The 56,408-nt window shown below is 65.2% G+C and carries 49 protein-coding genes and 1 tRNA gene (2 of these 50 only partly in view); 35 read left to right on the top strand and 15 right to left on the bottom strand.

The window, feature by feature from the left end:
• The 9 genes from ACUJB0_RS16280 to ACUJB0_RS16240 all read left to right on the top strand — a co-directional run.
• Positions 1-917, top strand: partial view of a pilus assembly protein PilM gene (locus tag ACUJB0_RS16280; RefSeq protein WP_161090892.1) — the 3' portion only. It extends 160 nt beyond the left edge of the window; 917 of the gene's 1,077 nt are visible here — the last part of the coding sequence; its start codon lies off the left edge, out of view; it ends in the stop codon at positions 915-917.
• On the top strand, positions 917-1,546 hold the full coding sequence (locus ACUJB0_RS16275) for a PilN domain-containing protein (protein ID WP_444846138.1): 630 nt from the start codon (positions 917-919) through the stop codon (positions 1,544-1,546). Before ACUJB0_RS16280 ends, ACUJB0_RS16275 begins: the two co-directional genes overlap by 1 nt.
• A 1-nt stretch (position 1,547) precedes the next feature.
• Positions 1,548-2,216 carry a type IV pilus inner membrane component PilO gene (locus ACUJB0_RS16270; RefSeq protein WP_444846137.1) on the top strand — a complete coding sequence of 223 codons (669 nt, stop codon included), beginning with the start codon at positions 1,548-1,550 and terminating at the stop codon, positions 2,214-2,216.
• A complete protein-coding gene (locus ACUJB0_RS16265) occupies positions 2,213-2,758 on the top strand; it encodes a pilus assembly protein PilP (protein ID WP_444846136.1) in 546 nt (181 codons plus the stop codon). Before ACUJB0_RS16270 ends, ACUJB0_RS16265 begins: the two co-directional genes overlap by 4 nt.
• Positions 2,755-4,956, top strand: coding sequence for a type IV pilus secretin PilQ (locus ACUJB0_RS16260; protein ID WP_444846135.1), 2,202 nt, complete (start codon positions 2,755-2,757; stop codon positions 4,954-4,956). Before ACUJB0_RS16265 ends, ACUJB0_RS16260 begins: the two co-directional genes overlap by 4 nt.
• A 61-nt stretch (positions 4,957-5,017) precedes the next feature.
• Positions 5,018-7,204 (top strand): beta strand repeat-containing protein, encoded by a 2,187-nt coding sequence (locus ACUJB0_RS16255; RefSeq protein WP_444846134.1) that lies wholly within the window; start codon positions 5,018-5,020, stop codon positions 7,202-7,204.
• Between the two features lie 12 nt (positions 7,205-7,216).
• Positions 7,217-8,860, top strand: coding sequence for a bifunctional shikimate kinase/3-dehydroquinate synthase AroKB (aroKB, locus tag ACUJB0_RS16250; RefSeq protein WP_444846133.1), 1,644 nt, complete (start codon positions 7,217-7,219; stop codon positions 8,858-8,860).
• Positions 8,861-8,872: 12 nt separating this feature from the next.
• On the top strand, positions 8,873-10,009 hold the full coding sequence (locus tag ACUJB0_RS16245; RefSeq protein ID WP_161090898.1) for a deoxyguanosinetriphosphate triphosphohydrolase: 1,137 nt from the start codon (positions 8,873-8,875) through the stop codon (positions 10,007-10,009).
• Positions 10,010-10,064: 55 nt separating this feature from the next.
• The gene (locus tag ACUJB0_RS16240) at positions 10,065-10,409 is read left to right on the top strand and encodes a hypothetical protein (protein ID WP_444846132.1); all 345 of its coding nucleotides are present in this window, start codon (positions 10,065-10,067) and stop codon (positions 10,407-10,409) included.
• Between the two features lie 2 nt (positions 10,410-10,411).
• Here ACUJB0_RS16240 and mutY read toward each other — a convergent pair whose 3' ends face one another.
• From mutY to mutM, 3 genes are read right to left on the bottom strand one after another with little or no spacing between them, the layout of a single operon-like run.
• Positions 10,412-11,542: an A/G-specific adenine glycosylase gene (gene mutY / locus ACUJB0_RS16235; protein ID WP_444846131.1), complete on the bottom strand. Its 1,131-nt coding sequence runs from the start codon at positions 11,540-11,542 to the stop codon at positions 10,412-10,414.
• Positions 11,543-11,556: 14 nt separating this feature from the next.
• The gene (locus tag ACUJB0_RS16230; RefSeq protein ID WP_444846130.1) at positions 11,557-13,485 is read right to left on the bottom strand and encodes a dynamin family protein; all 1,929 of its coding nucleotides are present in this window, start codon (positions 13,483-13,485) and stop codon (positions 11,557-11,559) included.
• Between the two features lie 12 nt (positions 13,486-13,497).
• Entirely contained in the window at positions 13,498-14,331 is an 834-nt protein-coding gene (gene mutM, locus ACUJB0_RS16225; RefSeq protein WP_444846129.1) for a bifunctional DNA-formamidopyrimidine glycosylase/DNA-(apurinic or apyrimidinic site) lyase, read from the bottom strand.
• 145 nt (positions 14,332-14,476) lie between these two features.
• On the opposite strand from mutM, the gene ACUJB0_RS16220 reads away from it, so the two are divergent.
• From ACUJB0_RS16220 to ACUJB0_RS16185, 8 genes are all read left to right on the top strand, one after another.
• Positions 14,477-16,264 carry a tetratricopeptide repeat protein gene (locus tag ACUJB0_RS16220; protein ID WP_444846128.1) on the top strand — a complete coding sequence of 596 codons (1,788 nt, stop codon included), beginning with the start codon at positions 14,477-14,479 and terminating at the stop codon, positions 16,262-16,264.
• 10 nt (positions 16,265-16,274) lie between these two features.
• Positions 16,275-16,898: an outer membrane lipoprotein LolB gene (locus tag ACUJB0_RS16215; protein ID WP_444846127.1), complete on the top strand. Its 624-nt coding sequence runs from the start codon at positions 16,275-16,277 to the stop codon at positions 16,896-16,898.
• A gap of 8 nt (positions 16,899-16,906) precedes the next feature.
• Positions 16,907-17,785: a 4-(cytidine 5'-diphospho)-2-C-methyl-D-erythritol kinase gene (gene ispE, locus ACUJB0_RS16210; protein ID WP_444846126.1), complete on the top strand. Its 879-nt coding sequence runs from the start codon at positions 16,907-16,909 to the stop codon at positions 17,783-17,785.
• Positions 17,786-17,861: 76 nt separating this feature from the next.
• Positions 17,862-17,938 (top strand) — tRNA-Gln (locus ACUJB0_RS16205).
• A gap of 165 nt (positions 17,939-18,103) precedes the next feature.
• On the top strand, positions 18,104-19,054 hold the full coding sequence (locus ACUJB0_RS16200; protein ID WP_117014417.1) for a ribose-phosphate pyrophosphokinase: 951 nt from the start codon (positions 18,104-18,106) through the stop codon (positions 19,052-19,054).
• A gap of 163 nt (positions 19,055-19,217) precedes the next feature.
• Positions 19,218-19,853 (top strand): 50S ribosomal protein L25/general stress protein Ctc, encoded by a 636-nt coding sequence (locus ACUJB0_RS16195; protein WP_444846125.1) that lies wholly within the window; start codon positions 19,218-19,220, stop codon positions 19,851-19,853.
• Positions 19,854-19,967: 114 nt separating this feature from the next.
• Positions 19,968-20,549, top strand: a complete 582-nt coding sequence (gene pth, locus ACUJB0_RS16190) for an aminoacyl-tRNA hydrolase (protein ID WP_117014415.1) — start codon at positions 19,968-19,970, stop codon at positions 20,547-20,549.
• A 59-nt stretch (positions 20,550-20,608) separates the two neighbouring features.
• Positions 20,609-21,913: an amidohydrolase gene (locus ACUJB0_RS16185; protein WP_444846124.1), complete on the top strand. Its 1,305-nt coding sequence runs from the start codon at positions 20,609-20,611 to the stop codon at positions 21,911-21,913.
• On the opposite strand, the gene ACUJB0_RS16180 is transcribed toward ACUJB0_RS16185, so the two are convergent.
• From ACUJB0_RS16180 to ACUJB0_RS16170, 3 genes are all read right to left on the bottom strand, one after another.
• Entirely contained in the window at positions 21,876-23,276 is a 1,401-nt protein-coding gene (locus ACUJB0_RS16180; protein WP_444846123.1) for a DUF3999 family protein, read from the bottom strand. The two genes, ACUJB0_RS16185 and ACUJB0_RS16180, sit on opposite strands and share 38 nt — an antisense overlap.
• Positions 23,273-26,554 (bottom strand): DUF2339 domain-containing protein, encoded by a 3,282-nt coding sequence (locus ACUJB0_RS16175; RefSeq protein WP_444846122.1) that lies wholly within the window; start codon positions 26,552-26,554, stop codon positions 23,273-23,275. The genes ACUJB0_RS16180 and ACUJB0_RS16175 overlap by 4 nt, the downstream gene beginning before the upstream one ends.
• A gap of 176 nt (positions 26,555-26,730) precedes the next feature.
• Entirely contained in the window at positions 26,731-28,554 is a 1,824-nt protein-coding gene (locus ACUJB0_RS16170) for a DUF885 domain-containing protein (protein ID WP_444846121.1), read from the bottom strand.
• Positions 28,555-28,742: 188 nt separating this feature from the next.
• Here ACUJB0_RS16170 and ACUJB0_RS16165 point away from each other — a divergent pair, with 188 nt between their 5' ends.
• Positions 28,743-30,026, top strand: coding sequence for an MFS transporter (locus ACUJB0_RS16165; protein ID WP_444846501.1), 1,284 nt, complete (start codon positions 28,743-28,745; stop codon positions 30,024-30,026).
• On the opposite strand, the gene ACUJB0_RS16160 is transcribed toward ACUJB0_RS16165, so the two are convergent.
• Complete coding sequence (locus ACUJB0_RS16160; RefSeq protein WP_444846120.1) at positions 30,023-31,123, bottom strand: acyltransferase family protein; 1,101 nt, start codon at positions 31,121-31,123, stop codon at positions 30,023-30,025. The genes ACUJB0_RS16165 and ACUJB0_RS16160 overlap by 4 nt on opposite strands.
• Before the next feature lie 3 nt (positions 31,124-31,126).
• On the bottom strand, positions 31,127-32,164 hold the full coding sequence (locus tag ACUJB0_RS16155; protein WP_444846119.1) for a hypothetical protein: 1,038 nt from the start codon (positions 32,162-32,164) through the stop codon (positions 31,127-31,129).
• 212 nt (positions 32,165-32,376) lie between these two features.
• Between ACUJB0_RS16155 and ychF the strand changes: the two genes are divergently transcribed.
• From ychF to ACUJB0_RS16120, 7 genes are all read left to right on the top strand, one after another.
• The gene (gene ychF / locus ACUJB0_RS16150; protein WP_444846118.1) at positions 32,377-33,468 is read left to right on the top strand and encodes a redox-regulated ATPase YchF; all 1,092 of its coding nucleotides are present in this window, start codon (positions 32,377-32,379) and stop codon (positions 33,466-33,468) included.
• Between the two features lie 183 nt (positions 33,469-33,651).
• Positions 33,652-34,380, top strand: a complete 729-nt coding sequence (locus tag ACUJB0_RS16145) for a Crp/Fnr family transcriptional regulator (RefSeq protein ID WP_444846117.1) — start codon at positions 33,652-33,654, stop codon at positions 34,378-34,380.
• Positions 34,377-36,098, top strand: a complete 1,722-nt coding sequence (locus ACUJB0_RS16140; RefSeq protein WP_444846116.1) for a hybrid sensor histidine kinase/response regulator — start codon at positions 34,377-34,379, stop codon at positions 36,096-36,098. Before ACUJB0_RS16145 ends, ACUJB0_RS16140 begins: the two co-directional genes overlap by 4 nt.
• The gene (locus ACUJB0_RS16135) at positions 36,095-36,907 is read left to right on the top strand and encodes a response regulator (RefSeq protein ID WP_444846115.1); all 813 of its coding nucleotides are present in this window, start codon (positions 36,095-36,097) and stop codon (positions 36,905-36,907) included. The genes ACUJB0_RS16140 and ACUJB0_RS16135 overlap by 4 nt, the downstream gene beginning before the upstream one ends.
• 157 nt (positions 36,908-37,064) lie before the next feature.
• Entirely contained in the window at positions 37,065-38,687 is a 1,623-nt protein-coding gene (locus ACUJB0_RS16130) for an NYN domain-containing protein (RefSeq protein ID WP_444846114.1), read from the top strand.
• A gap of 89 nt (positions 38,688-38,776) precedes the next feature.
• Entirely contained in the window at positions 38,777-39,628 is an 852-nt protein-coding gene (locus ACUJB0_RS16125) for an MOSC domain-containing protein (RefSeq protein WP_444846113.1), read from the top strand.
• An 80-nt stretch (positions 39,629-39,708) separates the two neighbouring features.
• Positions 39,709-40,890, top strand: coding sequence for a GGDEF domain-containing protein (locus ACUJB0_RS16120; RefSeq protein ID WP_444846112.1), 1,182 nt, complete (start codon positions 39,709-39,711; stop codon positions 40,888-40,890).
• A gap of 161 nt (positions 40,891-41,051) precedes the next feature.
• Here ACUJB0_RS16120 and ACUJB0_RS16115 read toward each other — a convergent pair whose 3' ends face one another.
• The gene (locus tag ACUJB0_RS16115; protein ID WP_444846111.1) at positions 41,052-43,034 is read right to left on the bottom strand and encodes a monovalent cation:proton antiporter family protein; all 1,983 of its coding nucleotides are present in this window, start codon (positions 43,032-43,034) and stop codon (positions 41,052-41,054) included.
• A 127-nt stretch (positions 43,035-43,161) separates the two neighbouring features.
• Here ACUJB0_RS16115 and ACUJB0_RS16110 point away from each other — a divergent pair, with 127 nt between their 5' ends.
• The 8 genes from ACUJB0_RS16110 to ACUJB0_RS16075 all read left to right on the top strand — a co-directional run bounded on the left by ACUJB0_RS16110 (position 43,162) and on the right by ACUJB0_RS16075 (position 49,778).
• A complete protein-coding gene (locus ACUJB0_RS16110; RefSeq protein ID WP_161084390.1) occupies positions 43,162-44,160 on the top strand; it encodes a KpsF/GutQ family sugar-phosphate isomerase in 999 nt (332 codons plus the stop codon).
• The gene (locus ACUJB0_RS16105; RefSeq protein ID WP_161092680.1) at positions 44,160-44,690 is read left to right on the top strand and encodes a KdsC family phosphatase; all 531 of its coding nucleotides are present in this window, start codon (positions 44,160-44,162) and stop codon (positions 44,688-44,690) included. The genes ACUJB0_RS16110 and ACUJB0_RS16105 overlap by 1 nt, the downstream gene beginning before the upstream one ends.
• Before the next feature lie 12 nt (positions 44,691-44,702).
• Complete coding sequence (gene lptC, locus ACUJB0_RS16100; RefSeq protein ID WP_444846110.1) at positions 44,703-45,296, top strand: LPS export ABC transporter periplasmic protein LptC; 594 nt, start codon at positions 44,703-44,705, stop codon at positions 45,294-45,296.
• Positions 45,297-45,324: 28 nt separating this feature from the next.
• Positions 45,325-45,924, top strand: a complete 600-nt coding sequence (gene lptA / locus ACUJB0_RS16095; protein WP_444846109.1) for a lipopolysaccharide transport periplasmic protein LptA — start codon at positions 45,325-45,327, stop codon at positions 45,922-45,924.
• 2 nt (positions 45,925-45,926) lie between these two features.
• Positions 45,927-46,679: an LPS export ABC transporter ATP-binding protein gene (lptB, locus tag ACUJB0_RS16090; protein ID WP_020704452.1), complete on the top strand. Its 753-nt coding sequence runs from the start codon at positions 45,927-45,929 to the stop codon at positions 46,677-46,679.
• Positions 46,680-46,684: 5 nt separating this feature from the next.
• Entirely contained in the window at positions 46,685-48,163 is a 1,479-nt protein-coding gene (locus ACUJB0_RS16085) for an RNA polymerase factor sigma-54 (protein WP_444846108.1), read from the top strand.
• Between the two features lie 77 nt (positions 48,164-48,240).
• Positions 48,241-48,600, top strand: a complete 360-nt coding sequence (gene hpf, locus ACUJB0_RS16080; RefSeq protein WP_117014394.1) for a ribosome hibernation-promoting factor, HPF/YfiA family — start codon at positions 48,241-48,243, stop codon at positions 48,598-48,600.
• Between the two features lie 92 nt (positions 48,601-48,692).
• The gene (locus ACUJB0_RS16075; protein ID WP_444846107.1) at positions 48,693-49,778 is read left to right on the top strand and encodes an enoyl-CoA hydratase/isomerase family protein; all 1,086 of its coding nucleotides are present in this window, start codon (positions 48,693-48,695) and stop codon (positions 49,776-49,778) included.
• Here ACUJB0_RS16075 and ACUJB0_RS16070 read toward each other — a convergent pair.
• The 6 genes from ACUJB0_RS16070 to ilvA all read right to left on the bottom strand — a co-directional run bounded on the left by ACUJB0_RS16070 (position 49,766) and on the right by ilvA (position 55,299).
• Complete coding sequence (locus ACUJB0_RS16070) at positions 49,766-50,020, bottom strand: helix-turn-helix domain-containing transcriptional regulator (protein ID WP_444846106.1); 255 nt, start codon at positions 50,018-50,020, stop codon at positions 49,766-49,768. The two genes, ACUJB0_RS16075 and ACUJB0_RS16070, sit on opposite strands and share 13 nt — an antisense overlap.
• Before the next feature lie 71 nt (positions 50,021-50,091).
• Positions 50,092-50,952 carry an RNase adapter RapZ gene (rapZ, locus tag ACUJB0_RS16065; RefSeq protein ID WP_444846105.1) on the bottom strand — a complete coding sequence of 287 codons (861 nt, stop codon included), beginning with the start codon at positions 50,950-50,952 and terminating at the stop codon, positions 50,092-50,094.
• A gap of 90 nt (positions 50,953-51,042) precedes the next feature.
• The gene (gene hprK / locus ACUJB0_RS16060) at positions 51,043-51,978 is read right to left on the bottom strand and encodes an HPr(Ser) kinase/phosphatase (protein WP_008444515.1); all 936 of its coding nucleotides are present in this window, start codon (positions 51,976-51,978) and stop codon (positions 51,043-51,045) included.
• Positions 51,979-52,044: 66 nt separating this feature from the next.
• The gene (locus ACUJB0_RS16055; protein ID WP_117014389.1) at positions 52,045-52,527 is read right to left on the bottom strand and encodes a PTS sugar transporter subunit IIA; all 483 of its coding nucleotides are present in this window, start codon (positions 52,525-52,527) and stop codon (positions 52,045-52,047) included.
• A 340-nt stretch (positions 52,528-52,867) separates the two neighbouring features.
• The gene (gene queF, locus ACUJB0_RS16050) at positions 52,868-53,701 is read right to left on the bottom strand and encodes an NADPH-dependent 7-cyano-7-deazaguanine reductase QueF (protein ID WP_444846104.1); all 834 of its coding nucleotides are present in this window, start codon (positions 53,699-53,701) and stop codon (positions 52,868-52,870) included.
• Between the two features lie 62 nt (positions 53,702-53,763).
• Positions 53,764-55,299 (bottom strand): threonine ammonia-lyase, biosynthetic, encoded by a 1,536-nt coding sequence (ilvA, locus tag ACUJB0_RS16045; protein WP_444846103.1) that lies wholly within the window; start codon positions 55,297-55,299, stop codon positions 53,764-53,766.
• Between the two features lie 178 nt (positions 55,300-55,477).
• Here ilvA and ACUJB0_RS16040 point away from each other — a divergent pair, with 178 nt between their 5' ends.
• Together ACUJB0_RS16040 and ACUJB0_RS16035 are read left to right on the top strand one after the other, a co-directional pair.
• Positions 55,478-55,969: a YqaA family protein gene (locus ACUJB0_RS16040; RefSeq protein ID WP_444846102.1), complete on the top strand. Its 492-nt coding sequence runs from the start codon at positions 55,478-55,480 to the stop codon at positions 55,967-55,969.
• Between the two features lie 224 nt (positions 55,970-56,193).
• Positions 56,194-56,408: the 5' end (the start) of a DUF3683 domain-containing protein gene (locus ACUJB0_RS16035; protein ID WP_444846101.1), read on the top strand. 3,793 nt of this gene lie beyond the right edge of the window; the window shows 215 of its 4,008 coding nt (coding positions 1-215); the start codon lies at positions 56,194-56,196; its stop codon lies off the right edge, out of view.

Raw genomic sequence — 56,408 nt, 5'->3', positions numbered from 1 at the left:
TCGACGGCAATATCGAAAACATGGACCAGGTGGTCGACGCCGTGCGCCGGGTGTGGAAGAAAAGCGGCACCCGCACCAGGCTGGTCGCGCTGGGCATGCCGCCCGCCTCCGTCATCACCAAGAAAATCATCCTGCCGGCCGGCATGTCGGAAGACCAGCTGGAAGTGCAGGTCGAATCCGAGGCCAGCCAGTACATTCCCTTCGCGCTTGACGAGGTCAGCCTGGACTTCGACGTCATCGGCCCGGCCGCCAACTCGGCCGAGGACATCGAGGTCATGCTGGCCGCCTCGCGCCGCGAGAAGGTCGAGGACCGCGTCGCCATCGCCGAGGCGTCCGGGCTGAAGGCCACCGTGATGGACATCGAATCCTACGCCGCCCGCGCCGCGCTGGACCGTGTGACCGCCCAGCTGCCCGAGGCCGGCGCCGGCCAGGTGGTGGCGCTGTTCCAGATCGGCGCCCAGGTCACGCACATCTCGGTGATGCTGGACGGCGTCACCGTCTACGAGCGCGAGCAGCCTTTCGGCGGCAACGCGCTGACCCAGGACATCGTGCGCACCTTCGGCCTGAGCTACGACGAGGCCGAGGCCCGTAAGAAATCCGGCGACCTGCCCGACACCTACCAGGCCGAGCTGCTGACGCCCTTCCTGGAAAGCGCGGCGCTGGAAGTCACGCGCGCGATCCAGTTCTTCTACACCTCGACGCCGTACACCCGGGTCGACCAGCTGTTCCTGGCCGGCGGCTGCGCGCTGCTGCCGGGCCTGCTGGAAATGGTGGCCAGCCGCACCCGGATTTCCAGCGCCGTGATCTCGCCGTTCAAGGGCATGCAGCTGGGCGGCTCGGTGCGCGAGTCGCAGCTGCGCAGCGACGCCCCGGCTTACCTGGTCGCCTGCGGCCTGGCCCTGCGGAGGTTTGGCTGATGATCAAAATTAACCTGCTGCCGCACCGCGAGGAAAAGCGCAAGCAAAAGAAGGCCGCCTTCTACGCGCTGCTGGCGCTGGGCGCCATTGTCGGCGTCGGCGTGGTGCTGCTGGTGGGCGGCTACAACGCCCGCGCGATCTCCATCCAGAACGAACGCAACCAAGTGATCAAGACCGCCATCTCCGGGCTCGACAAGAAGATCGCCGAGATCGCCACGCTGAAGCAGGAAATCGAGGCGCTCAAGGCGCGCCAGCAGGCGGTGGAGGATTTGCAGGGCGACCGCAACCAGCCGGTCTACCTGCTGGACGAGCTGGTCAAGCAGATCCCGGCCGGCGTCTACCTGAAGGGCTTCAAGCAGGAGGGCCAGAAGGTGGCCATCGGCGGCTATGCGCAATCGCAGGAGCGGGTGTCCGAATTGCTGGGCAACCTGGCCGGCGTGTCGCCGTGGCTGGAGCGGCCTGAGCTGATCGAGGTGAAGTCCACCGGCCTGGGCCAGGGCAAGACCGCCAAGAAGGTGGTGGAGTTCAACCTGTCGGTCAACATCAAGCGTCCGCGCGACAAGGATGCGGCCGCCACCGGCGCCAAGGGCAAGGGCGGCGCCCCGGCCAAGAACCAGGAGCGCGGATAACATGGCCAAGCTCGACCTGAACGCGCTCGGCGCGCAATTCACCGACCAGTTCCGCAATCTCGGCGGACGCCATCCGGGCCAGTGGCCGCTGGCGCCGCGCGTGCTGTGCAGCGTGGGCGTGATGGCGGCGGTAGTGGCGGCCGGCTACTTCGGCTACTGGAGCTCGCAGTTCGAGGAGCAGGACGCCGGCGCCCAGGCCGAACTCAAGCTGCGCGACGAGTACAAGTTCAAGACCTCGCAGGCGGTCAACCTGGAGGCGCTGCGGGCGCAGAAGGCGCAGGTCGACCAGTACGTCGACCGCCTGCAGAAGCAGCTGCCGAGCAAGGCCGAGATGGACGCGCTGCTCAAGGACATCGGCCGCGCCGGCACCGGCAGCGGCCTGCAGTTCGAGTCGTTCAAGCCGGCCCAGGTGGTGGTCAAGGATTACTACGCCGAGCTGCCGATCGACATCAAGGTGACCGGCAGCTACCACGACATCGGCGCCTTCGCCGGCAACATGGCCAACCTGTCGCGCATCGTCACGCTCAACAACATGAGCCTGAACGCCGGCAAGGACGGCGTGCTGACCCTGGAGGCGGTGGTCAAGACCTTCCGCTACCTGGATCCGGAGGAGGTCAGCGCCCAGCGCAAGGCCGCCGCCGACAAGAAGAAGGCGGCCAAAAAATCATGAGAACCTTGATCCCGTTCATGCTGCTGGCGCCCGTGCTGACGCTGCTGTCCGGCTGCGGCGACAGCGATGTGCAGGAAGTGCGCGCGTGGATGAAGCAGGTCGACGCCCAGGCCAAGGTGGCGGTGCCGCCGCTGGCCGAGCCCAAGACCTTCATCCCCTTCGCCTACGCCCAGGCCGACGCCATCGATCCCTTCAATCCCAACAAGCTGCTTGCCGAGCTGGCCAAGGCCTCGGCCAAAGGCGCCAACGGCATCCGGCCGGATATGGACCGGCGCAAGGAATTGCTGGAGAGCTTCCCGCTCGACACCGTCAAGATGGTCGGCACGGTGCAGCAGAAGGGCGTGCTGTACGCGCTGCTGCAGGTGGACCGCGGCCTGTACCACGTGGTGGCGGGCCAGCATGTGGGCCAGAACTTCGGCCTGATCACCGCCATCACCGACGACAGCGTCAGCGTCAAGGAAATCGTACAGGATGCGGGCGGCGACTGGGTCGAACGCATGTCCAAGTTGGAACTGCAGGAAAGCAAGGAGAACACCAAATGACCGCTCACATCACGCCCCGGCGCGCCCTGGCCGTCGCCAGCTGGATGCCGGTGCTCGCTTTCGCCCTCGCCATGCAGCTGCCCGCCGCCGCGCGCGCCCAGAACGCGCCGGAAGCGGCCGCGCCAGCGCCTGCCGCCAACGCCATCGAGGCCATCACCGCCAACCAGCAGGGCTCGAACGTGATCGTCAAGATCGCGCTGAGGAATCCGCCGGCCAAGCTGCCGATCGGCTTCGCCATCACCAATCCGCCGCGCATCGCGCTGGACTTCGGCGCCACCGCCAACGCCACCGGCAAGACCGTGCAGGACCTGAACCTGGGCGAGCTGCGCGGCGTGAACGTGGTGCAGGCCGGCGAGCGCTCGCGCCTGGTGTTCAACCTGAAGCGCAGCCTGAACTACGCCACCGCCATCGACGGCAACGCCGTCATCCTGACCATCGACGGCTCCGGCGGCCTGGCCCAGGCGGTCGACGCCAAGGGCCTGCCTGTCGCCGCCGCGGCGCCGCCGGCGCCGCCCGCCCGTCAACTGCTGCGCGACATGGACTTCCGCCGCGGCGCCAACGGCGAGGGCCGGGTGGTGGTCGACCTGCCCAACAGCCAGGTGGCGGTGGACGTGCGCCAGACCCCGACCGGCGTGGTGGTGGACTTCCTCAAGACCGGCGTGCCGGAAAGCCTGCGCCGCCGGCTCGACGTGAGCGACTTCGGCACGCCGGTGGCGCTGGTCACCACCGTGCCGCAGGGCGACAACACGCGCATGACCATCGAGGCGCGCGGCCTGTGGGAGCAGACCGTCTACCAGAGCGACACCCAGTTGGTGATCGACGTCAAGCCGATCAAGGAAGACCCGAACAAGCTGACCCAGGGCACCCAGGGCTACCGCGGCGAGAAGCTGTCGTTCAACTTCCAGAACGTCGAGGTGCGCGCGGCGCTGCAGGCGATCGCCGACATCTCCGGCCTGAACATCATCACCAGCGACAGCGTCAGCGGCAACCTGACCCTGCGCCTGAAGGAGGTGCCGTGGGACCAGGCGCTGGACGTGGTGCTGCAGGCCAAGGGCCTGGACATGCGCAAGAACGGTTCGGTGCTGTGGATCGCGCCCAAGGAGGAACTGCTGACCAAGGAAAAGCTGGAGCTGGAGCAGCGCGCCCAGATCGCCGACCTTGAGCCGCTGAAGTCCGAGATCTTCCAGCTGAACTACCAGAAGGCCGACGCCTTCAAGACCGTGTTCGGGCTGGAGGGCGGCGGCGACAGCAAGAACCGCATCCTGTCCAAGCGCGGCAGCGCCATCATCGAGCCGCGCACCAACCAGCTGTTCATCACCGACATCGCCTCCAAGCTGGAGGATGTGCGCAAGCTGATCGCCAAGACCGACATCGCCTCCAAGCAGGTGCTGATCGAGGCCCGCATCGTCGAGGCCAGCGACACCTTCACCCGCAACCTCGGCGCCAAGCTGGGCTTTGCCGACCTGCGCACCCAGCGCGGCGGCGACTCCGGCTACCAGATCGGCACCAGCAACACCCGCGTGGCGATCGGCGGCAACATCACCGGCGTGGGCGAGGTGACCGGCCAGATCAAGGCCACCGACACCAGCTTCGGCAACAGCCAGTTCATCAACCTGCCGGCCGGCGCCATCAACGGCGCCCAGGCCGGCAACCTGGCGGTCAGCCTGTTCTCGTCGGCCGCCAACCGCTTCCTCAACCTGGAACTGTCCGCGCTGGAGGCCGACGGCACCGGCAAGATCATCTCCAGCCCGCGCGTGATCACCGCCGACAAGGCCATCGCGCTGATCGAGCAGGGCATCGAGCTGCCCTACCAGGTGGCCACCAGCAGCGGCGCCACCTCGATCATGTTCCGCAAGGCCAACCTGCGGCTGGAGGTGACGCCGCAGATCACGCCGGACGGCAACGTCGTCATCGATGTCGACGTCAACAAGGACAGCGTCGGCCAGGAAACCCGCGCCGGCTTCGCCATCGATACCAAGCACGTCAAGACCCAGGTCATGGTCGAGAACGGCGGCACGGTGGTGCTGGGCGGGATCTACCAGCAGACCGAGCGCAACACCACCGACAAGGTGCCGCTGCTGGGCGACGTGCCGGTGCTGGGCTATCTGTTCCGCAGCAACAGCCGCACCAACGACAAGACGGAATTGCTGGTCTTTATCACGCCGAAGATCGTCGCCGAGCGCTTGTCGACGCGCTAGGCCGCAGCACCGCAGCACCGCATCGCAGGCTCACTTCACGAACACTATGGGAACTCGCATCATGAAAAAAATCACCGGATGGCTGGCCATGCTGGCGTGCGCCAGTGTCTTGTCCGCTTGTGGCGGGGGCGGCGGCTCGGCCGGCGCCAACAGCAATGGCGTGGCGCCGTCCAAGGCGGCCAGCGTGGTGCTGACGGCCAGCGCGACCACCATCGCCTCGTCCGGCCTGGACGGCACCGAAGTGACCCTGACCGCCATCGTGCGCGACGCCGGCGGCAACGCGCTGCCCAATGAAACGGTCAACTTCACGGCCAGCTCCGGCACCGTCAGCAGCACCAACCGCGTGACCAACGCCTCCGGCCAGGTGGTCGAGAAGCTCAGCGTAAAGGGCGACTCCACGCCGCGCACCATCACCATCAGCGCCAGCGCCGCCAACGGCGCGGTCAAGTCGAGCGAGCTGTCGGTGGCGGTGATCACCGCCGTGCCGAGCCTGACGCTGACCACCGATTCCGGCACGCTGGCCTCGGTCGGCACCGCCGGCAACGAGGTCAACGTCGTGGCCCTGGTGCGCGATTCCAACAACACCGTGATGTCCGGCGTGACGGTCGACCTCAAGGCCGACTCGGGCAGCCTGTCGCTGACCAACCGCGTCTCCAACGCCCAGGGCATCGTGACCGAGAAGCTGGGCACCGGCGGCGACCCGACCTCGCGCGCGATCAAGATCACGGCCTCGGCGCCGGGCGCGGCGCCGGTGACGGCGATCGTCAACGTGGCCGGCAACAAGCTGACCATCAACGCCCAGCCGACCATCAATGTCGGCGCCAGCGCCGACGTCACGGTCAAGCTGGTCGACTCGGCCGGCAACGGACTGAGCGGCAAGGCCGTGACCTACAGCTCCAATGCCAATGCGCTGACCGTCAAGGGCGGCGGCGCGGCCGTGACCAATTCCGCCGGCCAGCTGGTGCTGACCTATACCGCCAGCGGCGGCAATAGCGACCTGATCACCGTCAAGGCGGCGGGCGAATCGAACTCGGTCGCCATCGCGATCAATTCGTCGAGCTTCGCGGTCAAGGTGCTGGACGCCGGCGGCAACCCCGAAACCACGGCCTTCATCGGCGGCTGCCAGCAGGTGGCGGTCACCGGCGGGCCGGCCGGCAGCGTCACCATCAGCAGCTCGCGCGGCGTGGTGTACAGCGATCCGGCCTGCACCTCCCCGCTCAGCACCACGCTGCCGCTGGCCGGCGGCAACGCCACCGCCTACGTCAACGCGACCGGCCCCGGCGTGGCCACCATCACCGCCGCCGCCACCGGCGGCCTGACCACCCAGACCGACCTGGAGTTCGTGGCGCCGCTGACCAACACCGCCACCGTCACGATACAGGCGGACCCCGCGGTCATCGGCGTCAACAGCCCCGGCAGCACCAGCCAGCAGTCGACGCTGCGCGCCGTGGTGCGCGACGGCACGGTGCAGAACAACGTGGTCAAGAACGCCACCGTGGCCTTCTCCATCCAGTCCGATGTGACCGCCGGTACGCTGACCCAGCCTTCGGTGGTCATCACCGGCGCCGACGGCGCCGCCACGGTCAGTTTCATCGCCGGCGCCAATCAATCGGGGCTGGACGGCGTGAAGATCCAGGCCAAGATCATCGGCGGCTCCGGCGCCAGCGCCGTCGCCAGCCTGACGGTGGCGCAGAAGTCGCTGTTCATCAGCGCCGGTACCGGCAGCACGGTGGGGCAGAGCGGCACGGCGGGCTACCAGCTGGACTACGTGGTGCTGGTGACCGATGCGGCCGGCAACGCGGTCTCGGGCGTCAAGCTGACCGCCTCGGTGCTGCCGGTCACCTACTTCAAGGGCTTCTTGCGGTACACGCTGCCGCTGGGCCCGTGGGAGCCGGCGCAGCACGTGTCCTGCTCGAACGAGGACATCAACCGCGACGGTATCCTCAATCCGGGCGAGGACTTGAACGGCAACGGCGTGCTCGATCCGGGCATCCCGGTCACCGTGACCACCAACATCACCACCGACGCCAAGGGCCAGGCCATCGTCTCGCTGGTGTACCCGCGCGACCGCGCCAACTGGCTCGATTTGAACCTGACCGTGCGCGGCCAGGCAAATGGCACCGAGTCCAGCTACACAGGTCTGGTACACTTGCCGGGTTTGGCCGCCGATTTCGCGACCCAGGCAATTTCGCCTCCGGGCGTATCCAGCCCTTACGGGATATCAACCTTATGTAGTAACCCGAATTAACTCGGACTGTTCATGCCTAATGTGTTTCTAGTCGGCCTGATGGGGGCGGGAAAAACCACCATCGGCCGCATCCTGGCCCGCAAGCTGGGTTTGCGTTTCATAGACTCCGACCACGAGATCGAGGCCCGCACCGGCGCCTCGATCCCATGGATCTTCGAAATCGAAGGCGAGCAGAGCTTCCGCCGGCGGGAGGCCGACGTCATCCGCGAGCTGACGGCCCAGCAGGACCTGGTGCTGGCCACCGGCGGCGGCGCCATCCTGAACGCCGACAGCCGCGCCTACCTGCAGTCGCGCGGCACCGTGATCTACCTGCGCGCCACCGTCAACAGCATCCTGCAGCGCACCGCGCACGACAAGAACCGGCCGCTGCTGCAGACCGCCGATCCGCGCAAAAAGCTCGAGGAATTGATGGCGGTGCGCGATCCCCTGTACATGGAAATTGCCGATATCGTCATCGATACCGGGCGACCTAACGTACAATCGATGGTTCAATCCATCCTGACCCAGCTGGAGACGCGCGCCTGCGAGGCCTCGCCCAACTGCGTCACACAAGCCGAACCAACGATGAACGAACAATCCACCATCCTGTTAAACGTCGAGCTGGGCGAGCGCAGCTATCCCATCTCGATCGGCCCGGCGCTGCTGCAAGACAGCGCGCTGCTGGCGCGTCACGTCCACGGCGACAAGGTCGCCATCGTCACCAACACCACCATCGCGCCGCTGTACCTGGAGCGGGTCGAGGCCGGCCTGCGCCAGGCCGGCAAGCAGGTCACGTCGATCGTGCTGCCGGACGGCGAGGAATACAAGAACTGGTCCAGCCTGATGCAGATCTTCGACGCGCTGCTGGCCGCCAAGGCCGACCGCAAGACCACGCTGATCGCGCTGGGCGGCGGCGTCATCGGCGACCTGACCGGCTACGCGGCCGCCAGCTACATGCGCGGCGTCGACTTCATCCAGGTGCCGACCACCTTGCTGTCGCAGGTCGATTCCTCGGTGGGCGGCAAGACCGGCATCAACCACCCGCTGGGCAAGAACATGATCGGCGCCTTCCACCAGCCGCGCGCGGTGATCGCCGACACGGCCACGCTGGAAACCCTGCCGGCGCGCGAGCTGTCGGCCGGCCTGGCCGAGGTGATCAAGCACGGCGCCATCATCGACGCCGCCTTCTTCGACTGGATCGAGGCCAACATCGGCAAGCTGATGGCGCGCGACAAGGGCGCGCTGGCCTACGCCATCGCCCGCTCGTGCGAGATCAAGGCCGACGTGGTGCGCCAGGACGAACGCGAAGGCGGCCTGCGCGCCATCCTGAATTTCGGCCACACCTTCGGCCACGCCATCGAGAACGGCCTGGGCTACGGCGAGTGGCTGCACGGCGAGGCCGTCGGCTGCGGCATGGTGATGGCGGCCGACCTGTCGCACCGCATGGGCCTGGTCGACGAAGCCACGGTGGCGCGCATGCGCGCGCTGGTGGCGGCGGCCGGCCTGCCGGTCAAGGCGCCCGACCTGGGCGTGGCGCGCTGGCTGGAGCTGATGGAGGTCGACAAGAAGAACGAGGGCGGCGCCATCAAGTTCATCCTGATCAAGCCGCTGGGCGCGCCAAGCATCACCAACGCGCCGCAGGAGCTGCTGCTGGCCACGCTGGCCGCCTGCGTTTAAGCGGAGGCCGCCATGCTGCCCGACGAATTCCTCGCCCCGTACGCGGCCCATTCGGCGGGCGGCGTGGGGCGCCGCTTTGAAGAAACCGCGCACGCCTCGCGCAGCCAGTTCCAGCGCGACCGCGACCGCATCATCCATTCCTCGGCCTTCCGCCGGCTGGAGTACAAGACCCAGGTGTTCCTCAACCACGAGGGCGACCTGTTCCGCACCCGGCTGACGCACAGCCTGGAGGTGGCGCAGATCGGCCGTTCGCTGGCGCGCAACCTGCGGCTGAACGAGGACCTGGTGGAAGCCATCTCGCTGGCGCACGACCTGGGCCACACGCCGTTCGGCCACGTCGGCCAGGACGTGCTCAACGAATGCATGCAGGAGCACGGCGGCTTCGAGCACAACCTGCAGAGCCTGCGCGTGGTGGACGAACTGGAAGAGCACTACGGCGCCTACAACGGACTGAACCTGATGTTCGAGACGCGCGAGGGCATCCTCAAGCACTGCTCGCTGAACAATGCGCGCTTATTGGGGCCGGTGGCGCAGCGCTTCATCGACCGCACGCAGCCGTCGCTGGAGGCGCAGCTGACCAACCTCGCCGACGAGATCGCCTACAACAGTCACGATATCGACGACGGCCTGCGTTCCGGGCTGATCAGCATCGAGCAGCTGGAGCAGGTGGACTTCTTTGCGCGGCTGTGGCGGGATGTGCAGCAGACTTTCCCCGGTTTGTCGGGACGGCGCGCGATCTACGAGACCTTGCGCCGCCTGATCACGGCGCTGGCCGACGATCTGATCGTCACCTCCAGCGGACTGTTGGCCGATGCCGCGCCGAAGAGCCTGGACGAGGTGCGGGCGTCGCCGCCGCTGATTCGTTTTTCCGATCCGATGCGCAAGGACGCGACCGAGCTCAAGCGCTTCCTGCGCGAGAATCTGTACCGTCACTACAAGGTCAACCGGATGCGGGTGAAGGCCAGCCGCATCGTGCGCGAGCTGTACCACGCCTTCATGGCCGAGCCGGTGCTGCTGCCGCCGGACTACCAGGAGAAGTCGGGCGACGTCGGCAAGCAGGCGCGCAAGATCGCCGACTACATCGCCGGCATGACCGACCGCTACGCCATCCGCGAACACCGCAGGCTGTTCTCGCTCGAGGAGCTTTGACGCCACTCAATCGTGCGCTCTTGAGCATCAACGGTGTCCGGGGCATGATGGATAGATGGACGAGCAAATCACACAACTGGATCGGCGGCTGACCTCGGTGGAAAAAGAGGTCGCCGTCCTTGCTGCGGACACGGCCTCCATGCTGCCGCGCCACGCCACCAAGGAAGAGCTTGCCAAGGTCGAGGCCAGACTCGCCATCATCCAGTCCAATTGCGCCACCAAGGAAGACCTCATCAGACTTGAGGCCAAGGTCTCCGCCATTCAGGCCAATTATGCGACCAAGGGGGATATCGCCGATTTGAAGTTGTATTTGGCTAAGCTGGAAACACGCATGATGATATGGGGCGTCGCCGCGTTCATTTCCATTTCCAGCGTGGTGATTAGTGTCGTTAAACTTTGACCTTAGAACATCCTTTGCTGCGCGGCCTTGCTGTCGCCTACCAACTCCAATAGCAGCTTCTTGATCGGCGCCGGCAGCGGGGCGTCGGGGATTTTGGCGGCGTCGTACCAGACGTGGCCGGACTCGGCCGCCATCGCCTGCCGCCGCGCCAGGGTCACGCGGTAGGGCGCGATGTGCAGCTTATAGTGCGTGAACACATGCGTCACCGTCGACAGCCGCTCGTGCGATTCCATCTCGCCGAACTTGCCCACGGCTAGCATCAGCGCGTCGTCGCTGGCCGCCTCCACCTCGTCATCCTCGGCCAGCAGATGGCCATCCAACTCCGGCAGCGACAACAAACCGCCCCATATCCCGCTTGGCGGACGCTGTTCCAGCAACACTTGGCCGCCATCGATAATCGCCAGCATCACCGCATGCTTTTCCGGGCTGACCTTCTTCGGCTTGCGCACCGGCAGGTCCTTGGTGCGATTGGTGGCATAGGCCACGCAGCGCGCCTGCATCGGACAACGCTCGCACGACGGACTGCTGCGCGTGCACAGCGTCGCGCCCATATCCATCAAGCCCTGCGTGTACGCCTCGATACCTTGCTCCGGCAACAGGGCCTCGGCGCGGCGCCACATCGCCTCCTCGGTCTTGCGCTCGCCAGGGTACGTGTCGATGCCGAACACGCGCGCGAACACCCGCTTGACGTTGCCGTCCATGATGGCCGCCCGCGTGCCGCTGGAAAACGCCGAGATCGCCGCCGCCGTCGAACGGCCGATGCCCGGCAACTCCGCCAGCAACAACGGATCGGACGGAAACACGCCGTCATACTCCGCCACCACGCGCTGCGCGCACTTGTGCAGGTTGCGCGCCCGCGTGTAGTAGCCCAGGCCGCTCCACTGCGCCATCACATCCTCGACCGGCGCCGCCGCCAGATCGCGCAGGGTGGGGAAGCGCTCCAGGAAGCGCGCGTAATAACCCAGCACCGCCGACACCTGCGTCTGCTGCAACATGATTTCCGACAGCCAGATCAGATACGCGTCGCGCGTATTCTGCCAAGGCAGCACATGGCGCCCATGCACTTTTTGCCAGCCGATCAGATCGGCCGAGAAACTGGGATCCGCAAAATTCTCTACTTCCACAACCTTCATTCTGTTCCTGTGTTTTAAGCGGCGGCGTCCAGCGCCACGAATTCCGCGTTGATGGCGATGCTGATCTGCCCCGCCAATTCATTGAGCCGCGCCTTCTGCTCCTCCAGCTCCTGCTGGCTGCCCTCAAACGCGTCGATTTTCTGTTCCAGGCTGTCGGTCGCATCGTGGATGCGCTGGATCGACGCCAGCCGGTGTTTCAACTGATCCTTGTGCTGGCGGATCTGCGCCTCCAGCGGCGTCATGATCACCTTCAACCACGCTTCCGCATCGTTGTTGGCGGCGCGGAAGCAGCCGCGCACGCGCGAGGCGATGGTGTCGAAGAACTTCTCCATCAGCACCACGCGGCTGGTGGTCAGCAAGGTGGCCGTGCCGAACTGCTTGTAGTAGATCGCCTCGATGGACGCGATCTCGTCGCGGTAATGGTCCAGCGAGAACGGCATCGGCAGCGCCAGCGTCAGCCCATGCTCGTTGGAGAAGCGGCGATACATCACACCCATCATCTCGCTGATCTCCAGCGTCTTGTGCCCGGCCGCGTCGAGGCTGGCGCGGATGCGCTCGAAGTAGTTGCGCACCGCCTCGCGCACGCCCATGAAGAAGCGGCTGCGCTGCATCTCCTCGCGCACCTGCTCGATGTCGTCGCGCACGATGTCCATGCCCATGCAGGTGTACAGCTCGGTCGACAGCCGCGTGAAAACGGCGCGCGTGGCCTGCAGCTTGAACAGGCTGGCGTCGAATTCTTTTTTCTCGACGTCGATGCGGCGCATCATGTGGGCGATCACGCTCTGGTTCTTGCCGCGCAGGCTCTTGAGCTCGTGCAGCTGCTCGACGATGCCGCGGCTGCGCGCGTTGACCATCGCCAGCTGCGCCGTGCTCAGCGCCTGCAAGTCCTCACCCAGCTGCTTGCGCACGATGTCCTTCTTGGCCGGGATCAGCTCGTTGAACAGCGCGTCCTCCAGCGTTTGCAGGCGGCTGCGTTCCAGCAGCGCCGCGTCCTGCGTGATCTTGCCCACCAGCGCCTTCTGTGCCGATACCGGAAACACCTGGCGCGGCTCCAGCGCCAGCACGTGCGCCACGTTGGCCTGCTGCCGCTCGATCTCGAGGTTGACCTCGGCCTCGCTGCGCAGCTCGTCCCACATGCTGTCTATCTTGTTGAGCACCACCAGCCGCCCAGCGCCGGCGCCGATGTGGTTGCGCCAGACTTCGATGTCGCTCTTGGTCACGCCGGTGTCGGCCGCCAGGATGAACAGCACGGCGTGCGCGTTCGGGATCAGGTTGAGTGTCAGCTCCGGCTCGGTGCCGATCGCGTTCAGGCCCGGCGTGTCCAGGATCACCAGGCCCTGCTTCAACAGCGGATGCGGGAAGTTGATGATCGCGTGGCGCCACAGCGAAATCTCCACCATGCCGGCCTCGTCCAGCGTGACCGGCATGTCGGGATCGTCCTCGTCGTACAGGCCGTAGCGCTTGGCTTCCTCCACCGGCACGTGGCGCGTCATGCTGACCTGCTTGAACACCTCGTGCATGTCGGCGCCCGCGTCCAGGTTCAATGGCAGCACGGTCCAGGCGGCCGGCTGGTCGCGGTAATCGCTGGTGGACAGGTTCTCCGCCCGCGTCTCGATCGGCAGCAGGCGGATCGACGGCGCGAAGCTGGCGTCGTACATCAGCTCGGTCGGGCACATGGTGGTGCGGCCGGCGGCGGAGGGCAGGATGCGCTGGCCGTAGTCTGCGAAGAAAATCGCATTGATCAATTCCGATTTGCCGCGCGAGAATTCGGCGACGAAGGCCACCGACAATTTATCGTCGGCCAGCCGCGCCAGCGCGCGCACGATGCGCTGGTCGGTGGCGGCGTCGGTCAGGGACGCGCCGGCCACCCACGCTTGATAATTTTTCAACGCGGTGACGACGCCCTGCCTCCAGGCGCTGTACTGTTCGAAATCCCTGACCATCTTGTTCCACCCTTATTTTTGGCAATTCACACAGTAGAACGTGGACCGTTGGCCTTGCTTGATCTGCCGTATCGGCGCCGCGCACACCTTGCAGGGGACACCCGCACGATCATAGACGAAATAAGTCTGCTGAAAATACCCGGACTGCCCGTTGACGCTAATAAAATCGCGCAGCGTGCTGCCGCCCTGGACGATGGCTTCGGCCAGGATCTCGCGCACGGCCTGCGCCAGCTTCTCGTAGCGGGCCAGGCTGATGCGCTTGGCCGGCGTCTTCGGGTTGATGCCGGCGCGGAACAAGCTTTCCGATGCATAAATATTGCCGACGCCGACCACGATGTCCCCGGCCAGCAGCACCTGCTTGACGGGCGCGCTGCGCTGCCGGGTTTGATCGTACAGCAATTTGCCGGTGAAGCCCGCCTCCAAGGGTTCCACGCCCAGCTCGCGCAGCAGCGTGTGGTGCTCCAGCAGGCCGTCCGCGTGGTCGTGCCACAGCACGGCGCCGAAGCGGCGCGGGTCCTTCATGCGCAGCACCTGCAGGCCGTTCGGGGTCTCGACCACGAGGTCGAAATGATCATGTTTTTCCGGGACTATCCCGCTGGGCATGATGCGCAGGTGGCCCGACATGCCGAGGTGGATGATCAGCGTGCCATGGTCGAAATGCAGCAGCAGGTACTTGCCGCGGCGGCCGGTGCGCAGCACCTGGTGGCCGGCCAGCAGCTGCGGCAGCTGCGCGGGAAACGGCCAGCGCAGGCCCTCGCGGCGCAGCACCACCTGATGCACGGTGCGTCCCTCGATATGCGGCGCGACCCCGCGCCGGGTGACTTCAACTTCTGGTAATTCTGGCATCTGGATGGTTAAGAGTCGAAATAATGGGGGCTGCACTCTGGCTGCGGCGGAATATTTGGTTACACTAGTCAAAAGACGGAATCGGAGCGTTGAGCGTAAAATCCGATTGCTTCAGTACCTTTTGCCGACTTGCCAGGACCTTCCCTTGAAAAACGCTTTCGCCATTGTAACCCTCTCTGCCGTGCTGTCCGCGTGCGCCGTGGCGCCGCAAAAACAGGCGGAACCAGCCGCCGCCGCACCCGCCGATGCGGCAGGGGAGAGCGCCGCGCCGGTCGCCGCCGCGCCGGCTCCGGCCGCGGCCGACGAAGCGCTGCCCAATGTCGACCTCACCGGTGACATGCTGTTCCGCATCACCAAGGCCGAGCTGGAATTCAAGCAGGGCAATTGGCAGGGGCCCTACATCACGATGCTGGCGCTGGCCCAGCAGACGCGCGATCCGCGCCTGGCGCGCCGCGCCGCCGAGATGGCATTGACCGCCAAGCAGGGACCGGAGGCGCTGTCGGCCATCCGCCTGTGGCGCGGCCTGGCGCCGAACTCGGACGAGGCCACCCAGTATTTCCTGGGCTTCGCCGTTGTCAACGACGACCTGAGCGAGGCGGAGCAGATCTTCGCCGAACGGCTGAAGGCAGCGCCGCCGCAGGCGCGTCCGCTGGCCATGTTCCAGATGCAGCAGTTCCTGCTGCGCGCCAAGGACAAGGCCGCCGCCTTCGCGTTGGAGGACCGCGTGCTGGCGCCGTACAGCGACACGCTGGAAAGCCACCTGATCCTGGCGCAGGGCGCCTTCGGGCTGGGCGACAACGAGCGCTCCCGCGCCGAGGCCGAGCAGGCGCTGCGCATCAAGCCCGATTCCGAGCTGGCCATCCTGACCACGGCGCAGGTGTCCGGCGACATCGACACCGCGCTCAAGGTGCTGTCGACCTTCCTGGACAAGTACCCCAAGTCGCGCGAAGTGCGCGCCGCCTACGCCCGCATCCTGGCCGACGCCAAGCAGACCGAGCTCGCCCGCCAGCAATTCCTGATCCTGCTGAAGGACCAGCCGGACAACATGGCCACGCTGTACGCGCTGGGCGTGATGGCGATGCAGGCCAACGACGTTCCGAACGCGGAGAAATACTTCACCGGCTTCGTTAACGCGCTGGCCGACCACCCGAACGACGAGCGCGATCCGTCCAAGGTGCTGATGATACTGGCGCAGATCGCCGAGCAGCGCAACGACTTCGACGCGGCCTACAACTGGCTGGAGAAGGTCGACGGCGCCGACGAGAAAATCTACCTGGCCGCGCGCATGAAGATGGCGCAGCTGACGGCCCGCAAGGGCAACGTTGACGAGGCGCGCAAGCAGCTGGCCGAGCTCAAGCCCACCGAGGCCGTCGACCAGGCGCAGATCTTCCAGGCCGACGCCCAGATCCTGCGCGACGCCGGCGACCACCGCGCCGCCTACACGGTGCTGGAAAACGCCATCAAGCGCTACCCGGACAATCCCGACCTGCTGTACGACTTCGCGCTGGTGGCCGAGAAGATGGGCAAGCCGGAGCTGATGGAAAAGGCGCTGCGCCAGGTGATGATCGCCGCGCCCGACAACCAGCACGCCTACAACGCGCTGGGCTACTCGCTGGCCGAGCGCAACGAGCGCCTGCCCGAGGCGTACTCGCTGATCGACAAGGCCATGAAGATGGCGCCGGACGATCCCTTCATCATGGACAGCATGGGCTGGGTGCAGTACCGCATGGGCAACCTGAGCGAGGCCGAGGCGATGCTGCGCCGCGCCTACGCGCTGCGCAGCGATCCGGAAATCGCCGTGCACCTGGGCGAGGTGCTGTTCGCCAAGGGCGACAAGGCCGGCGCCCGGCAGATGTGGCAGGAAGCCCAGACCAAAGACCCGAAGAACGACGCGCTGAAAAGCACGCTCGCCCGTTTGAACCAAAGCCTGTAAGCGATACTTGATGACCTCATTCAACCTGCGCCGCGGCGCCCCGGCCGCCATGCTGGCCGCCGCGCTGACGGCTTCCGTGCTGGCCGGCTGCGCCACCACCTCCGCGCCGCGCTCGGCCGCCGCGGTCGCGCCCTACCAGGACAACGTCGATCTGGGCGGCGGCATCGCCATCAACTATATCAAGGACGGCAAGCGCGAATCGGCGACCCTCAGCTTCACCTGGCACCAGACCAAGGCCGCCACCGATGTCACGCTGATCTCGCCGACCCGCCAGGTCCTCGCCATCATCAGCGTGACGCCGGGATTGGCCACGTTGAAGCAAAGCGGCAAGGAGCCACGCTCCGCGCCCGACCTCGACAGCCTGACCACGCAAATGCTGGGCTGGACGCTGCCGGTCTCCGGCCTGCGCGAATGGCTGCAAGGTTATGCCACCGACGCCAGCGGCAAGCGCTTCGTCGCCTCGCCGGCCAACGACACGGTGGTCACGCGCGACGGCTGGAAGGTCGAATACGCCACATGGCAAGACGACAAAGCCGCCGTGCCGCAACCGAAACGCATCGACCTCACGCGCCTGGGCGCGGGGCAGGTGGATGATTTGACGATACGCATCGCCATCCGTCCTGGCACCGAATAAACAGCACCATGAACTCTCTGAAGAATTGCCCGGCCCCGGCCAAGCTCAACCTTTTCCTGCACGTGAACGGCCGCCGCGCCGACGGCTACCATCTGCTGCAAACCGTGTTCCAGCTGATCGACCACGGCGACACGCTGCACTTCGACCTACGCGACGACGACCGGATCCGCCGCGTGACGGACTTGCCCGGCGTGCCGGAAGAGAGCGACCTGATCATCCGCGCCGCGCGCCTGCTGCAGGCCGAGGTGCTGCGCCGCCAGGGCGCGCTGCCGCGCGGCGTCGACATCGCCATCGACAAGGTGCTGCCGATGGGCGGCGGCCTCGGTGGCGGCTCGTCCGACGCGGCCACCACGCTGATGGCGTTGAACTATTTGTGGCAGGCCGGTCTAAGTAAGGAAGAGCTGATGGCGCTGGGCCTGCCGCTGGGCGCGGACATCCCGTTCTTCATCTTCGGCGAGACCGCGTTTGCCGAAGGCGTGGGCGAGGCCATGCGCCCGGTGCGGGCGCCGGATTGTTGGTATGTCGTCATCGAACCGGGCGTCGCCGTACCGACCGCTGCAATTTTTTGCTCGGAACATTTGACAAGGAACACTCCGGTCGTCATAATAACGGACTTTTCCAGCCACCTTGAAAAACAAAACAGTTTTAAAGGGTTTGGAAAGAATGACTTGCAGCAGGTAGCAACGAAGTTATTCCCGCCGGTGGCAGAGGCGATAGAATGGCTCGGTGCTTACGGTGATGCCAGGATGACTGGCTCCGGTGCTTGCGTGTTCTGTGCGGTGGCAACCGAGGAAGAAGCGGATGCGGTGCTTGCGAAAGTACCGGCAAAGTGGAAATCCTGGAAGGCCAAAGCGCTGGATCGCCACCCGATCATCGCAAAGTTGTGAGGCAGTAAAAAAATTTGGCTTAGCGTGAAAATGGCTGTAAAATACCGGCCATGTAACGACAAGCAGTCAGTTGCGTAGGGGAATCGCCAAGCTGGTTAAGGCACTGGATTTTGATTCCAGCATACCAAGGTTCGAATCCTTGTTCCCCTGCCATTCGTTTGTATCTGGACCCGTCGAGGCGAAGTTAGTCTCCGGCCGGATAAGGCAAAGATGGCATCGCCCCAGAGCGAGCCATTCAACTAAGATCTAAGTACAGCGCCGCGCGGCTTCCGCTGGCGACTTTTCAAAAATTTTCATCGACTATCTCTGGGACTCCCAATGGCTTTCGAAAACCTGATGGTTTTTACCGGCAACGCTAATCCTGCATTGGCAGAAGGGGTCGCTAAAAATCTCGGCATCCCTCTCGGCAAGGCAAACGTTTCGAAATTCTCGGACGGCGAAGTGATGGTTGAGATTAACGAGAACGTCCGCGGTAAAGACGTCTTCGTTCTGCAATCGACTTGTGCTCCAACCAACGACAGCCTGATGGAGTTGATCCTGATGGTCGACGCCCTGAAACGCGCGTCCGCTGGCCGTATCACCGCAGCTATTCCTTACTTCGGCTATGCCCGTCAAGACCGCCGCCCACGTTCGGCGCGCGTCGCGATCTCGGCCAAGGTCGTCGCCAACATGCTGGAAGAAGCGGGCGTCGAGCGCGTCCTGATCATGGATCTGCACGCGGACCAGATCCAGGGCTTCTTCGATATCCCGGTTGACAATATTTACGCTTCGCCGATCCTGCTGGGCGACCTGCAGAAGAAGAACTACCAGGACCTGCTGGTGGTATCGCCGGACGTCGGCGGTGTGGTCCGCGCACGCGCCCTGGCTAAACGCCTGGGCTGCGACCTGGCCATCATCGACAAGCGTCGTCCGAAGGCCAACGTGTCGGAAGTGATGAACATCATCGGTGAAGTCGAAGGCCGCAACTGCGTGATCATGGATGACATGGTCGACACCGCGGGTACGCTGGTCAAGGCTGCCGAAGTGCTGAAAGAGCGCGGCGCGAAGAAAGTCATCGCGTATTGCACGCACCCAGTGCTGTCCGGCCCGGCGATCGAGCGCATCACCAGTTCGTCGCTGGACGAGCTGGTCGTGACCGACACGATCCCGTTGTCCGACGCGGCCAAGGCTTGCGGCAAGATCCGCCAGCTGACCTGCGCACCGCTGCTGGCCGAGACGTTCAAACGCATCATCAAGGGCGATTCCGTGATCTCCCTGTTTATCGACTGAGATAAACGATTTAGTCAGTTTTTAGGCGGCTCGCCAGGTAAATATGCCTGGCGAGCCGTTGTACTTCCCGGTTTCATGAGCGCAGTCAGCTCATTTTCGAAGCACCCTGGTCGCGGGGGCTTCATAACACGGGGCGCGAGCCCTGTTATTTTTGGAGTTACACATGAAAGTTGTTGCATTCAAACGCGAATTGCAAGGTTCCGGAGCGAGCCGCCGCCTGCGCAATTCGGGCCAAACCCCAGGCATCATCTACGGCGGTACCGAAGCGCCAGTGACCATCTCGCTGGACCACAACGCGCTGTACCACGCGCTGAAAAAAGAAGCCTTCCACTCGTCGATCCTGGATCTGGAAATCGACGGCAAGACCCAGCAAGTGCTGCTGCGCGACTTCCAAGTCCACGCATACAAGCAACTGGTTCTGCACGCTGACTTCCAGCGCGTTGATGCTTCGAAAAAAGTGCACATGAAAGTGGCTCTGCACTTCGCTAACGCTGACGTGTCCCCAGCAGTCAAACTGCACGGCGCCACCATCAGCCACGTAGCCAACGAAATCGAAGTTTCGTGCCTGCCAAAAGACCTGCCAGAGTTCATCACCGTTGACCTGTCGAACATCGACGTAGGCCACTCGCTGCACATCGGCGAACTGGTTCTGCCAGCCGGCGTGACCGCAGTGACCCACGGCGCCAACCTGACCATCGCTACCGCTTCGGTACCGGCCGGTCACGTTGCTGCTGAAGCCGCTGCTACCGCGGAAGCCCCAGCTGCCGACGCCAAGCCAGCCGCCAAGGCCAAGAAGTAATCACTGACGCCGCCTTCGGGCGGTTGCAGGAGAAAACCCCCGCCAGTGCTTGATGCCGGCGGGGGTTTTTGTTTTTCGGCGATAATCACGTTTCTCTTTTACCGATCACACGTCATGCCTATACGTCTCATCGTCGGCCTCGGCAATCCGGGCCCCGAATACGAACAAACCCGCCACAACGCCGGCTTCTGGCTGGTGGACAATCTCGCCAACGACATCGGCGCGCGCCTGCAGCGCGAGACCAAGTACAACGCGCTGATGGCCAAGGGCGTGGTCGCCGGGCAGGAAGTCTATCTGCTGGAACCGCAGACGTATATGAACCGCTCCGGCCAGTCGGTGGGCGGGCTGTGCCGCTTCTTCAAGATCCAGGCGGACGAGGTGCTGGTCGTGCACGACGAGCTGGACCTGATGCCTGGCGCGGCGCGCCTGAAAAAAGGCGGCTCCTCGGGCGGCCACAACGGCCTGAAGGACATCACCGCCGCGCTCGGCACGCAGGATTACTGGCGGCTGCGGCTGGGCATCGGCCACCCGCGCACCTTGAGTCTGCAGCAGCAGGTGGCGGACTTCGTGCTGCACCGCCCGCGCCGCGAAGACCAGGAGCTGATCGAGCAAGCCATCGACAAATCGCTGCTGGTGATGCCGCAAATCGTCGAAGGCAAATTCGAAGCGGCCACGATGAAATTGCATACAGCCTGAGCCGGTGTAGACTCTGGGGTCAAGTCTTGACCCCAGTCCAACCACCAAGGAAACCGCCGATGAAGCTGCTCCCGCTTGCCGCATTGTTGTTCGTCCACGCCGCCCAGGCCCAGGACGCCTCCGCAGTCTCCAGCCAGATCAATGGCATGTATCCCAAGCTCGATGCGATCTACAAGGATCTGCACGCGCATCCCGAAATCGCCTTCCAGGAAGAACGCACGGCCGCCAAGCTGGCCGCCGAGATGCGCGCGATCGGTTTCGAGGTGACGGAGAAGGTTGGCAAGACCGGCGTGGTGGCGATCTACAAGAACGGCGCCGGCCCGACCGTGCTGGTGCGCACCGAACTGGACGGCCTGCCGATGGAGGAGAAATCCGGCTACCCCTACGCCAGCAAGGCCCACGCGCTGTTGGACGGCAAGGATACGATGGTGGCCCACAGCTGCGGCCACGATGTCCACATGACCGCCTGGCTGGGCGCGGCGCGCGCGCTGGTGGCGCTCAAGTCGCAGTGGAAGGGCACGCTGATGTTCATCGGCCAGCCGGCCGAGGAAACCGTCAGCGGCGCCAAGGCCATGCTGGACGATGGCCTGTTCAAGCGCTTCCCCAAGCCGGACTACGCCTTCGCGCTGCACAGCTGGCCGCTGGCCTACGGCACCATCGGCTACAACAGCGGGCCGGTGTCGTCGAACTCGGACGCGATCGAGATCACCTTCAAGGGCCGCGGCGGCCACGGCTCGGCGCCGGACAAGGCGCTCGACCCGATCGCCATCGCCGCCCGCTTCGTGGTCGATGTGCAGACCGTCATCAGCCGCGAGAAGGATCCCAAGGAATTCGGCGTGGTCACCATCGGCGCCATCAACGGCGGCACGGTCGGCAACATCATTCCCGACACCGTGCGCGTGCGCGGCACGATACGCTCATACAGCCCGGAAGTACGGGCGAAACTGCTGGCGGGCGTGCGCCGCGTCGCCAACGCCTCGGCCGCGATGGCCGACGCGCCGGCGCCCGATGTCGCGCTGATCGCCGGCGGCGCCGCCATCGACAACAGCGACGCGCTGGTCAAGCGCACCGAGGGCGTGCTGAAAAAAGCCTTCGGCGACGCCAACGTCTCGCGCATGCCGGCGATGACGGCCAGCGAGGATTTCTCAGCCTACGTCAACGAGGGCGTGCCGGGCATGTTCTTCTTCACCGGCGTGTACGATCCGAAGGCGGTGGCCGAGGCGGCCAGGCCAGGCGGCAAGCCGATCGCCTTCAACCATTCGCCTTACTACGCCCCGGTGCCGGAGCCGTCGATCAAGACCGCCGCCGAGGCGATGACGCTTGCCGTCATGAACGTGATGGGCGCAGCAGGCGCCAAACCATAAAGGCCAGCACGCCCACTCCCAGCAGCAGCACGCCCCACAGCACGATCAGGCGCTGGCGGGCGGCGCCGGCCGCTTCCACGGCGGCGCTGGCTTCGCTGGCGCCGCTGCCTTGCTGCTGCGTCGCCGGGCCGGCGCTGACCTGTTCCAGTTTCTGCAGTTCGGCGTCGGAGAAGCCGGGCGCCACCTGGTTCAGCTCGCGCACGGCCGGCGTGGCGTGCTCGCGGCCGACCGCCAGCGTGTAGGGACCGTTGCCGCTGGCGAGGAATACCAGCGTGGCCGGCTGCCAGTCCAGCCGCAAAGCGGGCCTTGCCGTGGTTGGCGCCGTGGTCCGCAGCACCCATTGCGTCGCATGCACGGGCGGCACGTCGATGTCGCCGGAGCTGCGCACCTGGCCGCCTTGCGTGATGCGGTAGAACGTCGAGCTGATCAGCGGATCGAAGCGCCAGGCCGGGCCTTGCGTGGCTTGCCTTGCCGGCAGTTCGCGATAGCTGCCCAGCGTGCCGGACAACACGATATTCGGTTCGCTGAATTGCAGCCCGGCCTGGTCCGGCGCGATGGCCGGCGGCACGGCGTAGACCAGGTCCTGCGCCTGCCGGCCCGCCGTCGCCTGCACCAGCAACTGTTCGCCGGGTGGCGGGACATCCGTCTGCACAAGCTGCTCGGCCGTGATGGCGGCGAACTGGACCGGCGTGCCGCTGCGCCAGCTCAGGCGCGCGTAGCGGAAGGTGCGGGCGTCGAATTCCAGCCGGTCGTTGGCCAGCGTTTGCGCGTCCTGGTTGACCAGCCAGTTCAGCTCGGCGGCGCCGACCGTGTCCCAGTGCTTCATGTCGGCGCTGGTCTCCAGCCAGACTTGCGCGCTGTACTCGCGCTGACCCGCCGGCAGTGTGAAGCGCAGCGCGCTGACCGGCTTGCTCGCGCCATCCTTGCCCAGGTCGAGGACCAGGCCGGTCAGGCGCGGCGCCTGCACGGACTTGTCGCCGTTGCCTTCGGGGCGCACTTTCACCGATAACAGACGGCCATCGGCGGCGGTGCTCACGTCCAGGTCCAATTGCGACGCCGAGGTGGCCGTGCCCATCAGCGGGAAGATCGCCAGCGGCAGGTCGTGCCGGCTGGTGCGGACCGACGGCGCCGGCGTGCGCAGCGCGAACGGTTGCAGGGCGCCGCTGGCGTCGAACACGCGCACGTCGTCCAGCAGCGGCGAGCGTGCATGCAGGTAGACATCCTTGGGCAGGCGCAGTTGCAGCACGCCCTGCTTGGCGCTGGTGGTCAGCGGCAGCAGGTGGGTGTAGTCTTGCGGCGCGTCGCTGGCGGCCGCCGTGGCGATGGCCGACGCGGCCGCTGCCGCGATCAGGATTTTTTTCATTTGCTTTCCGATTCCGAAGGGTAGGGCGCCAGGTAGCCGATGCCGACCATCAGCGCGCCCACGCCGACAAAGGATACGATACGTTCGACGCCGCCCACGTTCGACAGGTCGACCAGGAACAGCTTGGCCACCACCAACGCCAGCAGCACCGCGCCGCCTATCCACACGGCGCGCAACATACGCTTGGCGGCGTAGCGCATCGACAGCAGCGCCGTCACGCTCCACACCAGCGACAGCATGGCCTGCACGAATTGCGAGGCGAACATGGCCTCGAATTCATACGGCACGTGCATGTAGTTCGAGACGGTGCGCAGCAGCGCCAGGTTGAGCCAGCCGTAGCCGCCCAGCGCGGCCAGCAACGGCATCGACGCCACCCAGTTCTTCGGCCAGTCGGTGAGCAGCTTCCGGCGCAGTGTGCCGCCGGTATCCATGTCGCGCACCAGGCGGTAGCAGCCGTAGGCCATCAGCATGGCGAAGCAGGTGGTCAGGTCCAGCGGGTTAAGCAGCGGCACGTAGGGCAGCGGCGCCATGGCGCCGTTCTGCGTCAGATTCCAGACCGTCACCAGCAGCAGCGCCCAGCCGCAGGCCAGCGGGATCAGGCGGCGACGGTACCAAGCGTCCAGCGGCGCGACCGGCCAGCCGCCGGCGCGTGCGCGCTGCATCATCCAGCCGGCGGCGCCCATCATCAGCCAGGCCGGAATGAAGCGTGCCCAGCTGGCGCTGGCTTCCCAGCCGGAGTCGGCCAGCAGCTGCGCCTCGGCGCTGTTGGCGCCGTGCAGCCAGCGCGTGATCCAGATCGCCGCGACCGGCCAGATCATCAGCCACAGGCCGCCGGTGCGAACGATGTGCAGCAGTTGCAGCGGACGCGTGCGCAGCGTCCAGCCGCTGGCGGGCCAGGCGTGCAACAGCCATTCGCCGGTCAGCCACAGCGCGGCGTAGGCCAGCCATGCGGACCCGACGGGCAGGTGGTTGTCGAGGTACAGGTTGCCCAGCATGAAGAGGCTGGCGACCGCCAGCGCGATCCAGGCCGGCGCCGACAGCGCGCGCAGGCTGCGCCATTGCAGGCGGCGCGCCAGCATGACGATGCCCACCGTGCCGGCCGCGACCAGCATGCCGTAGATGTTGGGGCCGAGGACGTCGTCGCTGCGCCAGGTGCCGGTGGTCAGCAGCTGGTAGCGGATCGACAACCAGCCGGCCAGGCCGGGCAGGATCACCATGAGCCACCAGCCGCCGGCCCACAGCATCGCCAGGCGCGACAGGCCGTAGCTGTTGGTCCCGGGTTCCCGGCCGTCGTGCCGCATCAGCGCCCAGCTGCTGAACAGGGCGCCGGCGCAGATCATGGCCGCGCCCAGTATCGGGCGGTCGAACAGGTCGGGTGATGCGTTGGTCCAGTTCCACTGGCTCAGCGCCAGGACGGCCAGCATCACGCCGGCGATGGCCTGGGCGACCAGGGCCAGGCCGCTGGCCAGCTGCCACGCCATCTTGCGGGCAATGAAGTACAGCGTCACCGCCGCCACCAGCGCGCTGACCACCAGCAGGTTGGCCTGGCTGACGCCGTCGGTGCGCAGGAAGATCTCGATCCAGGCGCCGGCGATCAGCCAGATCGACGCGAACGTGAGGAACAGCGCGGACAGCGTGGCGAACAGTTTCGATTCCTCGTCCTGCCGCGCGCGGAAGCGGGTCGCCATCAGGAAGGCGGTGAGCGACAGCAGGATGAAGCCCAGCCACAGGTTGGATTCCATCGCCCGTTCCGCCGACAAGCCGCTGACGGTGCCGAAGAACGACAGCCACGCGCCGGCTTGCACCAGCAGGCCGAACATCCAGGCCAGCTTCTGTTTCTGACGCAGCCCGATCCAGACGATGCCCGCGCCTTCCAGTGCCCAGGCAGCGGAGGTCCAGCGGCCGTCGAGCGCGAACGGAATTGCCAGCGTGCCGAACACGATGCCCAGCGCGAGGAAGGCGTCGGCCAGCAGGGCGACCTGGTCGCGCCGGCGCAGCGCGGTGGCCAGGCCGATGTAGAACAGTCCCAAGGCCAGCGCCGAGTAGGCCACGCCGAACTGGTGGCCGTGCACCAGGCTGAATTGCAAGCCGAAGCCCAGCATCGGCGTGCCGAACACCAGCGTGCCGTCGACGTAGTTCTTCAGCTTGACCGATTGCTGGCGCGCGTAGGCCACCGGGATCGATACGTAGAAAGCGAAGAACAGCAGCAGGAACAGCTGGACCGACAGGTAGTTTTCAGGCGTATAGCGCAACACGCCCCAGGCGGTGCCGATGGCGAAGGTGAAGGCGAAGCCCAGCAGATTCAGCGGGCGCCACGAGCGCAGCAGGGCCAGCGCGAACACGCCGGCGTTGAGCAGCGCGTAGTACGAGAACAGTCCGATGTGGCTGCCGCCGCCTGAGGACGCGAGGATGGGCGCGGCAAAGCCGCCGGCGATGCCGAAGATGGCCAGCCACATGGCGTCCTGCAGCACGGCCAGCAGGCAGGTGAAGACGGTCAGCACGAACAGCAGCGCGAAGGCCAGCGAGCCGGGGATCAGCTGGTACATGCGGAAGGCGCCGAAGGTCACCAGCATCAGCACGGCCAGCGCGGCGCCCTGTACCGGCAGGGCGATGGCGGGACGTCTCAGGCGTATGCGCCAGCCCCAGGCCAGCAGCGCGATATCGGCCAGCACGATGCCGGCCAGGCGGAACTCGATCGGCACTGTCACGCGGGCGGCCGCGTACTTGAGCAGGAAGCTGACGCCAATGAACAGGATCAGCAGGCCGAGCTTGGCGACCAGGTTGCCGCCGAACAGCCAAGCCTTGGTGGCCAGCAGCCAGCGCGGCGGTGGTGGCGGCTCGTACCGCGGCGCAGACGCAGGCCGGGGCGCAGGCGCAGGGGCCGGCGGCGGAGTCGGTTGGACTGGTTCAGGCGGAACGGCGAGTGGTTCCGCTGGCGCGGGCGCCGCTTCCGGCCCCGGCGTGGCAACCGGCGCCGGCACCTTGGCGGCCACGAGCACCTGTGGCGGCAGCGGAGGTGGTGGCGGGGCCAGGATGGTGGTCGGCACCGGCGCCTCGGCGGGCGCAGGCGCAGGGGCGGGAGGGCGCGCAGGCTGTGCCGCCGGCGGAGTGGCCTGCTGCCGTGCGTAGACGCGCTGCATCGAGGCTTGCGCCTCGCGCAGCGCCTCCACTTCGCGCTGCAATTCCGTGGCGATCTTGCGCACCTTGCGTGCCTCGGTGCGCGCGCGCCAGGCGATACTCAGCGTAAAAATGCTGAAGATGAACGAAAAGAATCCCATTGCGCGTCCTGCTGATAACAATATTGCAAAATATCACATTTGCAACATTATCTCAATCGAAACAGGCACTTGGCGGCCGACAACTTGGGGTCAAGTCTGACATTCGGACACGGCCTCAGCCGTAGCAGGCGCGCCAAGGCTGAGGCCGTGTCCGAATGTCAGACTTGACCCCAATTTTATTTGGCGATCCAGCGGTCGACGCGGGCTTCCAGGATGGGCAGCGGCAGGGTGCCGTCGCCGATGACGACTTCGTGGAATTTCTGGTAGCTGAACTTGTCGCCCAGCGCTGCCTGCGCGCGTGCCCGCAGTTCCAGGATCTTCAACGAGCCGATCTTGTAGCTCAGCGCTTGCGCCGGCCACACCATGTAGCGCTCGATCTGGTTCTTGGCGCGCGCTTCGCTCCAGCCCAGCGTGTCGGCCAGGTAGGCGATGGCTTGCTCGCGGGTCCAGCCCTTGGCGTGCAGGCCGGTGTCCACCACCAGCCGCGCGGCGCGCAGCATCTCGGCGTTCAGGTGGCCGTAGTAGGCGACCGGGTCTTCATACAGGCCCATCTCGCGGCCCAGCGTTTCCGAGTACAACGCCCAGCCTTCGGTGTAGGCCGCGCTGTTCGGATTCTCGGTGCTGAATTTGCGGAAGTCCGGCAAGTCCAGTTCCTTCAGCAGCGCCGCGTGCAGGTGGTGGCCGGGCACGCCTTCGTGCAGGAACAGGCTGACCATGTCGACCCGGCTGTATTTTTTCGGATCGTTGACCACCGGCCAGAACACGCCCGGATGCGAACCGTCCGCCGCCGACGGCGTGTAGTGGTCGGACGCTGTGGCGCGCGTCAGCTCGGGCTCCAGGTGCAGCTCCAGCTTGGCTTTCGGGATCAGGCTGAAGTAGGTCGGCAGCTTGGTTTGCACCGTGGCGTAGATGGCGCGGTAGGCGTCCAGCACTTGCTCGTCGGTGGTGAAGATCTTGAACTTGTCCTGCGCCGCCACCCATTGCGGCAATTGTTTTTCGGGACCGTCATAGCCCAGCTTGGGACCGAGCGCGGCCAGCTGCTGCTGGATACGCGCCACTTCCTTCAGGCCCAGCGCGTGCACCGCGTCCGGCGTCAGCGGCAGGTTGGTGCTGTCCTTGATGCGCGCGGCGTACCAGGCGGCGCCGTTCGGCAGCGCGCCCCAGCCGCTGCTGGCGCGGCTGGCCGGCAGGTATTCATTCTCCAGGAAGCTGACCAGGCGGTTCAGCGCCGGCGCGATCTTCGCGTCCACCGTGTGCAGGTAGGCGGCTTTCAACTTTTGCTGGTCGGCCTCGGAGAAGCCGGCCGGGAAGCGCGTCACCGGCGAGTAGTAGATGCTGGTTTCCGGCGTGACGCTGCGCAGGTTCTGGAACTGCGGCAGCATCGCCACCGTGATCGCCTTCGGCTGCACCACGCCGCTGCGCATGCCTTGCTTCATGTTGGCGATGGCCTGGTCTATCCATGCCGGCAGCTGGTTCAGGCGGCTCAGGTAGGCCTGGTATTGCTTGACCGTGCCCAGCGGCTGCGAGCCGGTGCCGTCGGCGTAGTTGGCCAGCGTGCTGGGGACGTTGTCGAGCTGGTTCAGCGGCAGCAGGTATTCCGGGAAGGACTCGAGCTGCAGCGCGTTGTTCAGTTCATAGGACAGCAGGTCGTAGGTCAGCTGGTCCTGCTGGCCGAGCTGGTCGCGCTGCACCGACATCAGCTGCTTCTGCATCTGGCGGTACAGCGCGAATTGCGCCGCGCGCACCCTGGGCGAGATGCTCATGCCGAGCTGGTCGTCGTAGCGGCCGTCGCCGTTGGCGGTGGCGAACAGCAGCGGATCGTATTTACAGCGCGCCGTGTGGAAGGCGGCCGCCAGCTTGGCCAGCTGCTTCTGCGCCTGGCCGGCCTGCTGCGTGGACGCCGGCTTGGCGGCCGCCAGCACCGGCGGCGCTCCCATCAACAATGCGGCAATCAGGGTGGTGGTGGTGGTCAGCGTGGCGAGCGGGCGGGCAGATGGCATGGGTGTCCTCAAGGTTGAGATGGAATTTCGCCCAGCAGTCTAGCACTTGTCGATGTGGTTTACTCAGCGCCGGAAAAATTGCGTATTCTATGGATGCCGTGAACCGGCAGCCCATAAAAATGCAAACAATAGCGAGACCAGACATGCAGATAAACGATCACGCAGCAGCCATCGCCCCCAACCCCGGCATGGATCACCGCGCCTCACCGGCCCGCCCGCTCACCCGCCAGGACTACAAGACCCTGTCGCTGGCCGCGCTGGGCGGCGCGCTGGAGTTCTATGACTTCGTTATTTTCGTGTTCTTCACCGCCGTGATCGGCAAGCTGTTCTTCCCGCCGTCGATGCCGGGCTGGCTGAGCATGCTGCAGACCTTCGGCATCTTCGCCGCCGGCTATGTGGTGCGTCCGCTGGGCGGCATCATCATGGCCCACTTCGGCGACCTGCTGGGCCGCAAGCGCATGTTCACCATGTCCATCCTGTTGATGGCGGTGCCGACCCTGCTGATGGGCGCGCTGCCGACCTACGCCAGCATCGGCCTGGCCGCGCCCCTGCTGCTGTTGCTGCTGCGCGTGATGCAGGGCGCGGCGGTGGGCGGCGAGGTGCCGGGCGCCTGGGTGTTCGTGTCCGAGCACGTGCCGGCGCGCTACATCGGCTATGCCTGCGGCACGCTGACGGCCGGCCTGACCTTCGGCATCCTGCTCGGCTCGGTGGTCGCGACCGGGGTCAACACCGCCTTCACGCCGGACCAGGTGGCCGACGGCGCCTGGCGCCTGCCGTTCCTGTTGGGCGGCATCTTCGGCCTGGGCGCGATGTACCTGCGCCGCTGGCTGCATGAGACGCCGGTGTTCGCCGAGCTTCAGCAGCGCAAGGCGCTGGCCGCCGAGATGCCGCTCAAGTCCGTGCTGCGCAGCCATCGCGGCGCGGTCGTGGTGTCGATGCTGCTGACGTGGATGCTGTCGGCCGGCATCGTCGTGGTGATCCTGATGACGCCGACGCTGCTGCAAAAAATCTACGGCTTCGATCCGCACACTTCGCTGGTGGCCAACACTTTGGCGACGCTGTGCCTGGCGATCGGCTGCATCGTGGCCGGCGTGCTGGCTGATCGCATCGGCTCGCGCGTCACGCTGTTCGGCGGCTCGCTGCTGCTGGCGATCAGCACCTACGTGTTCTACACCACGCTGCACGCGCGGCCGGACCTGCTGCTGCCGCTGTATGCGCTGGTCGGCTTCAATGTCGGCGTGGTGGGTGCCGTGCCTTGCGTGCTGGTCAAGGCCTTCCCGGCGCAGGTGCGTTTCTCGGGACTGTCGTTCTCGTACAACCTGGCGTATGCCATCTTCGGCGGCCTGACGCCGGTGGTGGTGGCGCTGATGCTGAAGAATAATCCGCTGGCGCCGGCCTATTACGTCATCGCGGTGTGCGGCATCGGCATGGTGACTTCCTTGTTCGTCAAGGAGCCGTCCGGCGGCGTCTAAGTCAGGCGGTCGCGCAGCCGCAGGAAGGGCCGCTCCAGCGCGACATGCAGCAGCCACGCGGCGGCCCAGGCCATGGCGCCGTAAATCGCCAGGAATAGCAGGCTGCCCGGCACCGGCGCCTGCTGCGCCCCGCCGAGCAGTAACCGGCCAGCCTGCATGGCAGGTTCGATCAGCGGATAGTGCACCAGGTACAGCGCGTAGGACAGTTTGGCGATGTGGCGCGGCGGCCGCGCCGCGCCGAACGCCGGCAGCCAGCAATTGACGGCCAGCCCGCAACGCACCAGCAGCGCGAACAGGCAGGACGACAGCGCGATGATCCAGCAGACCGTGGGCCAGTCGCCCAGGCCCAGCCAGTCCCGCCACATCAGCAACAGCAGCGGTGGCATAGCCAGCAGCAGGAACAGCGAACGCGGCGCGCGCCATGTGCCCGACGCGCCATGCTGGACCGCGACCAGCACGCCCGCGAGGATGCCCAGCACGGCGTGATGAAACGGCGCCCGCACCGACCAGAAGAAGGCCGCGTAATCGCCCGGCGTCACGCCGCGCGCGCTGGCCTGCATCGTCCAGCACAGCACTGCCATCGCCATCGCCAGCAGCACGCAGGCGCCACGCGTCCCGGCGCGCGTCAGCAGGAACATCAGGACGGGCGTGGTCAGGTAAAATTTTTCCTCCACGGCCAGCGACCACAGCGTGACCATCACATCCGACCCCAGGTAATCCTGCAGGAACAGCAGGTGCGTGACGAACGACAGGCTGGAGAACGGCACGCTCAGCCAGCACAGCAGGATCACGCCCCAGTACAACGGCAGCGTGCGGAACGCGCGGCGGCGGTAGAAATCCAGCACGTCCGGCCGGTTGAACGTCGCCGCGTGAGGCCCGGTGAAATGGCTGCCGATCAGGAAACCGCTCAGCACGAAGAACAGGTCGACGCCGATCCAGCCATTGGCCGCCAGCACCGCCAGCGGTCCGCCAGGCACGACGCCGAACGCGGCCTGCGAGGCCACCGCCCAATGCCGCGCCAGCACCAGCAGGATCGCCACAGCGCGCAGCGCGTCCAGTACCGGATAGCGCGGCCCCATGCGCGCGGCGGCGGTCATCGGTCAGCCGATCTTCAGCGCGCTCTGCACGTCGCGCTTGCGCAGCTTCCAGATGATCGAGTCGACGATGTAGTGGTGAAAATTAATGCCCTGGTAAGCGATGACCACCAGCGGCACCAGCGTGTAGTTGGCGAAGTAGGCATTGGACATGTCGATGGCGCGGTACACCACGCCGGTCAGCGCCAGGCAGGCCAGCAGGTAGAGCGGCCAGCGGCCTTCCTGGCTGAGCCACGACAGCGCCCGCTGCTCCGGATTGATGCCGCCCTTGAACTGGTTGGAATTGAACAGCCACACGAAGGCGATGTATTGCGCGTTGTGCCACACGTTGATGACCAGCCAGCCGGTCGTGATGTCGCGGATGGCGGCGTAGGCCACCACATAGATCAAGTAGTGCGAGCACAGGTAGGCGAAATGCAGGCGGCCCAGCGTGCCGTCGCGCAGCGCGCGCAGTTGTGCCCGGAGCCACCAGGCCAGGCAGGCGCCGGCCACCGCCAGCGTCGCCAGGGCCAGCCACGACGGCACCGGCAGCTTCCACACCTCGATCGACAGGAAGGTGGAATCGGGGCGCGCGCTCATTGTCAGGAACGCGGCCACCGGCACGAGATAAAAGGTGAAGCGGTTGAACGTGGGATTGCCGGCCTGGACGCTGCGCGTCTTCATGCCGTAGGCCTTGTTGATGCCCTCGCTTTGGCGCGTGTAGTGATACCACTGCCAATGCATGTACAGCGTGGCGACTGCGGTCAGGCCGCCCAGCCGGATCAGCAGGTAGACGCCGGCGAACACCGCCACCGGCAAGGGCAGCAGCAACGCCCAGTGCTGGCGGGCGGACTTGAGGTCGAACAGCAGGCGGGTGTAGGTGGAAATGACATGATGGTAGCCAAGCAAGGCCAGGTCCAGCGAAATGATCAGCACGAAATACTGGGGCAAGCCGAGCGCCAGCGCGCCCATGGCCAGCGCGAGCAGGGGAATGCCCAGCACGAACAAGCGGTCGAATCGCTGGCTGCGCATGTAGATCGGGGCTGTCTCGGCAATAGTGGACATGGCGTGGACTCCGGCGGGTGGCACAGTCTGTATGATAGTGCTACGCGGCAATAAGTCCACTATTCCTTTGCAGTGTTTTTTGGAGGAGTCGGGGCGAGGGAGGTACAATTGACCCTTGAACGCTTTAAAAAGCACGAATATCCAGAAAACGCCCCTAGCTGGCCGTTTTTCACCAGCCGCTTGCCGGCGAAATTGATAATTAAAGGTTTTTCATGAGTCTCCAATGCGGCATCGTCGGCCTGCCCAACGTCGGCAAGTCCACCCTCTTCAACGCCCTGACCAAGGCCGGCATCCCGGCCGAGAACTATCCGTTCTGCACCATCGAGCCTAACGTCGGCGTGGTCGAAGTGCCGGATCCGCGCATGGCAGGCCTGGCCGAGATCGTCAAGCCGGAACGCATGGTCAACGCCATCGTCGAGTTCGTCGACATCGCCGGCCTGGTGGCGGGCGCGTCGCAGGGCGAGGGCTTGGGCAACCAGTTCCTGTCGCACATCCGCGAAACCGACGCCATCGTCAACGTCGTGCGCTGCTTCGAAGATGACAACGTGATCCACGTGGCCGGCAAGGTCAGCCCGCTGGACGACATCGAAGTGATCCAGACCGAGCTGGCACTGGCCGACCTGGGCACCGTGGAAAAAGCCATCCACCGCGAAAACAAGAAAGCCCGTTCCGGCGACAAGGACGCCGCCAAGCTGCTGGCCATCATGGAGCGCATCGTGCCGCACCTGAACGAAGCCAAGCCGGTGCGCGCCATGGGCCTGGACGCCGACGAGATGGCCCTGATCAAGCCGCTGTGCCTGATCACCGCCAAGCCGGCCATGTACGTGGCCAACGTGTCGGACACCGGCTTCACCAACAACCCGCTGCTGGACCAGCTGACCGCCTACGCCGCCACGCAGAACGCGCCCATCGTCGCCATCTGCGCGTCGATCGAAGCGGAAATCGCCGACCTGGACGACGCCGACAAGAGCGCCTTCCTGGCCGACATGGGCATGGAAGAGCCGGGCCTGGACCGCCTGATCCGCGCCGCCTACAAGCTGCTGGGCCTGCAAACCTACTTCACCGCCGGCGTGAAGGAAGTGCGCGCCTGGACCATCCACGTGGGCGACACCGCGCCGCAAGCGGCCGGCGTGATCCACACCGACTTCGAACGCGGCTTTATCCGCGCGCAAACCATCGCCTACGACGACTTCATCCAGTACAAGGGTGAGAGCGGCGCCAAGGAAGCGGGCAAGATGCGCGCCGAGGGCAAGGAATATGTGGTCAAGGATGGTGACGTGTTGAACTTCCTGTTCAACGTCTAACTCTCCGAAGCACCTGGAAGCCCTGTGGAAATACGGGGCTTTTTTGTTTTTGGGCTCCTGTACATTTCTTGAGCCGGACTTTGACATCGGGCGCTTGCGCCGATGTGTGTTACTCTGTCTGACGGTCATCGTTTGCCGTCCCCGCCCCCCGCCTAGTTGACGACTGGAACAAGGAATGTTTCCATGCGTCTCAACAACCCCAACCAGAACCATCTGCTGGCCGCCCTGCTGGACGCCGAGTTCGATCGCCTGTCGCCGTACCTGGAACCGATCATGATGCGGCTGGGCGATGTGCTGTACGAATCGGGCGGCAAGCTCGACCACGTGTATTTCCCGACCTCCGCCATCGTCTCCTTGCACTACGTGCTGGAGAACGGCAGTTCGTCCGAGATTGCCGGCGTCGGCAACGAGGGCATCCTCGGCATTTCTCTGTTCATGGGCGGTAACACCACGCCCAGCCGCGCCGTGGTCCAGACCGCCGGTCACGGCTACCGCCTCAGGTCGCAGGTCCTGCTCGACGAGTTCAACCGCGCCGGCCCCGTCATGCGCCTGCTGCTGCGCTACACCCAGGCGCTGCTCACCCAGATGTCGCAGACGGCGATCTGCAACCGCCATCACACCCTGGACCAGCAGCTGTGCCGCTGGCTGCTGCTGACGCTGGACCGCCTGCCGACCAGCGAGCTGACCATGACCCAGGAGTTGATCGCCACCATGCTGGGCGTGCGGCGCGAAGGGGTGACGGTGGCGGCCGGACGCCTGCAGGCCAAGGGCTTCATCAGCAACCGGCGCGGCCATATTTCGGTGCTGGACCGGCTCGGCCTCGAAGGCGACACCTGTGAATGCTATGAAGTCGTCAAAAAAGAATTCGCGCGCCTGATGTCAGACGTACGTCAACGCCAGGAGCTCAAATGAAAACCAACCGACTGCCCGAGGGCCCGCTGCTCAAGGCCGATGCACTGCAACTGGCGGTCCACAACAGCGCCAACTTCTCCAGCATCGCCACCGATGCGCAGGGCGTGATTCAGATCTTCAACGTCGGCGCCGAACGCATGCTGGGCTACAGCGCGGCGGAAGTGGTCAACCGGATCACGCCGGCCGGCATCTCCGACGCGCAGGAAGTGGTCGCCCGCGCGGCCGCGCTCAGCGCGGAACTGGGCACGACCATCCGGCCGGGCTTTGACGCGCTGGTGTTCAAGGCCTCGCGCGGCATCGAGGACATCTATGAGCTGACCTATATCCGCAAGGACGGCAGCCGTTTCCCCGCCATCGTTTCGGTCAGCGCGCTGCGCGACGCCGAGGAAAAAATCATCGGCTATCTGTTGATGGGCACCGACAACACGGCGCGCAAGGAAGTGGAACGCGAGCAGGCCTTGCTGGACAAGCGCCTGCGCGAGCAGCAGTTGGCGCTGCAGGAAACCAATGCGGAACTGGAGGCCGCGCGCGCGGTGGCGGACAAGGCCAACCGCGCCAAGTCGGATTTCCTGTCGGGCATGAGCCACGAGCTGCGCACGCCGCTCAACGCGGTGCTGGGCTTCGCGCAGTTGCTGGCTTCCGACAAGCCGCCGCCCAGCGCCTCGCAGCAGCGCTCGCTGGACCAGATCCTCAAGGGCGGCTGGTATCTGCTGCAATTGATCAACGAGATCCTCGACCTGGCCATGATCGAATCGGGCAAGGTGACGATGTCGCAGGAGTCGATGGGCCTGTCCGAGGTGCTGCGCGATTGCCAGGCGCTGGTCGGGCCGCAGGCTGAAAAGCGCGGCATCCGCCTGTTCTTCGCCTCGCTGAGCGAGCCTTTCTTCGTGCATGCGGACCGTACCCGCGTCAAGCAGGTGATGATCAACCTGCTGTCCAACGCCATCAAGTACAACCGCCACGGCGGCAAGATCACCGTCGAATGCACGGTGGGCAGCACCGCCGCGGACATGGTGCGCATCAGCGTGACCGATACCGGCGCCGGCCTGAGCGATGACCAGATCGGGCAACTGTTCCAGCCATTCAATCGCCTGGGCCAGGAGGACGGCGCCGAAGAGGGCACCGGCATCGGCCTGGTGGTGACCAAGCAGCTGACGGAATTGATGGGCGGCGCCATCGGCGTGCACAGCGAAATCGGCGTCGGCACGACGTTCTGGATCGAGCTGGCTGCCACCAGCGAGCCGGTGCTCGAGATCGCCGCCTTTGACGCGCCGCTGTCGCGCGCCGCCCGCAACGGCGTGGCGTTGAAGACCTTGTTGTACATCGAGGACAACCCCGCCAACCTGACGCTGGTGGAACAGCTGGTGCAGCGCCGCAGCGACCTCAAGCTGCTGACCGCCATCGACGGCCCGACCGGCATGCAGCTGGCGCGCGCCTACCAGCCCGATGTGATTTTGATGGACATAAACCTGCCCGGCGTGAGCGGTTTCGGCTGCCTGAAGATCTTGCAGGACGATACCAACACGGCGCGCATCCCGGTGATGGCGCTGTCGGCCAACGCGATGCCGCGCGATATCGCCAAGGGCTTGGAGGCTGGATTCCTGCGCTACCTGACCAAGCCGATCAATGTCGTCGAATTCATGGCTGCCCTGGATTTCGCGCTGGAGTACGCAGCCGAGCGCAGCGGCCAAGGCAACGCACAGGAGATCGCATCATGATCAACGCATCAGAAATACTCAACGCCGAAATCCTGATCGTCGACGACCAGGAAGCCAACGTCATGCTGCTGCAGCAGATGCTGGCCAACGCCGGCTACACCCGCGTGAGCAGCACGATGGACCCGTTCGCCGTCTGCGGCCTGCACCAGCAGCATCATTACGACCTGATCCTGCTGGACCTGCAAATGCCGCACATGGATGGGTTCGCGGTGCTGGAGGCGCTCAAGGAAATCGAACTGGACGGCTATGTGCCGGTGCTGGTGGTGACGGCGCAGCCGAACCACAAGTTGCGCGCGCTGAAGGCCGGCGCCAAGGATTTCGTCAGCAAGCCGTTCGAGCTGATCGAGGTGGAGACCCGCATCCACAACATGCTGGAAGTGCGGCTGCTGCATCGCAAGCTGCAGCGCTACAACCAGCAGCTGGAATACACGGTGCTGGAACGCACCGCGCAATTGCGCGCCAGCGAGGCGCGCTTCCAGCGTTTCGCCGAACTGTCGACCGACTGGTACTGGGAGCAGGATGCCGAGGGCCAGCTCACCAACTGGTCCGGCCCGGTGGCCGACATGGTGGGCATCGGCAGCAGCGACGCCGGCGGCTGGGACGTGGCCGAGCATGCGCTGCTGCAATCGAACATCGCCGAGCGCAAGGCCTTCCTGGACTTCGTTTATAGCCGCACCATCAACGGCGTTCGGCAATACTTGCAGGTGAGCGGCGAGCCCATGTTCGACGAGGGCGGCCGCTTCATCGGCTATCGCGGCGTCGGCCGCGACGTGACGGCGATGGCCGGCATGTTTGCCAAGGCGGAATAGCCCCGCGCCGCCTTCACGGCCGGCGCCGGCCGTGGCGCTGGTTGTCGCGTTCGTCGCACGCGCCGCTTTGTTGGGTATAATCGACGGATTGCCTGATCGCCGGACCGCAATGTCTGCTTTCCACGCCCGTCTCACCCCTCAATAGAAAATATTCTTCATGGCTTCTTCCAACGATAACGTCAGCATGGCGCTGTTCTGCGATTTTGAAAACGTGGCGCTCGGTGTGCGCGACGCCAATTACGACAAGTTCGACATCAAGCCGGTGCTGGAACGTTTGCTGCTCAAGGGCAGCATCGTGGTCAAGAAGGCGTATTGCGACTGGGACCGCTACAAGGGTTTCAAGGCGCCGATGCACGAGGCCAACTTCGAGCTGATCGAAATCCCGCACGTGCGCCAGTCCGGCAAGAACTCGGCCGACATCCGCATGGTCGTTGACGCGCTTGACCTGTGCTACACCAAATCGCACGTCGACACCTTCGTCATCATCTCCGGCGATTCCGATTTCTCGCCGCTGGTGTCCAAGCTGCGCGAGAACGCCAAGAAGGTGATCGGCGTCGGCGTCAAGCAGTCGACCTCCGACCTGCTGGTGGCCAACTGCGATGAATTCATCTTCTACGACGACCTGGTGCGCGAGAGCCGCCGCGCCAAGCGCGAATCCAGCAGCGAGGCCAAGCCGGCCGTCAAGCGCTCGCCGGAAGAGGAACGCATGCGCCGCGAAGAAATGGACAAGCGCCGCAACCAGGCGGTGGAAATCGCCGCCAACACGTTCGAGGCGCTGGTGTCCGAGCGCGGCGACAGCGGCAAGATCTGGGCGTCCGTGCTGAAGGAGGCGATCAAGCGCCGCAAGCCGGACTTCAGCGAGTCCTACTATGGCTTCCGCACCTTCGGCAACCTGATCGAGGAATGCAAGGCGCGTGGCCTGCTGGAATTCGGCCGCGATGAGAAATCCGGCGCGTATGTGTATCGCGGCACCGGCGTGGCGACGCCTGGTTTGCAGGTGAGCGAGGCGCCGATGGACGGTGCGCAGGCCGAGGCGCAGGATGGCGGCAAGCAGGAGTCGCGCCGCAGCCGTGGCCGTGGCCGCACCGCCGCCGAGCGTTTCGCCGAGCGCCAGGCCGAGCGCCAGGCGCAGCAGGCCCGTGCAGCGCAAACCGCCGACGTCACGACGGCGGACGAGACGGAGCCGCACGCCTACATCGAACCTGAGCAATTGGCTGGTCAGCCGGAGCAGGTGGAAGTTGCCGCCGCGCCGGTGGAAGAGTCCGATCGCGGCCGTGGCCGTGGTCGCGGCAATCGCGGCGGGCGCAAGCAGGGTGAGCGCCAGGAGCGGGCTGAGGCTGCGGCCGAGGCACCGGTGGTCATCGAAGCGGCGATTGAGCTGCCGGTGGTGGCCAGCGAGCCGGTGGTTGCCGTCGAGGTGCCAGCCAAGAAGAAAAGCGGCCAGAAACCGCCCGCACGCAAACTGAAAGAGGCCGCCAAGCCTAAGGCCGAGGACGCCGCATCGGGCAAGGCCGGCAAGGGCGCGAAGAATGCGCGCGGCGGCAAGGGTGCGGCTGCGGTGAACGGCGAACAGCCGGCCGCCGCAATGCCAGTGCCTGTGCCTGCGCCTGCGCCTGCGCCTGCGCCGGTCGAAGCGCCGGCACCGGCTGCATCGGTCGACTCCGAAGCCGCCCCGGCCGCCAAGCCGGCCAAGGCCAAGGCGGCCGCCAAGCCTCGCAAGCCGGCGGCGCCACGCGCACCGCGTGCGCCCAAGGCAGCCGCCGCCAAAGCCGAGGAGTAATCCCGGACGGGGAGGGCGGGCCGCCAGCGGTCCGCTCCGGCTGATCGTATAATGGCAATGTTTTCATCTGCCTAACAACGGTGCCGAACATGCCCACCCTCTCCGAAATCACGCTGTATCCGATCAAGTCCTGCGGCGGCATTTCGCTGCAGGAAGCCACGCTGACCGTCACCGGCCTGATGTCCGGACAGATCTACGACCGCGAATGGATGGTGGTCGACGGCGCCGGCGTCTGCCTGACCCAGCGCGATCATCCGCGCATGGCGCTGATCACCCCCAGCCTCAAGGCCAGCACGCTGGAGCTGCGCGCGCCCGGCATGCTGCGGCTGGAAATCCCGCTCGACCTGCCCGATCCCTATCTGGCGCCCACCCTCACCACGCAAGTCTGGGACGACACCGTGCTGGCCTACGACTGCGACGACCTGACCGCCGAATGGTTCACCCAGGCGATCGGCGTGCCGTGCCGGCTGGCGCGCTTTCACGCCAACGCCGAGCGCGCCGTCAGCGAGAAGTGGACCAGCGGCGTGGCCGCCACCACCATGTTCTCGGACGGCTATCCGATGCTGGTGGCCGGGGCCGCCTCGCTGGACGACCTGAACGACAAGCTGCGCCGCGCCGGCCGCGAGGCCATCCCGATGAACCGCTTCCGCCCCAACCTGGTCGTGGCCGGCATCGAGGCCTTCGAGGAGGATTACGTCGAATCGTTCCAGCTGGGCGATGCCTTGCTCAAGCCGGTCAAGCCGTGTTCGCGCTGCCCGATGCCGTCGGTCGACCAGGCCACCGGCCAGTTCGGTCCCGACCCGCTGGACATCATGCAAAGCTACCGCGCCAAGGCCGAGCTGGACGGCGCGTTGTGTTTCGGCATGAACGCCATCCTGGTGGCGGGCGAGGGCCAGCAGGTGCGGGTGGGGGAGGAAATCGTCGTCACGCTGGCGTTTTAACGCGCTCAGGCATTCCCAATCGCCAAAAGTTGGCGTAATGTGGCAAGGGGAATGAAACCAGCTGATGAGTAAGGGCAAATATGACGCAAACTGCAACAGGCAAGTTATCGCCACAGACTGACCACGCCGCGCGCGCGGTGGATCTGGCGGCCGAAAACCAGGCCCTGCGGGCGCGCATGGCTTACCTGCTGGAGCAGGCCGAGCGCAACCACTCCATCATGACCCGCCACCAGGCCTTCGACCTGGACATCGTCAGCGCCGCCAACTTCCCCGAGCTGATCGGCACCATCTTCCGCGTGCTGCCGGTGATCTCCGAGCTCGACAGCGTGACCCTGACCTTGGTCGACGAGGACGCCGACATCCGCACCGTCATGCTCAAGCTGGACGTGGTGTTCGAGGATTTCCCCGAGCTGATCTTTGTGGAATCGCTGGACGGTCTCGGCTTCGACCTGGGCCAGCGCAACGTCTACACGCCGCCGCCCAAGCCGCTGCTGGGCATGTACGACGCGCAGCGCCACGCGACGCCGTTCCCGCGGCCGCCGGCCGGGCTGCAAAGTGTGGCGCTGGTGCCGCTGCTGCGCAACAAGCGCATCATTGGCAGCCTCAACCTGGGCAGCTGCGACCCGACCCGCTTCACGCCCAGCCTGGGCACCGACTTCATCGAGCACATGGCGTCGATCATCGCCATCTGCCTGGAAAACGTCATCAGTAACGAGATGTTGAAATACATCGGGCTGACCGACTCGCTGACCGGGGTCTACAACCGGCGCTACATCGACCGGCGTCTGCTGGAGGAGATCGCCCGCGCGCGGCGCCAGAAATATCCGATCTCGTTCATGTACATCGACATCGACCACTTCAAGCGGGTCAACGACACGGTCGGCCACGGCGGCGGCGACGACGTGCTGCGCGAAGTGGCCACCCGCATCAAGAACGAGCTGCGCACGTCGGACGCGCTGGCGCGTTTCGGCGGTGAAGAGTTTGTGGTGCTGCTGATCGACGCCAATCTTGAAAGCGCCGCCTTCGTGGCCGAGCGCATACGCGCCAGCGTGGCCGGCAGCATGATCGCGCTGTCGCAGGAATTGCAGTTGTCGGTCACGGTATCGATCGGCGTGGCCTGCCTGAACCCGGGCGAAGCCGAAGGCGACCCGGCCGCCATCGCGCGCGCCTGGGTAGCGCAGGCCGACACGCTGCTCTACGTCGCCAAGGAAACCGGCCGCAACCGCGTAGTCAGCCGCGCCGAAGGCGGGGGGCAAGTCTGACATTCGGACACGGCCTCTGCCGTAGCGGCCGCCACAAAATTGGGGTCAAGTCTGACATTCGGACACGAGCTCTGCCGTAGCGCCGTGCTACGGCAGAGCTCGTGTCCGAATGTCAGACTTGACCCCAATTGGTGCTTGACCCCAATTGGTGTTGATCAAAATTAGCGCAGTAGGCGCTGCTCGGCGCGGTTGACGGCTTCGGCTGTGCCGCGCAGGACGACCACGTCGCCCGCCTCCAGCACCAGCTCCGGCGTTACGTCCAGCCGGCCCTTGCCGCGGCGGATGCCGCTGACCTCGGCGCCCGCGCCCGCCACGTCGATCTCGCCCAGCGACTTGCCCACGCTGGCCGCGCTGTCGCGCAGCGTGACCGAATGCAGACGCTCCAGGTCGGCCTCCTCGCCGGCGTCGCTGGCGCCGTGGAAGTAGCCGCGCAGCGAGGCGTAGCGCTCCTCGCGCGCCGTCTGCACCCGGTGCACCACGCGCCGCAGCGGCACGCCCAGCATCACCAGCGCGTGCGAGGCCAGCATCAGGCTGCCCTCCATCAGCTCCGGCACCACCTCCGCCGCGCCAGCCGCCTTCAGCCGGTCGAGGTCGGTATCGTCGTGCGAGCGCACGATCACCGGCAAGGTCGGCGCCAGCTCGTGCACCAGGTGCAGCACCTTCAGCGCCGACGGCGTGCTGGCGTAGGTGATCACCACCGCGCTGGCGCGGTAGATGCCCGCCGCCACCAGGCTCTCGCGCCGCGCGGCGTCGCCGTAGGACACGTTGCGCCCGGCCGCCTGCGCCTCCTGCACCCGCTCCGGATCCAGGTCCAGCGCGTGGTAGTCGATATTCTCTTCCGTCAGCAAGGTCGCCAGGCTCTGCCCGCTGCGGCCGAAGCCGCACACGATCACGTGCTTGTTGGTGGACATGGTGCGGCTGGCGATCTTGGTCAGCGCCAGCGATTGCATCATCCATTCGTTGCTGGAAACCTTCATCACGATCTGGTCCGACTTGGCGATGATGAACGGCGCCACCAGCATCGACAGCACCATCGACGCCAGCACCACCTGGATGATGAGCGGGTCCATCAGATGGCTGCCGCCGGCCAGGTTCAGCAGAACGAAGCCGAACTCGCCCGCCTGCGCCAGCGCCAGGCCGGTGCGCATCGACACGCCGTCCGAGGCGCCAAACAGCTTAGCCAGTCCGGCGATCAGCGCGAACTTGAGCAGCACCGGCCCCGCCAGCAGCACCAGCACCAGCCACCAGTGCGTCATCACCAGCCGCACGTTGAGCAGCATGCCGATGGTGATGAAGAACAGTCCCAGCAGCACATCGCGGAAGGGCTTGATGTCTTCCTCCACCTGGTGTTTGTATTCGGTCTCGGAGATCAGCATGCCGGCCACGAAGGCGCCCAGCGCGAGCGACAGCCCGGCGCGCTCGGTGATCCAGGCCGCGCCCAGCGTGATCAGCAGCAGGTTCAGCATGAACAGCTCCTGCGAGCGCCGCTTGACCACCACCGTGAACCAGCCGCGCACCAGCTTCTGGCCGAAGAACAGCAGCAAGGCCAGCACGATCACGGCCTTGACGCCGGCCCAGGCCAGCGTTTCGGCCAGCGCGTCCGGCCTCTGGCCCAGCGACGGGATCAGGATCAGCAGCGGCACCACGGCCAGATCCTGGAACAGCAGGATGCCGATGATCTTGCGGCCATGCTCGCTTTCCAGTTCCAGCCGCTCGGTCAGCATCTTGGAGACGATGGCGGTGGACGACATGGCCAGCGCCCCGCCCAGCGCGAACGAGGCTTGCCAGCCGATGTGGATGGCAGGCGGCAGCTGGGTCGCCATGACCCAGCCGAACACCATGGTGGCGACGATGGTCAGCACCACCTGCGCCATGCCGAGCCCGAACACGATGCCGCGCATGGCCATTAATTTGGGGAGGGAGAATTCCAGTCCGATGGAGAACATCAGGAACACCACGCCGAACTCGGCCAGCGAGTGGAAGGCCTCGCTCGACTCGGCCAGGCCCAGCGCGTGGGGGCCGATCAGGATGCCGACCGCCAGGTAGCCCAGCATCGGCGGCAGCTGCAGCATGCGGAAGGCGACCACGCCCAGCACCGCGCTGCCCAGCAACAACAGGGTCAATTCCAAAGGTGTAAACGTCATATCAACCTGGCCAGAAAATATTATTTCGTTGTTTGTGGGCTGTAGGGGCCCTTATGTTGTTACTGGCAAGTTTTTTGCTTTCTCAATTCGGCTATACTTGGGCATGAGTGTAACCCATGAAAAAACAATGCTGAAAGCTTTTGACGCAAATATGGCCGCGCGTGCGTTGCGCCTTGCCCGCGACACCCTGCAAAACGAGGCCGAGGCCATCGCCGCCCTGAATGCCCGCTTGGACGCCGACGACAGCGTCGTGCAGGCCATCGAACTGTTGCTGAATTGCAAGGGGCGCGTGGTCGTGTCCGGCATCGGCAAGTCCGGCCACATCGGCCGCAAGATCGCCGCCACGCTGGCCTCGACCGGCACGCCGGCGCTGTTCGTGCATCCGGCAGAGGCCGCGCACGGCGACCTCGGCATGGTCACCGCCGACGACGCCTTCATCGCCATTTCCTATTCCGGCGAGAGCGCCGAGCTGATGACCATCCTGCCGGTGGTCAAGCGCATGGGCAGCAAGGTCATCGCCATGACCGGCAAGCCCGGCTCCAGCCTGGCCGACATCGCCGACGTCCACCTGAACGTGGCCGTGGCCAAGGAAGCCTGCCCGATGAATCTGGCGCCGACCACCTCCACCACCGTCACGCTGGCGCTGGGCGACGCCATCGCCGTCGCGCTGCTGGACCTGCGCGGCTTCAAGGAAGAAGATTTCGCGCGCTCCCATCCAGGCGGCGCGCTGGGCCGCCGCCTGCTGACCCACGTGCGCGACGTCATGCGCAGCGGCGACGCCGTGCCGAAGGTCACCGCCGACGTCAAGCTGACCGACGCGCTGCTGGAGATCACGCAGAAGGGCATGGGCATGACCGCCGTGGTCGACGCCGACAACAAACCAATCGGCGTGTTCACCGACGGCGACCTGCGCCGCATGATCGAGAAGGTCCAGGACTTCACCAAGGTCGTGATCCGCGACGTCATGCACGCCAACCCGCGCAGCATCTCGCCGGAAAAGCTGGCGGTCGACGCCGTCGCCGTGATGGAACAGTTCCGCATCAACCAGATGCTGGTGACCGACGCCGACGGCAAGCTGGTCGGCGCGCTGCACATCCACGACCTGACCCGCGCCAAGGTGATCTGATGACCGAACCGACCTATGTGGAACGCGCCGCGCGCGTCAAGCTGATGATCTTCGACGTCGACGGCGTGCTGACCGACGGCAGCCTGCACTACGGCGCCGAGGGCGAGGCGCTCAAGACCTTCAACGTGCACGACGGCCTGGGCATCAAGCTGCTGCAGGAGTCCGGCGTGCAGACCGCCATCATCAGCGCGCGCACCTCGCCGCAAGTGATCAAGCGCGCGGCCGACCTCGGCATCGGCTTCCTGCACCAGGGCGGCCACGATAAGCTCACGCCGTTCAACGCGCTGCTGGAAAAGACCGGCCTCACCGCCGAGCAGGTCGGCTTCATCGGCGACGACGTGGTCGACCTGCCGATCCTCACGCGCGTCGGCTTCGCGGTGGCCGTGCCCAACGGCCGCGCCGAAGTGCTGGAGCGCGCCCACCACACCACGGTGGCCGCCGGCGGCCGCGGCGCCGTGCGCGAAGTGTGCGAACTGCTGCTGCACGCGCAGGGCACGTATGAGCGCGTGATGGCGCAGTTCCTGGTTTGACGAGGACCGAGCATGCATAAGAGAACAGCCCACCGCTGGCAGTTGACCATCGTGATGGTGGTCGGTGTGTTTGTCGCCGTCGGCAGCTTCTGGCTGGTGCAGGTGGTCAACCAGGCCGGCCAGCAGGCGCAGGCCGACCAGCATCGCGACGAGCCGGACTACATCATCGACCGCTTCAGCATGGTACGCATGAACAAGACCGGCCAGCCGGCCTACATCATCTCCGGCGAGAAGCTGACCCACCGGCCGGTCGGCGACGCGTCCGACATCGACAAGCCGTACGTGCACAGCCTGTCGGGCGACCAGCCGCCGATGAATATGCATGCCGACACCGCCCATGTCGATCAGGGCAATACGCGCGTCAAGCTCAGTGGTAATGTGGACGTGGTGCGCCCGGCCACGCCGAAGGCGCAGGCGCTGCGCATGACGACATCGACCCTGACGGTGTATCCGGACGAGGAACGGATGGAAACCACCGCGCCGGTGGCGCTGGAGATCGGCAACGCCACCGCCAACGGCGTCGGCATGAAGGCCAACAACGCCACCCGCGAAGTGCAGCTGGGCGGACGCGGGCAGCTGGTGCTGCCGCCGCGCCCCGGCCATTGAAGAACCAACGATGAAGAATGGAATGACGATGAAAAAATTGATATTGTCGGCCGCCGTGCTGCTGATGGCGGCCTGTGCCGCCCACGCGGAAAAAGCCGACTCCACCAAGCCGACCACGATCCAGTATGACGATCTGCAGATTGATGACGTCAAGCAGGTCAAGACGCTGATCGGCAATGTGATCCTGACGCGCGGCACCTTGCTGCTGAAGTCGCCCAAGGCGGTGATGACCACCGACCCGGAAGGCTATGACTTCGTCGTGCTGACCAGCACGCCGGGCACGCCGGCCACCTTCCGCCAGAAGCGCGACGGCGCCGGCGACCAGTGGGTCGAGGGCGAGGCCGAGCGCATCGAATACAGCAACAAGACCGACCTGGTCAAGCTGTTCTCCAAGGCCAAGGTGCGCCGCCTCGAAGGCGGCCGCCTCAGCGACGAGGTCAACGGCGAGTTTATTTCCTACGACAGCCGCAAGGAACAGTTCGCCGTGAAGAACACCGTCACCGGCGAGAGCAAGCCGGGCGCCGGCCGCGGCACCATGGTGATCCAGCCGACCATCCGTCCGGCCGCGCCGGCCACCACGCCAGCAACGACGCCAGCCGCGTCGACGCCACCGGCCACGGAGAAGTGAGCATGGAACCATCCTGCGGTAGCACCCTGATCGTACGCGGCCTGCAAAAGACCTATGGCAAGCGCCAGGTCGTGCATGACGTCTCCCTGCAAGTGGAATGCGGCGAAGTGGTGGGCCTGCTCGGCCCCAACGGCGCCGGCAAGACCACCTCGTTCTACATGATCGTCGGCCTGGTGCCGTCGGACGCCGGCAGCATCGACATCAGCGGCACCGACATCTCCTCGCTGCCGATCCACCGCCGCGCCTCGCTCGGCTTGTCCTACCTGCCGCAGGAAGCGTCGGTGTTCCGCAAGCTGACGGTGGAAGAAAATATCCGCGCCGTCCTCGAAATCCAGAAAGTGGACGGCAAGCCTTTATCCAAGGCTGCCATTGATGAACGGCTCAACACCCTGCTGGCCGATTTGCAGATCGAAAAGCTGCGCGAGAACCAGGCGCTGTCGCTCTCGGGCGGCGAGCGCCGCCGCGTGGAGATCGCGCGCGCACTGGCCACCAACCCGCGCTTCGTGCTGCTCGACGAACCATTCGCCGGGGTCGACCCGATCGCCGTGATTGAGATCCAGCGCATCGTGCGCTTCCTCAAGGAACGCGGCATCGGCGTCCTCATTACCGATCACAATGTGCGCGAGACGCTGGGCATCTGCGACCGCGCATATATCATCAACCAGGGCACGGTATTGGCTTCAGGCCGGCCAGACGACATCATCGCCAACGAATCGGTGCGTCGCGTGTATCTGGGTGAACACTTCCGTATGTAAAACCCATGAAACAGTCTTTGCAACTGCGCACGTCGCAGCACCTCGCGCTGACGCCTCAGCTGCAGCAGTCGATCCGGCTGCTGCAACTGTCGACGCTGGAGCTGCATCAGGAACTGGAACAGCTGCTGACCGATAATCCGCTGCTGGAGCGCCTTGACGACCCGCTGGACCGCTCGCTGCGGCTGCTGTCGGACGGCGCCATCAGCCAGCAAGCCCCGGTCGGCGACGCGCCGCCGGAAGGCCCGCCCAACGCCCAGGAGGCGCCCGCCGCCGACGCCGACAACTACGACGGCCCGGCCGCCGACACCGAAAGCACCAGCAGCGACGCCGACGTCGACTGGAGCGACGCCGGCCGCAGCAAGGCGCCCGACGACGAGGATGCGCGTCCGCAACTGGAGGCCAGCCATTGCACGCTGCGCGAGCACCTGATGGAGCAGATGCGCGTGACGGTGCTGGAGATGCGCGACCGCGCGCTGGTCGAGCTGATCATCGACGCGCTGGACGAGAACGGCTACCTGGAGGAAGCGCTGGAAGAGATCCACGCCCGCCTGCCGGAAGAGCTGGAGGTCGACCTCGACGAACTGCGCACCGCGCTGTCGCTGCTGCAAAGCTTCGACCCGATGGGCGTGGGTGCGCGCAACGCGTCCGAATGTCTGGCGTTGCAGATCAAGCGCCTGCCGGGCATTCCGATGGTCACGCGGCGCATGGCGCTGGCCATCGTGGAAAATCATTTGACCTGGTTTGCCCAGCGCGACTTCAACAAATTGAAGAAGGCCCTGCTGTGCGACGACGAGGATTTGCGCGAGGCACAAACCGTCATTCGCCAGTGCAATCCGCATCCGGGCTCGGCGTTCGCGTCGGACGTGTCGGACTACGTGGTGCCGGACGTGATCGTCAAGAAATCGCGCAACGGCTGGCAAGTAAGCCTCAACAACGACGTCATGCCGCGCCTGCGCGTGAACGCCATGTACGCCAACCTGCTCAAGCAGGGAAAAGGCGAGGGCGCGATGGGCGCGCAGCTGCAGGAAGCCAAGTGGCTGATCAAGAATATGCGCCAGCGTTTCGACACGATCTTGCGCGTCGCACAAGCGATAGTAGAACGACAAAAGAACTTTTTCTCGCATGGCGCGGTCGCCATGCGCCCCCTTGTGCTTCGCGAAATTGCTGATACACTGGGTCTACACGAGAGCACTATTTCTCGTGTAACAACTCAAAAATATATGCTGACCCCGCATGGCATGTTTGAGTTGAAATATTTCTTTGGTAGCCATGTCGCCACCGAAGCGGGGGGGGAAGCAAGTTCGACGGCGATACGCGCACTCATCGTGCAATTGACAGGAGCAGAAGACCCGAAAAATCCTTTATCCGACAGTAAGATTGCGGACATGCTGGGAGAACAAGGCATGGTGATTGCGCGACGAACTGTTGCCAAATATCGCGAAGCTTTAAAGATCCCGCCAGTCAGTCTCCGCAAGTCTTTGTAGTTACTTGGTTCCTGCGCGCCCGGTAGCAATGGGCCCCGCACTAACCGTAAGAAGCGACATTATCTTTAGGAGTGTGTATGAATCTCACCATCAGTGGACATCATCTCGAAGTGACCTCGGCCATCCGTGAATACGTGCAGAGCAAGCTGGAACGCGTCACCCGCCACTTTGATCAAGTGATTGATATTGCTGTCATCCTGACCGTAGATAACCTTAAAGAGAAAGAGAAACGCCAGAAGGCTGAAATCAACCTGCGCATGTCGGGCAAGACCGTCTACGTGGAAAGCCTGTCCCAGGACCTGTACGCCGCCATCGACACCTTGGTCGACAAGCTGGATCGGCAGGTCATGAAGTACAAAGCCAAGGTCCAAGAGCACGGTCACGATGCGATCAAGCATCTCCCGGACAGCTACGAACCCGCTGCCGCCGCCCTATAACAACGGCCCCGGCACCATCAAACTAAGGGCGCACTGGCGCCCTTTTTTGCGCCCGCATAGAATAGGGTTTTCACCACTATCCTGCGCACCTCATGAGCGAATACGTCCACACCAGCGTCAGCAACGGAACCGGCTTCATCACGCTGGACCGGCCCAAGGCCTTGAACTCTTTATCGCTGGCGATGGTGCGCGACATCACGCACGCGCTGATGGCATGGCGCGACGACAGCGGCGTGGCCGCCGTGGTCATCCGCAGCAGCAGCGAGAAGGCCTTCTGCGCCGGCGGCGACATCCGCTTCTTCTACGACGCCGGCCGCGCCACGCCGCAGGGCGGCAGCGCGCAGGTGGAGGACTTCTTCACCGAGGAGTACGCGCTCAATCACCTGATCCATTTCTATCCCAAGCCCTACATCGCGCTGATGGACGGCGTGGTCATGGGCGGCGGCATGGGCGTGGCGCAGGGCGGCCCCGATTGCCGCGTGCGCATCGTCACCGAGCGGACCAAGATGGCCATGCCGGAGGTGAACATCGGCCTGTTCCCGGATGTGGGTGGTAGCTACTTCCTGTCGCGCGCGCCGGGCAAGCTGGGCTGCTATCTCGGCGTGACCGGCGTGACCATAGCCGCGGCCGACGCGCTGTACGCTGGCCTGGCCGACCACTACGCGCCGGCGGATGCGATGGAGGTCTTGTCGGCCATCCTGGAATCGACCGCGGGCGCGGAACTGGCCGAGGCCATCGCCGCCTTCGCGGAGCCGTTCAAGGGCGCGGCGGGCGACAGCAAGCTGGCGGCCGAGCGCGCCGCCATCGACCGCCACTTCGGCGCCGGCTCGGTGCCGGCCATCATCGCCTCGCTGAAAACGGACGACAGCGCCTTCGCGCAAAAGACATTGCAGGTCATGGCCACGCGCTCGCCGCTGATGATGTGCGTGACGCACGAGCTGGTCGAACGCGGCGCCGCGCTGGACGTGGCCGGCTGCCTGCGCATGGAGCGCACGCTGGTGCGCCACAACTTCGAGGATGGCGAAGTGATCGAAGGCGTGCGCGCGCTGGTCATCGACAAGGACAACGCGCCGCAATGGAAGCCGGCCTCGCTGGACGAGGTGGACGCCGCCATGGTGCAGCGCTTCTTCCAGCCGGTGTGGCCGGACTACGCCCACCCGCTGCGTCACCTGGATTGAGTCGCGTCGGCAGTGCCGGCGATCGTCAGTCTTAGTCCGAACGACTTCATCAACGCCAGCGTTTTCTTCAGGGATGGCTCACCGCCCAATTGGGTGAGCCCCTGCGCCTTCGCGACGACATCCAGCGCTGCGGCGATATGTGCGGCATCTCCGGTTTCGAAAGCGTCAGCCATGAATGCTTCGATGGCCTCGCGGCTGCCGAGTGCCTGTGCCGGATCGTAAGGAAAAAATTTCTCAGCCATGATCTAGCCTCCATTGACGAGCGATGCGTTTCGCGGCCCGCACGCGGTAACCGGGGCGAGATCGCCGGCGCCTACTGCTCGCGGTGGCGCAGGATGACGCGTTCGGATTGCTGGAAGTAGGCCGCCAGCTGCTCGGCCATGTAGACCGAGCGGTGCTGGCCGCCGGTGCAGCCCACCGCCACCGTCAGGTAGCTGCGGTTATCGGTCTTGAAGGACGGCAGCCACTTCTCGACGAAGACGCGGATGTCGTTCATCAGGTCCAGCGCGCTCGGCTGGGCGTTGAGGAAGTCGATCACCGGCGCGTCGCGCCCGGTCAGCGGACGCAGGGTCAGGTCGTAGTAGGGATTGGGCAGCGCCCGCACGTCGAACACGAAGTCCGCGTCCAGCGGCACGCCGAGCTTGAAGGCGAACGATTCAAAGAACAGGGTCAGCGGCGCGCGTTCGGCCGCCACCAGGTCCTTGACCCAGGCGCGCAATTTGTTGGCGCTCAGTTCCGAGGTGTCGATCACATGGCCCAGCTGTTCGATGGTCGACAGCCGCTCGCGTTCTTCCGAAATGCATTCGATCAGCGTGCGCCGCGCCGCCGGGTTCTGGCCCGGCCGCAGCTCGTGCGACAGCGGATGGCTGCGCCGTGTTTCCGAGAAGCGCGCCACCAGCGAATGCGTGTTCGCGGTGAGGAAGACGATCTTGACGTCGTGGCCCTGCGCGCGCAGGCGTTCGACGGCGGCCGGCAGCGTGGCCAGCGATTCGGCGCTGCGCGCATCGACCGCCACGGCCAGCGACTCCAGACCTTCCTCGACCAGGGTGTCCACCAGGCTGGCAAGCAGGGCGGGCGGCAGGTTGTCGACGCAATAGTGTCCCGTGTCTTCCAGGACGTTCAGGGCGACGGATTTGCCGGAGCCGGAAATACCGGTAATGAGTACGATGCGCATAGCCCCGGATGATACCGCAGCCCGGCAAAGCTTGCCCATCTTGACCATGTTTAGTTTTCGCAATGATGCGAAAAAGCCATGGGAACTTGTTTAGTCCCCGCTCATCGCTTGTCTTTGACGTTCCATGAACTCCTGCAGCGTGTCGATGCCGCGCAGTTGCAGGATGGTGTTGCGCACGGCGGCCTCCAGCAGCACCGCGATGTTGCGGCCGGCCGCCACCGGGATCACCACCTTGCGGATCGGCAGGCCCAGCACGTCCTCGGTCGGGAACTGGAACGGCAGGCGCTCCACCTCCTCGTCGGCCGCGCCGCGCCGCACCAGGTGCACGATCAGCTTCAGCCGCATCTTGCGGCGCACCGCGGTCTCGCCAAAGATGGCCTTGATGTCCAACAGCCCCAGCCCGCGTACTTCCAGCAAATTCTGCAGTAGCGCCGGGCAGCGGCCCTCGATCATGTTCGGCGCGATGCGCGAGAACTCCACCGCGTCGTCGGCCACCAGGCCGTGCGAACGCGAGATCAGCTCCAGGCCCAGCTCGCTCTTGCCGAGGCCGGAGTCGCCGGTGATCAGCACGCCCACGCCCAGCACGTCCATGAACACGCCGTGCATGATGATGCGCTGCGCCAGCTTCTTGGACAGGTAGACGCGCAGGAAGTCGATCACCTGCGCGGCCGGCAGCGGCGTGGAGAACAGCGGGATGTTTTTCTCGTCGCAGATGGCGAGGATGTCGGGCGGCGTCTCCAGCCCCTGCGCGATGATCAGCGCCGGCGGGCCGCCGGCGATCAGCTCGCCGATGACGTGGGCGCGCGTCAGCGACTTCAAACGCTGATAGTAGTTGATTTCCTGGTGCCCGAAGACCTGGATGCGGCCCGGGTGGATGGTGTTGAGGTGGCCGACCTGGTCGGCGGCCGAGGCCACGTCGCCGGAGATCAGGCGCTCGCCGCCGGGGAAGCCGGCGAACCAGCCTAGCTGCAAACTTTCGCGATTGTCGTCGTAGAGGCGTTGTATCGTCAGCGGAGTTTGCAGCATGGGTCGTCTTTACAGGAGGATGAACTAAACCTTAGTTTAACCTATAGTCCGGCGACCCAGCCGATCTCAGCCGGCGGCCTGCAGGCTGGGCACCCAGTTGATGATGCGCGCATGGACCGATTTCGGATCGGCGTCCGTGCTCAGCGCGGTGCGGAAGGCGTCGTCGGAGAACATCTCGGCGATCTCGGACAGGATCTCCAGGTGCTGCTGGGTGACGTGGTCCGGGATCAGCAGGAAGAACAGCAGGTTGACCGGCTTGCCGTCGGGCGATTCGAACGGAATCGGCTCGGCCAGGCGCACGAAGGCGGCCAGCGGCGACTTCAGGCTCTTCATGCCCTTGATGCGGCCGTGCGGCACGGCCACGCCATGGCCCAGCCCGGTCGAACCCAGGCGCTCGCGCGCGAACAGGTTGTCCGACACGGTGGAGCGGGCGATGCCGCAGTTGTTTTCGAAGATCAGGCCGGCCTGCTCGAAAGCGCGCTTCTTGCTGGACACTTCCAGATCGAGCTGCACGTTTTCCAGTGAGAGTATTTTGCTAAGGTTATTCATAACGCGACATAAAATGTTGCAACGCACAAAGGTGGCATGCGAGCAGAATTATAGGCTGGTTTCTGCGCCATGTAACATGAAATCGCTCACGCCGGTCGTTGTGTTTATGTCAGCCAGCCGGCGCGCGGGCTGGGCTGTATTTGCAGCAAAGAAAGGAATCGCTATTTCTGAGTAGGAATCAGGGAAAACGCCGGTTTTTCGCCAGGGTCCGGGGCGAATTTCCGATTATTTGCGCGTTTTCTGGCCGGTGTGGCCAAATGGGGCGCTGTTGCGTGCAACCGCGCCCCATCCGCCTATCATACGCCTGATTTTTCCCGTTTGATTGGAAAAAGCGCCAGATCTATTGACGTGCGCCACGAAGATTGGACGGCTTCTGGGCGCTGCTGAAGTTGCTGCGCCAGGGGTTGATGTCGAGCCCGCCGCGCCGCGTGTAGCGGGCGTACACCGACAATTGCTGGGGCTGGCACTGGCGCAGGATGTCGGTGAAGATGCGCTCGACACATTGCTCGTGGAACTCGTTGTGCTCGCGGAAGCCGATCAGGTAGCGCAGCAGGCTTTCCTGGTCGATCTGCGGGCCGGCGTAGTGGATCTGCACACTGGCCCAGTCCGGCTGGCCGGTGACCAGGCAGTTCGACTTGAGCAGGTGCGACACCAGCTTCTCCTCGACCGGCTCCTCGTCCAGCGCGGCCTTGAGCAGCTCGGGCGCCGGGCTGTAGTGGTCGACGTCGATGTCCAGGCGGTCCAGCAGCAGGCCGTCGAGCTCGCCCATCTCCACCATGCCGAATTCCTCCGGCTGGGTCAGCGAGATGTGGACGCTGGCGCCGAAGCCGTTCGACAAGTCCTGCTGCAGCAGCTGCTTGAGCGCGACCACGCTGTCGAGACGGGTCTGGTTGAAGGAGTTCAGGTACAGCTTGAAGGACTTCGATTCGATGATGTTGGGCGAATCGGCCGGCACCGTGATGCGGGCGATCGCCACCTGCGGCTTGCCGCGCGTGTTCAGCCACGAGATCTCGTAGGCGTTCCAGATGTCGACGCCGAAGAAGGGCAGGGTGCCGGTCAGGCCCAGCTCGTCGCGCTTGCCCTGGCGCGGGATCGGGAACAGCAGCTCCGGCGCGTAGTCGGTGCGGTAGGCGGAGGTTTTTCCCAGCGGGGACAAGTCGACGGTGTTGGTCATGGCGGTATCTGTGATTCGGTGAAGGACGGCATGGTAGCGCAAACCATGCCGTCGTGCTGCGCTTAGCCCAGGAACAGCTTGTACACGGGATTGGCGCTCTCATCCCAGTAGCGGTAGCCCAGCGTGGTGAGGAACTGCGCGAACTGGTCCATTTCCTCCGGCGGCACCTGCAGGCCGATCAGGATGCGGCCGACGTCGCCGCCCTGGCTGCGGTAGTGGCACAGCGAGATGTTCCAGTTCGGCGCCATCGAGTTGAGGAAGCGCATCAGCGCGCCCGGACGCTCGGGGAATTCGAAACGATACAGCAACTCGTCGCGCGCCAGCGCGCTCTTGCCGCCCACCAGATGGCGGATGTGGGCCTTGGCCAGCTCGTCGTGGGTCAGGTCCAGCGTCTTGAAGTCGTGCTGCTCGAAGGTGCGCGCCAGCGCGCCCGACTCGCCGCGGTCGGCGATCTGCACGCCGCAGAACACATGGGCCTCGTCCTTGTCGCTGATGCGGTAGTTGAACTCGGTGACGTTGCGCGGGCCGACCAGCGCGCAGAAGCGCTTGAAGCTGCCGCGCTGTTCTGGCAGCGTGACGGCGAACACCGCCTCGCGCGCCTCGCCCAGCTCGGCGCGTTCGGCCACGAAGCGCAGGCGGTCGAAGTTCATGTTGGCGCCGCTGGCGATGGTGATCAGCGTCTCGTTCCGGACCGGATCCTTGGTCAGGGCCGCGCGCTCGACATAGGCCTTGGCGCCGGCGATGGCCAGCGCGCCGGACGGCTCCAGGATCGAGCGGGTGTCGCTGAACACGTCCTTGATGGCCGCGCTGATGGCGTCGGTGTCGACCAGGATGATGTCGTCCACGTACTGCTGCACCAGGCGGAAGGTTTCCTCGCCGGCCAGGCGCACCGCCGTGCCGTCGGCGAACAGGCCGACATCGGCCAGCGTCACGCGCTCGCCGGCCTTGACGCTGCGCGCCATCGCGTCCGAGTCCAGGCTCTGCACGCCGATGATCTTGATGTCGGGACGGATCTGCTTGACATAAGCGGCGATGCCGGAGATCAGGCCGCCGCCGCCGATCGGCACGAAGATCGCGTGGATCGGGCCGGAGTGCTGGCGCAGGATTTCCATGCCGATGGTGCCCTGGCCGGCGATCACATCGGGATCGTCGAACGGATGGACAAAGGTCAGCTTCTGCTCCTGCTCCAGCAGCAGCGCGTGGTTGTAGGCATCGGTATAGGACTCGCCGTGCAGCACCACCTCGACATCGGCGCCGCCGCGCGCCTTGACCGCCTCGACCTTCACCTGCGGCGTGGTGGTCGGCATCACGATGACCGCGCGGCAGCCCATGCGCGCCGCCGACAGCGCCACGCCCTGGGCGTGGTTGCCGGCCGAAGCGCAGATCACGCCGCGCTTGCGCTGGGCCTCGCTCAGGTGGGCCATCTTGTTGTAGGCGCCGCGAATCTTGAAGCTGAACACGCTCTGCATGTCCTCGCGCTTGAAGTAAATTCGGTTCTCGAAGCGCTGCGACAGCGTCGGCGCGAGTTCCAGCGGGGTTTCAGTAGCGACGTCGTAGACGCGCGCGGTCAGGATTTTCTTCAGATAGTCGATAGTCATGGTCTGCAAACATAGTGATTCCGGGATGGGCGTTGCTCATTCAGTGCTAACTATCCGGCGTGTGACCGGGTGAAGCAGGGGCGCGGGCCGCGCGCGGATGGGCGGGCGACCGGACTGTTCAATCATGCGGTGTGCGACTCATTATAATGGACACCTTTCCTTCCGCTCAAAGAAACCGATGATCGAATCTGTAATCGCCTGGCTGCTGCACCTGTTGGCGGCGCCGGAAGTGGGCCTGACATCGGTCTTTATCATCAGCCTTATCTCGGCCACCTTGGTGCCGCTGGGCTCGGAACCGGCGGTGTTTGCCGTCGTCAAGGCCAACCCGGCCATATTCTGGAGCGTGATCGCGGTCGCCACCATCGGCAACACGCTGGGCGGCGCCATCGATTACTGGATGGGCTACCAGGCCAAGCAATCCTTCGCCAAGGAGCGCAAGAGCCGCTGGTTCCACTGGCTGGAGCGCTACGGCGCCAAGACCATGCTGCTGGCCTGGCTGCCCGGCATCGGCGATCCGCTGTGCACCCTGGGCGGCTGGCTCAAGCTGCCTTTCTGGCCCAGCATCGCCTACATGGCGGTCGGAAAACTGCTGCGCTACCTGACCATGACCTCGCTGCTGTTGTACGTGCCGGACGGGGTTTGGCACCGGATCGGCCAAATGCTCGGCTAATTTGGTGCAAGCTATCATATTGCCATACGCCCCAGCGGTTGAATTTCGTTCAGTTTTATACCGGCTATTTATCCGTTATTGCCAAGAAAATCCGGAATTTGCAAATTTTTGGTGGGTTGTTGCCGACCCGATAGCCCCTTGGCCGCCTAAGGCTGTTCCGGCGTGGTGCGCCGCAATACGCTAAAATGACCCTCCCGGGTTCAGTCTACAAGTCCAATCTCACAATGAATGCCCCTGCACAAATCCAAGCATTGCTGGCGGAAACGCCCCACGGTCCCGAGGCCACGCGCCTTCGTGAAATTCCTTACAACTACACGTCGTTTTCCGATCGCGAGATCGTCATCCGGCTGCTGGGCGAGGAGTCGTGGAGCTTGCTGGATGCCCTGCGCGGCGCCCGCCAGACCGGCCGTTCGGCGCGCATGCTGTACGAGGTGCTGGG

It is taken from the genome of Duganella caerulea (genome assembly GCF_040362985.1).
In the GTDB taxonomy this organism is placed as follows: domain Bacteria; phylum Pseudomonadota; class Gammaproteobacteria; order Burkholderiales; family Burkholderiaceae_D; genus Rugamonas; species Rugamonas vulcania.
The sequence above is the reverse complement of the archived record's forward strand: the minus strand, read 5'-3'. Positions and strand labels throughout refer to the sequence as shown.

What these genes read in the sequence shown, in the direction of transcription:
- ACUJB0_RS16155 (WP_444846119.1), bottom strand. Translation starts at nt 32,164, where the DNA reads ATGTCCACTATTGCCGAGACAGCCCCGATCTACATGCGCAGCCAGCGA.
- ACUJB0_RS16130 (WP_444846114.1), top strand. Translation starts at nt 37,065, where the DNA reads ATGGCTTCTTCCAACGATAACGTCAGCATGGCGCTGTTCTGCGATTTT.
- ACUJB0_RS16055 (WP_117014389.1), bottom strand. Translation starts at nt 52,527, where the DNA reads ATGAATAACCTTAGCAAAATACTCTCACTGGAAAACGTGCAGCTCGAT.
- ACUJB0_RS16070 (WP_444846106.1), bottom strand. Translation starts at nt 50,020, where the DNA reads ATGGCTGAGAAATTTTTTCCTTACGATCCGGCACAGGCACTCGGCAGC.
- ACUJB0_RS16270 (WP_444846137.1), top strand. Translation starts at nt 1,548, where the DNA reads ATGGCCAAGCTCGACCTGAACGCGCTCGGCGCGCAATTCACCGACCAG.
- aroKB (WP_444846133.1), top strand. Translation starts at nt 7,217, where the DNA reads ATGCCTAATGTGTTTCTAGTCGGCCTGATGGGGGCGGGAAAAACCACC.
- mutM (WP_444846129.1), bottom strand. Translation starts at nt 14,331, where the DNA reads ATGCCAGAATTACCAGAAGTTGAAGTCACCCGGCGCGGGGTCGCGCCG.
- ACUJB0_RS16180 (WP_444846123.1), bottom strand. Translation starts at nt 23,276, where the DNA reads ATGAAAAAAATCCTGATCGCGGCAGCGGCCGCGTCGGCCATCGCCACG.
- ACUJB0_RS16160 (WP_444846120.1), bottom strand. Translation starts at nt 31,123, where the DNA reads ATGACCGCCGCCGCGCGCATGGGGCCGCGCTATCCGGTACTGGACGCG.
- pth (WP_117014415.1), top strand. Translation starts at nt 19,968, where the DNA reads ATGCCTATACGTCTCATCGTCGGCCTCGGCAATCCGGGCCCCGAATAC.
- rapZ (WP_444846105.1), bottom strand. Translation starts at nt 50,952, where the DNA reads ATGCGCATCGTACTCATTACCGGTATTTCCGGCTCCGGCAAATCCGTC.
- ACUJB0_RS16145 (WP_444846117.1), top strand. Translation starts at nt 33,652, where the DNA reads ATGCGTCTCAACAACCCCAACCAGAACCATCTGCTGGCCGCCCTGCTG.
- ACUJB0_RS16245 (WP_161090898.1), top strand. Translation starts at nt 8,873, where the DNA reads ATGCTGCCCGACGAATTCCTCGCCCCGTACGCGGCCCATTCGGCGGGC.
- ACUJB0_RS16175 (WP_444846122.1), bottom strand. Translation starts at nt 26,554, where the DNA reads ATGGGATTCTTTTCGTTCATCTTCAGCATTTTTACGCTGAGTATCGCC.
- ACUJB0_RS16170 (WP_444846121.1), bottom strand. Translation starts at nt 28,554, where the DNA reads ATGCCATCTGCCCGCCCGCTCGCCACGCTGACCACCACCACCACCCTG.
- hpf (WP_117014394.1), top strand. Translation starts at nt 48,241, where the DNA reads ATGAATCTCACCATCAGTGGACATCATCTCGAAGTGACCTCGGCCATC.
- ACUJB0_RS16165 (WP_444846501.1), top strand. Translation starts at nt 28,743, where the DNA reads ATGGATCACCGCGCCTCACCGGCCCGCCCGCTCACCCGCCAGGACTAC.
- ispE (WP_444846126.1), top strand. Translation starts at nt 16,907, where the DNA reads ATGAACTCTCTGAAGAATTGCCCGGCCCCGGCCAAGCTCAACCTTTTC.
- ACUJB0_RS16075 (WP_444846107.1), top strand. Translation starts at nt 48,693, where the DNA reads ATGAGCGAATACGTCCACACCAGCGTCAGCAACGGAACCGGCTTCATC.
- ACUJB0_RS16275 (WP_444846138.1), top strand. Translation starts at nt 917, where the DNA reads ATGATCAAAATTAACCTGCTGCCGCACCGCGAGGAAAAGCGCAAGCAA.
- lptC (WP_444846110.1), top strand. Translation starts at nt 44,703, where the DNA reads ATGCATAAGAGAACAGCCCACCGCTGGCAGTTGACCATCGTGATGGTG.
- mutY (WP_444846131.1), bottom strand. Translation starts at nt 11,542, where the DNA reads ATGAAGGTTGTGGAAGTAGAGAATTTTGCGGATCCCAGTTTCTCGGCC.
- ACUJB0_RS16040 (WP_444846102.1), top strand. Translation starts at nt 55,478, where the DNA reads ATGATCGAATCTGTAATCGCCTGGCTGCTGCACCTGTTGGCGGCGCCG.
- ACUJB0_RS16135 (WP_444846115.1), top strand. Translation starts at nt 36,095, where the DNA reads ATGATCAACGCATCAGAAATACTCAACGCCGAAATCCTGATCGTCGAC.
- ACUJB0_RS16260 (WP_444846135.1), top strand. Translation starts at nt 2,755, where the DNA reads ATGACCGCTCACATCACGCCCCGGCGCGCCCTGGCCGTCGCCAGCTGG.
- ACUJB0_RS16265 (WP_444846136.1), top strand. Translation starts at nt 2,213, where the DNA reads ATGAGAACCTTGATCCCGTTCATGCTGCTGGCGCCCGTGCTGACGCTG.
- ACUJB0_RS16105 (WP_161092680.1), top strand. Translation starts at nt 44,160, where the DNA reads ATGACCGAACCGACCTATGTGGAACGCGCCGCGCGCGTCAAGCTGATG.
- ACUJB0_RS16195 (WP_444846125.1), top strand. Translation starts at nt 19,218, where the DNA reads ATGAAAGTTGTTGCATTCAAACGCGAATTGCAAGGTTCCGGAGCGAGC.
- lptA (WP_444846109.1), top strand. Translation starts at nt 45,325, where the DNA reads ATGAAAAAATTGATATTGTCGGCCGCCGTGCTGCTGATGGCGGCCTGT.
- ACUJB0_RS16200 (WP_117014417.1), top strand. Translation starts at nt 18,104, where the DNA reads ATGGCTTTCGAAAACCTGATGGTTTTTACCGGCAACGCTAATCCTGCA.
- ACUJB0_RS16215 (WP_444846127.1), top strand. Translation starts at nt 16,275, where the DNA reads ATGACCTCATTCAACCTGCGCCGCGGCGCCCCGGCCGCCATGCTGGCC.
- ACUJB0_RS16240 (WP_444846132.1), top strand. Translation starts at nt 10,065, where the DNA reads ATGGACGAGCAAATCACACAACTGGATCGGCGGCTGACCTCGGTGGAA.
- ilvA (WP_444846103.1), bottom strand. Translation starts at nt 55,299, where the DNA reads ATGACTATCGACTATCTGAAGAAAATCCTGACCGCGCGCGTCTACGAC.
- ychF (WP_444846118.1), top strand. Translation starts at nt 32,377, where the DNA reads ATGAGTCTCCAATGCGGCATCGTCGGCCTGCCCAACGTCGGCAAGTCC.
- lptB (WP_020704452.1), top strand. Translation starts at nt 45,927, where the DNA reads ATGGAACCATCCTGCGGTAGCACCCTGATCGTACGCGGCCTGCAAAAG.
- ACUJB0_RS16120 (WP_444846112.1), top strand. Translation starts at nt 39,709, where the DNA reads ATGACGCAAACTGCAACAGGCAAGTTATCGCCACAGACTGACCACGCC.
- ACUJB0_RS16115 (WP_444846111.1), bottom strand. Translation starts at nt 43,034, where the DNA reads ATGACGTTTACACCTTTGGAATTGACCCTGTTGTTGCTGGGCAGCGCG.
- hprK (WP_008444515.1), bottom strand. Translation starts at nt 51,978, where the DNA reads ATGCTGCAAACTCCGCTGACGATACAACGCCTCTACGACGACAATCGC.
- ACUJB0_RS16255 (WP_444846134.1), top strand. Translation starts at nt 5,018, where the DNA reads ATGAAAAAAATCACCGGATGGCTGGCCATGCTGGCGTGCGCCAGTGTC.
- ACUJB0_RS16110 (WP_161084390.1), top strand. Translation starts at nt 43,162, where the DNA reads ATGCTGAAAGCTTTTGACGCAAATATGGCCGCGCGTGCGTTGCGCCTT.
- ACUJB0_RS16140 (WP_444846116.1), top strand. Translation starts at nt 34,377, where the DNA reads ATGAAAACCAACCGACTGCCCGAGGGCCCGCTGCTCAAGGCCGATGCA.
- ACUJB0_RS16085 (WP_444846108.1), top strand. Translation starts at nt 46,685, where the DNA reads ATGAAACAGTCTTTGCAACTGCGCACGTCGCAGCACCTCGCGCTGACG.
- ACUJB0_RS16185 (WP_444846124.1), top strand. Translation starts at nt 20,609, where the DNA reads ATGAAGCTGCTCCCGCTTGCCGCATTGTTGTTCGTCCACGCCGCCCAG.
- queF (WP_444846104.1), bottom strand. Translation starts at nt 53,701, where the DNA reads ATGACCAACACCGTCGACTTGTCCCCGCTGGGAAAAACCTCCGCCTAC.
- ACUJB0_RS16125 (WP_444846113.1), top strand. Translation starts at nt 38,777, where the DNA reads ATGCCCACCCTCTCCGAAATCACGCTGTATCCGATCAAGTCCTGCGGC.
- ACUJB0_RS16230 (WP_444846130.1), bottom strand. Translation starts at nt 13,485, where the DNA reads ATGGTCAGGGATTTCGAACAGTACAGCGCCTGGAGGCAGGGCGTCGTC.